At 69.9% G+C, this 56,548-nt stretch carries 52 protein-coding genes, 2 rRNA genes and 1 riboswitch (1 of these 55 cut by a window edge); of the genes, 28 read left to right on the top strand and 26 right to left on the bottom strand.

What is annotated here, in order from left to right:
• Together ACFXJ8_RS19800 and thpR are read left to right on the top strand one after the other, a co-directional pair.
• Window positions 1–1,138 carry the 3' portion of an MFS transporter gene (locus tag ACFXJ8_RS19800; RefSeq protein WP_379645362.1) on the top strand. 80 nt of this gene lie to the left of the window's left edge, so 1,138 of the gene's 1,218 nt are visible here — the last part of the coding sequence; its start codon lies off the left edge, out of view; the stop codon is at window positions 1,136–1,138.
• 163 nt (window positions 1,139–1,301) lie between these two features.
• A complete protein-coding gene (thpR, locus tag ACFXJ8_RS19795) occupies window positions 1,302–1,847 on the top strand; it encodes an RNA 2',3'-cyclic phosphodiesterase (protein WP_379645361.1) in 546 nt (181 codons plus the stop codon).
• Window positions 1,848–2,019: 172 nt separating this feature from the next.
• Here the strand turns inward: thpR and ACFXJ8_RS19790 are convergent, their stop codons facing one another.
• A complete protein-coding gene (locus tag ACFXJ8_RS19790; RefSeq protein WP_379645360.1) occupies window positions 2,020–5,001 on the bottom strand; it encodes a sacsin N-terminal ATP-binding-like domain-containing protein in 2,982 nt (993 codons plus the stop codon).
• A 104-nt stretch (window positions 5,002–5,105) separates the two neighbouring features.
• Window positions 5,106–5,909, bottom strand: a complete 804-nt coding sequence (locus tag ACFXJ8_RS19785; protein WP_379645359.1) for a DUF3027 domain-containing protein — start codon at window positions 5,907–5,909, stop codon at window positions 5,106–5,108.
• Window positions 5,910–6,033: 124 nt separating this feature from the next.
• Here ACFXJ8_RS19785 and ACFXJ8_RS19780 point away from each other — a divergent pair, with 124 nt between their 5' ends.
• The gene (locus ACFXJ8_RS19780; protein ID WP_379645358.1) at window positions 6,034–7,491 is read left to right on the top strand and encodes an MFS transporter; all 1,458 of its coding nucleotides are present in this window, start codon (window positions 6,034–6,036) and stop codon (window positions 7,489–7,491) included.
• On the opposite strand, the gene ACFXJ8_RS19775 is transcribed toward ACFXJ8_RS19780, so the two are convergent.
• A complete protein-coding gene (locus ACFXJ8_RS19775) occupies window positions 7,492–7,884 on the bottom strand; it encodes a cold-shock protein (RefSeq protein ID WP_379645357.1) in 393 nt (130 codons plus the stop codon). It lies immediately after the preceding gene.
• Window positions 7,885–8,015: 131 nt separating this feature from the next.
• A complete protein-coding gene (locus ACFXJ8_RS19770; protein WP_379645356.1) occupies window positions 8,016–8,606 on the bottom strand; it encodes an HAD family hydrolase in 591 nt (196 codons plus the stop codon).
• A gap of 86 nt (window positions 8,607–8,692) precedes the next feature.
• Here ACFXJ8_RS19770 and ACFXJ8_RS19765 point away from each other — a divergent pair, with 86 nt between their 5' ends.
• Window positions 8,693–9,037: a hypothetical protein gene (locus ACFXJ8_RS19765; RefSeq protein WP_379645355.1), complete on the top strand. Its 345-nt coding sequence runs from the start codon at window positions 8,693–8,695 to the stop codon at window positions 9,035–9,037.
• Window positions 9,038–9,142: 105 nt separating this feature from the next.
• Window positions 9,143–9,760 carry a TetR/AcrR family transcriptional regulator gene (locus ACFXJ8_RS19760; protein ID WP_379645354.1) on the top strand — a complete coding sequence of 206 codons (618 nt, stop codon included), beginning with the start codon at window positions 9,143–9,145 and terminating at the stop codon, window positions 9,758–9,760.
• On the opposite strand, the gene ACFXJ8_RS19755 is transcribed toward ACFXJ8_RS19760, so the two are convergent.
• A complete protein-coding gene (locus tag ACFXJ8_RS19755) occupies window positions 9,753–10,670 on the bottom strand; it encodes a hypothetical protein (protein WP_379645353.1) in 918 nt (305 codons plus the stop codon). The two genes, ACFXJ8_RS19760 and ACFXJ8_RS19755, sit on opposite strands and share 8 nt — an antisense overlap.
• A gap of 44 nt (window positions 10,671–10,714) precedes the next feature.
• Here ACFXJ8_RS19755 and ACFXJ8_RS19750 point away from each other — a divergent pair, with 44 nt between their 5' ends.
• The 4 genes from ACFXJ8_RS19750 to ACFXJ8_RS19735 all read left to right on the top strand — a co-directional run bounded on the left by ACFXJ8_RS19750 (window position 10,715) and on the right by ACFXJ8_RS19735 (window position 16,732).
• On the top strand, window positions 10,715–13,027 hold the full coding sequence (locus ACFXJ8_RS19750) for a helicase-associated domain-containing protein (RefSeq protein ID WP_379645352.1): 2,313 nt from the start codon (window positions 10,715–10,717) through the stop codon (window positions 13,025–13,027).
• Window positions 13,028–13,096: 69 nt separating this feature from the next.
• Window positions 13,097–14,572: an AMP-binding protein gene (locus tag ACFXJ8_RS19745; protein WP_379645351.1), complete on the top strand. Its 1,476-nt coding sequence runs from the start codon at window positions 13,097–13,099 to the stop codon at window positions 14,570–14,572.
• A 42-nt stretch (window positions 14,573–14,614) separates the two neighbouring features.
• A complete protein-coding gene (locus ACFXJ8_RS19740) occupies window positions 14,615–15,034 on the top strand; it encodes a hypothetical protein (protein WP_379645350.1) in 420 nt (139 codons plus the stop codon).
• Window positions 15,035–15,091: 57 nt separating this feature from the next.
• Window positions 15,092–16,732, top strand: coding sequence for a DNA repair helicase XPB (locus ACFXJ8_RS19735; RefSeq protein ID WP_379645349.1), 1,641 nt, complete (start codon window positions 15,092–15,094; stop codon window positions 16,730–16,732).
• Window positions 16,733–16,921: 189 nt separating this feature from the next.
• Here ACFXJ8_RS19735 and ACFXJ8_RS19730 read toward each other — a convergent pair whose 3' ends face one another.
• Window positions 16,922–17,224 carry a hypothetical protein gene (locus tag ACFXJ8_RS19730; RefSeq protein WP_379645348.1) on the bottom strand — a complete coding sequence of 101 codons (303 nt, stop codon included), beginning with the start codon at window positions 17,222–17,224 and terminating at the stop codon, window positions 16,922–16,924.
• A gap of 106 nt (window positions 17,225–17,330) precedes the next feature.
• On the opposite strand from ACFXJ8_RS19730, the gene ACFXJ8_RS19725 reads away from it, so the two are divergent.
• A complete protein-coding gene (locus ACFXJ8_RS19725; protein ID WP_379645347.1) occupies window positions 17,331–19,328 on the top strand; it encodes a HelD family protein in 1,998 nt (665 codons plus the stop codon).
• Window positions 19,329–19,386: 58 nt separating this feature from the next.
• Here the strand turns inward: ACFXJ8_RS19725 and ACFXJ8_RS19720 are convergent, their stop codons facing one another.
• The 7 genes from ACFXJ8_RS19720 to ACFXJ8_RS19690 all read right to left on the bottom strand — a co-directional run bounded on the left by ACFXJ8_RS19720 (window position 19,387) and on the right by ACFXJ8_RS19690 (window position 24,947).
• Window positions 19,387–19,788 carry a PIN domain-containing protein gene (locus tag ACFXJ8_RS19720; RefSeq protein ID WP_379645346.1) on the bottom strand — a complete coding sequence of 134 codons (402 nt, stop codon included), beginning with the start codon at window positions 19,786–19,788 and terminating at the stop codon, window positions 19,387–19,389.
• On the bottom strand, window positions 19,785–20,021 hold the full coding sequence (locus ACFXJ8_RS19715) for a hypothetical protein (protein WP_379645345.1): 237 nt from the start codon (window positions 20,019–20,021) through the stop codon (window positions 19,785–19,787). Before ACFXJ8_RS19715 ends, ACFXJ8_RS19720 begins: the two co-directional genes overlap by 4 nt.
• Before the next feature lie 91 nt (window positions 20,022–20,112).
• Window positions 20,113–21,741, bottom strand: a complete 1,629-nt coding sequence (gene groL, locus ACFXJ8_RS19710) for a chaperonin GroEL (RefSeq protein WP_379645344.1) — start codon at window positions 21,739–21,741, stop codon at window positions 20,113–20,115.
• 384 nt (window positions 21,742–22,125) lie between these two features.
• Window positions 22,126–22,326, bottom strand: a complete 201-nt coding sequence (locus ACFXJ8_RS19705; protein ID WP_113704857.1) for a cold-shock protein — start codon at window positions 22,324–22,326, stop codon at window positions 22,126–22,128.
• Between the two features lie 321 nt (window positions 22,327–22,647).
• Complete coding sequence (locus tag ACFXJ8_RS19700; protein WP_379645343.1) at window positions 22,648–22,923, bottom strand: MoaD/ThiS family protein; 276 nt, start codon at window positions 22,921–22,923, stop codon at window positions 22,648–22,650.
• A gap of 17 nt (window positions 22,924–22,940) precedes the next feature.
• Window positions 22,941–24,173: a threonine synthase gene (thrC, locus tag ACFXJ8_RS19695; RefSeq protein ID WP_379645342.1), complete on the bottom strand. Its 1,233-nt coding sequence runs from the start codon at window positions 24,171–24,173 to the stop codon at window positions 22,941–22,943.
• A gap of 13 nt (window positions 24,174–24,186) precedes the next feature.
• Window positions 24,187–24,327: riboswitch (SAM riboswitch) on the bottom strand.
• 59 nt (window positions 24,328–24,386) lie between these two features.
• Window positions 24,387–24,947 (bottom strand): RNA polymerase sigma factor, encoded by a 561-nt coding sequence (locus ACFXJ8_RS19690; protein WP_379645341.1) that lies wholly within the window; start codon window positions 24,945–24,947, stop codon window positions 24,387–24,389.
• Window positions 24,948–24,970: 23 nt separating this feature from the next.
• On the opposite strand from ACFXJ8_RS19690, the gene ACFXJ8_RS19685 reads away from it, so the two are divergent.
• Window positions 24,971–26,398 (top strand): trehalose-6-phosphate synthase, encoded by a 1,428-nt coding sequence (locus tag ACFXJ8_RS19685; protein ID WP_379645340.1) that lies wholly within the window; start codon window positions 24,971–24,973, stop codon window positions 26,396–26,398.
• A gap of 19 nt (window positions 26,399–26,417) precedes the next feature.
• On the opposite strand, the gene ACFXJ8_RS19680 is transcribed toward ACFXJ8_RS19685, so the two are convergent.
• The 3 genes from ACFXJ8_RS19680 to ACFXJ8_RS19670 are packed head-to-tail and all read right to left on the bottom strand — an operon-like array spanning window position 26,418 to window position 28,090.
• Window positions 26,418–26,957 carry a hypothetical protein gene (locus tag ACFXJ8_RS19680; protein WP_379645339.1) on the bottom strand — a complete coding sequence of 180 codons (540 nt, stop codon included), beginning with the start codon at window positions 26,955–26,957 and terminating at the stop codon, window positions 26,418–26,420.
• Between the two features lie 10 nt (window positions 26,958–26,967).
• On the bottom strand, window positions 26,968–27,765 hold the full coding sequence (gene otsB / locus ACFXJ8_RS19675; protein WP_379645466.1) for a trehalose-phosphatase: 798 nt from the start codon (window positions 27,763–27,765) through the stop codon (window positions 26,968–26,970).
• Between the two features lie 25 nt (window positions 27,766–27,790).
• Window positions 27,791–28,090 (bottom strand): DUF3263 domain-containing protein, encoded by a 300-nt coding sequence (locus ACFXJ8_RS19670; protein WP_379645338.1) that lies wholly within the window; start codon window positions 28,088–28,090, stop codon window positions 27,791–27,793.
• Window positions 28,091–28,182: 92 nt separating this feature from the next.
• Between ACFXJ8_RS19670 and ACFXJ8_RS19665 the strand changes: the two genes are divergently transcribed.
• The 6 genes from ACFXJ8_RS19665 (at window position 28,183) to ACFXJ8_RS19640 (ending at window position 33,868) form a co-directional block, all read left to right on the top strand.
• A complete protein-coding gene (locus tag ACFXJ8_RS19665; protein WP_379645337.1) occupies window positions 28,183–28,989 on the top strand; it encodes an S-adenosyl-l-methionine hydroxide adenosyltransferase family protein in 807 nt (268 codons plus the stop codon).
• A gap of 161 nt (window positions 28,990–29,150) precedes the next feature.
• A complete protein-coding gene (locus ACFXJ8_RS19660) occupies window positions 29,151–29,687 on the top strand; it encodes a hypothetical protein (RefSeq protein WP_379645336.1) in 537 nt (178 codons plus the stop codon).
• Complete coding sequence (locus tag ACFXJ8_RS19655; RefSeq protein WP_379645335.1) at window positions 29,684–30,958, top strand: S8 family serine peptidase; 1,275 nt, start codon at window positions 29,684–29,686, stop codon at window positions 30,956–30,958. The genes ACFXJ8_RS19660 and ACFXJ8_RS19655 overlap by 4 nt, the downstream gene beginning before the upstream one ends.
• A 33-nt stretch (window positions 30,959–30,991) precedes the next feature.
• The gene (locus tag ACFXJ8_RS19650) at window positions 30,992–31,369 is read left to right on the top strand and encodes a Zn-ribbon domain-containing OB-fold protein (protein ID WP_379645334.1); all 378 of its coding nucleotides are present in this window, start codon (window positions 30,992–30,994) and stop codon (window positions 31,367–31,369) included.
• The gene (locus ACFXJ8_RS19645; RefSeq protein ID WP_379645333.1) at window positions 31,366–32,541 is read left to right on the top strand and encodes a lipid-transfer protein; all 1,176 of its coding nucleotides are present in this window, start codon (window positions 31,366–31,368) and stop codon (window positions 32,539–32,541) included. The genes ACFXJ8_RS19650 and ACFXJ8_RS19645 overlap by 4 nt, the downstream gene beginning before the upstream one ends.
• Before the next feature lie 118 nt (window positions 32,542–32,659).
• Window positions 32,660–33,868 (top strand): hypothetical protein, encoded by a 1,209-nt coding sequence (locus ACFXJ8_RS19640; protein WP_379645332.1) that lies wholly within the window; start codon window positions 32,660–32,662, stop codon window positions 33,866–33,868.
• Between the two features lie 56 nt (window positions 33,869–33,924).
• Here ACFXJ8_RS19640 and ACFXJ8_RS19635 read toward each other — a convergent pair whose 3' ends face one another.
• The 5 genes from ACFXJ8_RS19635 to ACFXJ8_RS19615 form a co-directional block, all read right to left on the bottom strand.
• Window positions 33,925–34,941 (bottom strand): ABC transporter ATP-binding protein, encoded by a 1,017-nt coding sequence (locus ACFXJ8_RS19635; protein WP_379645331.1) that lies wholly within the window; start codon window positions 34,939–34,941, stop codon window positions 33,925–33,927.
• Window positions 34,925–35,965: an ABC transporter ATP-binding protein gene (locus tag ACFXJ8_RS19630; protein WP_379645330.1), complete on the bottom strand. Its 1,041-nt coding sequence runs from the start codon at window positions 35,963–35,965 to the stop codon at window positions 34,925–34,927. The genes ACFXJ8_RS19635 and ACFXJ8_RS19630 overlap by 17 nt, the downstream gene beginning before the upstream one ends.
• Window positions 35,966–35,981: 16 nt before the next feature.
• Window positions 35,982–36,896 carry an ABC transporter permease gene (locus tag ACFXJ8_RS19625; protein ID WP_379645329.1) on the bottom strand — a complete coding sequence of 305 codons (915 nt, stop codon included), beginning with the start codon at window positions 36,894–36,896 and terminating at the stop codon, window positions 35,982–35,984.
• A complete protein-coding gene (locus ACFXJ8_RS19620; protein WP_379645328.1) occupies window positions 36,889–37,830 on the bottom strand; it encodes an ABC transporter permease in 942 nt (313 codons plus the stop codon). The genes ACFXJ8_RS19625 and ACFXJ8_RS19620 overlap by 8 nt, the downstream gene beginning before the upstream one ends.
• A 115-nt stretch (window positions 37,831–37,945) precedes the next feature.
• Window positions 37,946–39,613 carry an ABC transporter substrate-binding protein gene (locus tag ACFXJ8_RS19615; RefSeq protein ID WP_379645327.1) on the bottom strand — a complete coding sequence of 556 codons (1,668 nt, stop codon included), beginning with the start codon at window positions 39,611–39,613 and terminating at the stop codon, window positions 37,946–37,948.
• Between the two features lie 477 nt (window positions 39,614–40,090).
• On the opposite strand from ACFXJ8_RS19615, the gene ACFXJ8_RS19610 reads away from it, so the two are divergent.
• From ACFXJ8_RS19610 to ACFXJ8_RS19595, 4 genes are all read left to right on the top strand, one after another.
• Window positions 40,091–41,014: an ABC transporter permease gene (locus ACFXJ8_RS19610; protein ID WP_379645326.1), complete on the top strand. Its 924-nt coding sequence runs from the start codon at window positions 40,091–40,093 to the stop codon at window positions 41,012–41,014.
• Window positions 41,007–41,858 (top strand): ABC transporter ATP-binding protein, encoded by an 852-nt coding sequence (locus ACFXJ8_RS19605; RefSeq protein ID WP_379645325.1) that lies wholly within the window; start codon window positions 41,007–41,009, stop codon window positions 41,856–41,858. Before ACFXJ8_RS19610 ends, ACFXJ8_RS19605 begins: the two co-directional genes overlap by 8 nt.
• Before the next feature lie 74 nt (window positions 41,859–41,932).
• On the top strand, window positions 41,933–42,454 hold the full coding sequence (locus ACFXJ8_RS19600; protein ID WP_379645324.1) for a YbhB/YbcL family Raf kinase inhibitor-like protein: 522 nt from the start codon (window positions 41,933–41,935) through the stop codon (window positions 42,452–42,454).
• A 97-nt stretch (window positions 42,455–42,551) separates the two neighbouring features.
• Window positions 42,552–42,707, top strand: coding sequence for a hypothetical protein (locus ACFXJ8_RS19595; protein ID WP_192781480.1), 156 nt, complete (start codon window positions 42,552–42,554; stop codon window positions 42,705–42,707).
• A 691-nt stretch (window positions 42,708–43,398) separates the two neighbouring features.
• Here the strand turns inward: ACFXJ8_RS19595 and ACFXJ8_RS19590 are convergent.
• Both ACFXJ8_RS19590 and ACFXJ8_RS19585 read right to left on the bottom strand, forming a co-directional pair.
• Window positions 43,399–44,184: a hypothetical protein gene (locus ACFXJ8_RS19590; RefSeq protein WP_379645323.1), complete on the bottom strand. Its 786-nt coding sequence runs from the start codon at window positions 44,182–44,184 to the stop codon at window positions 43,399–43,401.
• 376 nt (window positions 44,185–44,560) lie between these two features.
• Window positions 44,561–45,883 carry a KamA family radical SAM protein gene (locus ACFXJ8_RS19585; RefSeq protein WP_379645322.1) on the bottom strand — a complete coding sequence of 441 codons (1,323 nt, stop codon included), beginning with the start codon at window positions 45,881–45,883 and terminating at the stop codon, window positions 44,561–44,563.
• Between the two features lie 176 nt (window positions 45,884–46,059).
• Here ACFXJ8_RS19585 and ACFXJ8_RS19580 point away from each other — a divergent pair, with 176 nt between their 5' ends.
• The 5 genes from ACFXJ8_RS19580 to ACFXJ8_RS19560 all read left to right on the top strand — a co-directional run bounded on the left by ACFXJ8_RS19580 (window position 46,060) and on the right by ACFXJ8_RS19560 (window position 53,077).
• On the top strand, window positions 46,060–46,629 hold the full coding sequence (locus ACFXJ8_RS19580; RefSeq protein ID WP_379645321.1) for a DUF1707 domain-containing protein: 570 nt from the start codon (window positions 46,060–46,062) through the stop codon (window positions 46,627–46,629).
• A gap of 19 nt (window positions 46,630–46,648) precedes the next feature.
• Window positions 46,649–47,671, top strand: coding sequence for a phosphate acyltransferase PlsX (gene plsX / locus ACFXJ8_RS19575; RefSeq protein ID WP_379645320.1), 1,023 nt, complete (start codon window positions 46,649–46,651; stop codon window positions 47,669–47,671).
• Window positions 47,672–47,722: 51 nt separating this feature from the next.
• Window positions 47,723–49,930, top strand: a complete 2,208-nt coding sequence (locus ACFXJ8_RS19570; RefSeq protein ID WP_379645319.1) for an HAD-IC family P-type ATPase — start codon at window positions 47,723–47,725, stop codon at window positions 49,928–49,930.
• On the top strand, window positions 49,927–51,654 hold the full coding sequence (argS, locus tag ACFXJ8_RS19565) for an arginine--tRNA ligase (protein ID WP_379645318.1): 1,728 nt from the start codon (window positions 49,927–49,929) through the stop codon (window positions 51,652–51,654). The genes ACFXJ8_RS19570 and argS overlap by 4 nt, the downstream gene beginning before the upstream one ends.
• A gap of 91 nt (window positions 51,655–51,745) precedes the next feature.
• Window positions 51,746–53,077, top strand: a complete 1,332-nt coding sequence (locus ACFXJ8_RS19560; RefSeq protein WP_379645317.1) for a hypothetical protein — start codon at window positions 51,746–51,748, stop codon at window positions 53,075–53,077.
• A 69-nt stretch (window positions 53,078–53,146) separates the two neighbouring features.
• Here the strand turns inward: ACFXJ8_RS19560 and ACFXJ8_RS19555 are convergent, their stop codons facing one another.
• Entirely contained in the window at window positions 53,147–53,527 is a 381-nt protein-coding gene (locus tag ACFXJ8_RS19555; RefSeq protein ID WP_379581214.1) for a cell division protein SepF, read from the bottom strand.
• Window positions 53,528–53,693: 166 nt separating this feature from the next.
• Between ACFXJ8_RS19555 and ACFXJ8_RS19550 the strand changes: the two genes are divergently transcribed.
• The gene (locus tag ACFXJ8_RS19550) at window positions 53,694–54,686 is read left to right on the top strand and encodes a PhzF family phenazine biosynthesis protein (protein ID WP_379645316.1); all 993 of its coding nucleotides are present in this window, start codon (window positions 53,694–53,696) and stop codon (window positions 54,684–54,686) included.
• 387 nt (window positions 54,687–55,073) lie between these two features.
• Window positions 55,074–55,781 carry a class I SAM-dependent methyltransferase gene (locus tag ACFXJ8_RS19545; protein WP_379645315.1) on the top strand — a complete coding sequence of 236 codons (708 nt, stop codon included), beginning with the start codon at window positions 55,074–55,076 and terminating at the stop codon, window positions 55,779–55,781.
• A 490-nt stretch (window positions 55,782–56,271) separates the two neighbouring features.
• On the opposite strand, the gene rrf is transcribed toward ACFXJ8_RS19545, so the two are convergent.
• Both rrf and ACFXJ8_RS19535 read right to left on the bottom strand, forming a co-directional pair.
• A 5S ribosomal RNA gene (rrf, locus tag ACFXJ8_RS19540) occupies window positions 56,272–56,388 on the bottom strand.
• 72 nt (window positions 56,389–56,460) lie between these two features.
• Window positions 56,461–56,548, bottom strand: a 23S ribosomal RNA gene (locus ACFXJ8_RS19535); the annotation flags it as partial.

Raw genomic sequence — 56,548 nt, 5'->3', positions numbered from 1 at the left:
GCGCACCGCCCAGGACTGGCTGGTGCTCGACCTGACCGGCAGCGCGGTGGCCCTCGGCATCACGACCGCGCTGCAGTTCCTCCCGCAGCTGATGTTCGGCCTGTTCGGCGGCGTCCTCGCCGACCGCTACCCCAAGCGCCCCGTCCTGATCGTCGCGCAGTCGCTCATGGCGGTGCTGGCCGTGACCATGGGCGTCCTGACCGTCACCGGCTCGGCCGAGGAGTGGCACGTCTACACCATGGCCTTCGCGCTCGGCGTCATCTCCTGCGTGGAGGTGCCGACCCGGCAGGCGTTCGTGGTCGAGATGGTCGGCCGCGAAGACCTCCCCAACGCGATCGCGCTCAACGCCTCGATCTTCAACCTGGCCCGCGTGGTCGGCCCCGCCCTCGCCGGTGTGCTCATGTACGCCATCGGCATCGGACCGATCTTCCTGCTGAACGCGCTGACCTTCGGTGGTGTCATCTCGAGCCTGCTGCTCATGCGCAAGGCGGAGCTGACTCCCGCCGAGCTCGTCCCCAGGGCGAAGGGCCAGCTGCGCGAGGGCCTGCGCTACGTCGTCGAGCGCTCGGAGCTCCTGCTGCCGATACTGGTGATCGCGTTCATGGCGATGTTCACGCAGTCGTTCTCGATGTCGATCGCGCTCATGGCCCGCGAGGTCTTCGGCCAGGGAGCCTCGTCGTTCGGCGTGGCCTCCAGCGCCTTCGCCGTCGGCGCGCTCGCCGGCGCCCTCCTGGCCGCCCGCCGGGCCCGCCCGACCCGCAAGCTGCTCATCGCGGGCGCCATCGGGTTCGGCCTGTTCCAGGTGGTCGTCGGGTTGGCCCCGTTCTACCCGGTCTACCTCCTGCTGCTGGCCCCCACCGGCATCGCGCTGATCACCGTCAACACCGCGGCCAACTCGCTGGTCCAGATGTCCACCTCGCCCGAGATGCGGGGCCGGGTCATGGGCATCTACGTGCTGGTCTTCACCGGTGGCGCCCCGATCGGCGCGCCGCTGATCGGCTGGATCGCCGACCTTGGCGGACCGCGCGTCGGCGTCATGCTCGGCGGAGTGCTCACGCTGGCGGGCACCGGGCTGGCCATCATGCTCACCCGCCTGATCGCCGCCCGCCGCACCCGCCCCGCCCTGGCCACCGCATGACGGCCGCCGGGTGACCCCCGCCGGTCGCGCCGCCGCCGGATGCATCGGCTGGGGTGACCGCCCCAGGTCGCCCGCGGGTCGCACCGTCGGTGGACACGCCGCCGTTGAGTAACCCGCACGCCCCGCCCGCCGGTCCAGGACCGCGGGCGGGACAATCGGTCGTGTGAGACTGTTCGCCGCGATCATCCCTCCACCCGAGATCCTCGACGAGGTGGCCGCCGCGCTGGCGCCCGTCACGGAGCTGGTGGAGGGAGTGCGCTGGCCCGACCGCGCCACCTGGCACCTCACGCTCGCCTTCTACGGCGAGGTCCCCGAGCGCGCCCTGCCCGACCTCGAGGTACGGCTGGCCCGCGCCGCCGCCCGGCACCCCGCCAAACGCCTCGCCTTCGCCGGCGCCGGCGCGTTCGCCAAGCGTGTGCTCTGGCTGGGCCTCACCGGCGACCCCCTGGTACGGCTGGCCGCCTCCACGAGAGCCGCGGGCCGGCGGGCGGGAGCCGTACAGACCGACGACAAGCCCTTCCGCCCCCACCTCACGATCGCCCGCACCCGGCACCCCACCGACCTGCGCCCCCTGGTGGAGGCGTTGTCGTCGTTCGAGGGGTCGAGCTGGGCGGCCGACGCGGTCCACCTGGTCCACAGCCGGCTGGGCGCGACGGTGAGGTACGAGTCACTCGGACATTGGGCGCTCGCACCCGACGAGCGGGGCTAGGCTGCACCGCGTGGACCGTCCTCGTTTCTGGCTTCTGCCGACCGTGCTCGGCTTGCTGCTGCTCATCGTCGTCGTCGGCGCCGCGCTGACCTGACGGAGCGTCCGCTCGACGCCGTGCACGACGGAGCATGCACCCGTCGCCGCGCTGACCTGACGGAGCACCCAGCGGCCGTCAGGACAGGTCGGACTCCGCGAGCAGGAGCGGCACCGCCGAGGGGTCGCGCAGGAGCGCGGCGACGGCGAGCCGGTCGTTCCACTGCCCCGTCGCCCACGCCAGCCCGCGCGCCAGCCCGTCGACCCCGTCGCAGTGGACCATCCCGTCGAAGTAGCGCCACGCGCACGGCACCCCGTCGACCAGCAGCTTCTCGTGCTCCACGTACATCTCGGGGGCCGTGGGCAGCAGCGACCGCACCTCCGCGGGCACCGGCCGTTCCACGCCTGACGAGGTGACCTGCCCCGCCACCAGCTCGCCCGCGAGCGGCAGGTCGACCAGCTCGGACAGTGACTCGGCCAGGTCGAACGGCGCCAGCACCAGCGGCCGGTCGGTCACCAGCTGCAGCAGGTCGGGCGCCTCGACGACCACCGCGTCGTCGGCCGACGCGATGACGATGTCACCGCCGAGGACGGCCCGCACCGAGGACGGCGGCGCCACCCTGGACGGTTCGACGGCCGCCAGCGCCATCCACAGCGCCCGCAACTGGGCCCGGTCGACGGTGACCGACGGGTCGGCCAGCAGCTCCAGGAGCTCCTCAGGCCCACCGTGTGAGGCCAGTAGGTCGGCGAGTGTGGTGCGAACACCCAGCATCGCCAGCGCGCCCGTGTCGAGCTCTGCGGGCGCCTCGTCGTACAGCCCGGCCAGCAGGGGGTCGGCCCCGGTAAGGCGCAGCTCGACGGGCCGCCGCCCGCCGAGGACCTGGTGGGTGGACAGCCACCAGGCGGTGTAGGACGGCACCTCGACGCCCTCGACGCGCAGCGGGAGCAGCGCGCCCCGCAGCGGCGGCCTGGTGATCAGCGCGAGCGCGGCGGGCCAGTCGGCGACCAGCTCCAGGTCGCGGATCGCGGTGAACTCGGGCACGACCGGCGGCACGTCGAGCGCGGGCAGCAGGTCGTGGACGAAGTCGAGCCAGGCGTCTTCCTCGTCGAGATCGTGGTCGCACGAGTCGACGTCGAGCAGCACGTCGGAGTCGTTGACGACGGCGAACCCGTCGAGCACGCCCACCGCGGTCAGCACGCGCGCGTCATAGGTGTCGGCGGCCAGGCCGAAGCCCGCGTCGTCGACGAGCAGCCCCGCCAGCGCGCCCGAGGGCAGCAGCAGCTCACCGGCCGGGTAGAGCGAGCCGTCGTCGGCGCGCAGCGCCAGCTCCGACAGCCACGGCTCCTCCCCCGCCGTCAGCCCCGCCGCGTCGACCAGGGACAGCACGGCCCGCGCGACCGCGTCGGGGTCGTCGCTGTCGACCGACTGCGACACCGCCGTCCTGGTCAGCGGGTCGTCGAGGACGGTGCGCGGCGTGGCCTCGAAGGCGCCCAGGCGCAGCAGCAGCCGATGGGCCGCGTCGGCGTGGACGATGCGCAGGCCGAGCGGCGCGAGGTCGAGCGGGGTGCTGAGGATGAGCGTGCCGCGCGGCCCGCGCACGAGCCGCCCGTCGGCCAGCGGCACCGGCAGCGCGCCGAGCGCCTCGGGGTCGTCGCCCGGCAGCACCTCGTACAGCGAGCGCCACCACGCCGGGTCGCGCCCCTCGATCGCCTCGCCGGACAGCTGGTCGACCACCTCGGCCAGCTCCACCCTGCGCACGCCGAGCGCCGACAGCGCGGGGTGGCGCGCCGGCCATCCGGCGGGCAGCAGCCCGGGAACGATCTCCGCGAGGACCGCGAGCAGCTCGCCAGAGCCGTGGACCGCGGACGCCTCCCTGCCCGAGACCACCCACCCGTCGGCGGACGGCTCGCGCACGGGATGCTCGACCTGCCAGGCCGCGTCGGGGTCGTAGAGCGCGGCGTCGTCGAAGGAGGGCGAGGTGACCACGGGCGCGGGCGCCGACAGCGCGGGCAGCAGCGGCACGTCGGGCAGCAGGCGCAGGATGGCCCTGCGGATGCGGGCGTCGAGCTCGCCCTTGCCCATGAGCGCGGGCACCAGGTCGAGGAGCCTGGGTGTGCGCGGCAGCTCCTCCAGCAGCCTGACGTAGGCCTCGGCGACGCGCTCGATGAGGAAGTCGGTCAGCTTCCCCTTGGCGACGTGGCGCCGGTCGGTGGCCATCGGGAAGGAGGCGATGAGCAGCGCGGGCAGGTCGAGCGGCTCGTCGGAGGGCGTGGGCGCGTGGACGACCTGCGGCACCGGCAGCGGTCCCGCCTCGTGCGGCACGGCCCAGCGCACCGACCAGTAGGGCCTGGCGCGTTCTTCCGTCGGCCGGTCGGCGAAGTAGGTCGCCACCTCCTCGGCGGAGAACTCACCGGAGGCGGACACGACGTGCCATCCGTTGGGCTCGACCGTGCGGGTGGCCCCGTCGACGGTGATCTCGATGGCGGTCAGCGCGGGCATGCCGAGCAGCAGCGCGGGGCTGGTCTCCGCCAGCATCCGGCGCACCTCCGCGACGGCGGAGGGGCGCAGCGGCAGCCGTACCGCGGTCTCGAAGCCGTCGGGGACCTCGATCGAGGAGGCGTACGGCAACCGCAGCAGCGGCACGTGCCCCTCCCTGGACAGGAGCTCGGCGGCGAGCGCGGGCTCGGCGGCCACCACCTTGGCCGTCTCCTCGCGCGACCAGCGGACCGCGCCTGTCGAACGCGAGCCGATCGAGGGCTCGTCGCAGACGGACACGACCGCGGCGAACCCGACGCCGAAGCGGCCCGCCGCTCCCATGTGGTCGCGTTTGGCCGACACCCGCAGCGTGGACAGGCCCTCGACCCCCGCCGCGTCGAGCGGCGCGCCGGTGTTGGCGGCCGTGAGCACGTCGTCGCGCAGCTCCAGGCGCAGCACGCCGGGCACGCCCGCGCGCAGGGCCGCGTCGGCCGCGTTCTGCGCCAGCTCGACGATCAGACGGTCGCGGTAGCCGCCGAGGGCGAAGTCCTCTTCGGCGTTGGCGTCCTCCCGGAAGCGCGCGGGCGAGGCCTGCCACGCCGTGAGGACGGCGGCGCGCATCCGATCAGTGCCAAAGGTGTCCACGGGGCTAACTCCTAAAACTCAGAGAGGGGCCACCGAAGGCTAGCGGTCCGCGCCGACAATCCCGATCAGGCGGCCCGATCAGGCGGCCCGATCAGGCGGCCCGATCAGGAGTGGCCGAGCTCCTCCGTCGCCGCCTCGTCGACCGACCCCGACTCGACCTCGATCAGGTCGTAGCCCAGGTCGTCGAGGATCGGCGAGGCCTGCTCGACCGCCGGCGGCATGACCGCGGCCTCGGAGTGGGCGCCGCAGCCGTGGTCGGCGGCGACGACCTTGCCGTCGTCGGGCGCGTACTCGTTGGCGCACACCCCGAACTCGCCGCGCAGGCCGCCCGCGAGTGGCCAGAAGAAGCCGCAGGTGGAGCACTGGGCGGGCGCGGCGTGGGCGATCGGCGTGTGCGGCCCGTGGGCGCCGCCGTGCCAGCGCTTGGCGGCGCGGTCTCGGCCGATGGCCGACAGCACCCTGGCCCTGCCGAGGCCGTACTCGAAGATCATCTGGTGGTCGATCTCTTCGTCGGCGCCGCCGGTGAAGCCCGGCACGAGCCTGTCGTCGTCGTCGGCGGTGGGCAGCAGGTCGCCGACGCCCAGGTCGCCGGGCAGCAGCCGCTCGCTCCACGGCAGCCACGCAGGTGCGAGCATCGCGCCGGTGCCGGGCAGCAGGACGACCTCGCTGACCGTGACCTTCTTGGCGCGGGAGGCGCGCGTCACGGTGACGGCCCACCGCCAGCCCCGGTAGGCCCGGTCGAGGCACGCGAAATAATGTGTAACGATCCGGTCGCCCTCGCCGTCATAGCCGAGGTGCTCACCCGGCTCTCCTGGTCTGGCAAGCTCCCACGCGGCCTCCCGCGCGAGCTCGACGGCGGCGACACAGGCCTGGTCAGGCGGGGAGACGCGGGTTCTGGTCCTGGTCAAAGGCCCGCTCCCGCCGCAAGGTGCTGTTCGCTCACACTCCATTCTCACCCATGGATGGACGTGCGAACACCCGCGTCGGGTAAGACTGGTAAACGTGGATCGTGTGCTGTCGTTGGTGAAACGGGTGAGTCTCGCGATGGGGCGGGCCGGCCGTTCGACCGCGCTTGGCACCAGACGGGCGGGGCTGGCCACGGCACGCGGCACCAAGCGGGTCGGGCTCGCCACGGCCAGCGGCGCGCAGCGGGTGGGGCACGCGACCCGGCGCCTGACCCACGCCCAGGGCGCGGACCGCACGGGCCTCGGCCGCCTCATCGAGCTCACGGCCGCCAACAGCGCGGGCGACTCGCTCGTCACGCTGGCGCTGGCCGGCACCATCTTCTTCGGCCTGCCGGTCAACGAGGCGCGCGGCCAGGTGGCCCTCTACCTGTTGATCACGATGATCCCGTTCGCGGTGGTCGCGCCGTTCGTCGGCCCGGTGCTCGACAGGTTCAGGTCGGGCCGCCGCTACGTCATGGCGGGCACGCTGTTCGCCCGCGGCCTGCTGTGCTTCGCCATGGCCGCCGCCGTCGGCCCCGGCGACGTGCTGACGCTGTTCGCCGGAGCGCTGGGCGTGCTCGTGCTGTCCAAGGCCTACAACGTCTCCCGTGCGGCGATCATGCCGAGCGTGCTGCCCGCCGACATCACGCTGGTCAGCGCCAACGCGAGGGTCGCGCTGTTCTCGCTGGTGGCCGCGGGCATCGCGGTGCCCCTCGCGGCGGGCCTCACCGCGTGGCTGGGGGCCGCGTGGGTGCTGCGCCTGGCGATGGTGGTCTTCCTGCTGCTCGGCGTCGTCGCCGTACGGCTGCCGCGCCACGTCGACTCCCCCGACCTGGAGGAAGAGGAGGACGAGCGCGGCGGCCGGACGCGTTGGCGGACGCTGCTCAACGTCGGTCCCGCCGTGACCGAGGCGATGCGGGCCAACGCCGCCATCCGCTTCTTCTCCGGCTTCCTGCTGTTCTTCCTGCTCTTCCTGGTGCAGGACGGTCACCTGAAGGACCTGCCCACGACCACCACGATCGCGGTGCTGGCGGCGGCTGCGGGCCTCGGCGGCCTGGCGGGCGCGGCGGTGGCCAACTGGGCGCGCAACCACTCGCCCCAGCTCATCGTGCTGCTCACGCTGGCCGTCACGCTGGTGACGGCGGGCGTCACCGCGTACTTCTTCGGCCTGTGGGCCGCGGTCGCGGTGGCGCTGGTCGCCGCCTTCGCGCAGGAGCTCGGCAAGCTGGCCCTCGACGCGATCGTGCAGCGCGAGATCGGCGAGGAGGTCCGCTCGTCCACCTTCGGCGTGGTCGAGGCGCTGCTCCAGCTCGCCTGGGTGTTCGGCGGGCTGGTCGGGCTGCTGGTCTCCGACTGGTCCGCAGGCCCCGGCGGGCTCACGGCGATGGCCGTCGTGCTCGCCCTCGCCCTCGGCTCGCTCCTGGTGTTGCGCAGGGCGCGAGTCAAGGCGCGCAACGCCAAGGTGACCGACGCCAAGGCGGCCGAGGTCGCTGAGACACCGCCCGCCCCGAACACCACCAAGCCGCTGACCAACCCGCAGGGGTGATCAGTCGAGGTCGTCGGCGACCGCGCGCAGCACCGAGGCGACCTTCTTGGAGTGGGCCGGATCGGGCTGCTTGCCCCGCTGGTAGGACTCGGAGATGACGTCGAGCAGCTTGATGAGGTCTTCGACGATCACGACCATCTCGTCGGGCTTCTTCCGCTTGCCCTTCGGCTTGACCTTGGCCAGCGTCGGCGGCTGCTCGAGGATCCGCACCGACAGCGCCTGCTGTCCCCTGCGCCCCTCGGCCACGCCGAACTCGACCTTCTGGCCGGGCTTGAGCGGCTCCGCGCCAGCGGGAAGCGCGGAGGAATGCACGAAGACCTCACCGCCGTCGTCGCGGGTGAGGAAGCCGAAACCCTTGTCGGCGTCGTACCACTTGACCTTGCCACTCGGCACGGGGGGACCTCGTTCATGCTGTCGGGAATGATGAATGGAAGTAGGTTATGCCCACCCGGCCCAGAGAGCGACCGGGTAAATCCGCATCTTCAATGAGAAACGTGCCCCCCGGCCCGTCGCGCCACGCCTGTTCAGTTCCAGGCGCCGAACCAGGCGGCGAATTCCGTCAGATCCGCCAGCGCCACATCGGCTCCGTGATCACGCAGCTCTCCCACCGTGTAAGGACCCGTGGCGACCGTCACGCTGACGGCGCCCCCCGCTCGCGCCGCCTCGATGTCCGCCACGTGGTCACCAACATAGGCCGCCGCGCCGAAACGCGCGAGTGCCGATCCCTTGGCCGAGCCGAACACCGATCCGACGACCTCGTCCACCTCGAAACCGAGCAGTTCGACCGTGCTCGTGGCGTCGCGCACGTTCTTTCCCGTCACCACGATCACCTGTCCTCCGGCCTCCTTGACCGCGCGGACCGCGTCGTGGGCGCCGGACATGGCGGTGTGCACGGGAACGGCGACGTCGGGATAGAACTGCCTGAACAGTGTGGCCGCCGCGGGCACCTCCTCCGGCGGCAGCCAGTTCGCCAGCTCGTGCTCCAGCGGAGGGCCGAGGCGGGTGATCACCGCCGCGCTGTCGATGGCAACGCCCAGCCGTACGGCGAGCAGGTCGAAGACGGCCGCGATACCCGACCTGGTGTCGGCCAATGTCATATCAAGGTCAAATCCCACTGATTTCCCCACCCGTGCAGAGTAACGGGCACCGGTATGGGACCGTTGAAGTGGGCAGAAAGGAATTACTTACCCAGGGAGCGGTCATGGCGGAAAAGCCCCATCGTCCGGCGCGTCCCGCGACCCGCGAACCGGTGAGCCTCTGGCGGCGCGCGGCCGACTTCGCCGTGTGGGCGGTCAAGGTCGTCTCACGAGTGGCCGCGCTCATTCTCGTTCTCGCGATTGCTTTCCGGATCTTTCCCGCGAATCCCGCCAACTCGCTCGTCCAGTTCGTCGAGACCTTCGCCATCTCGCTGTCGCTCGGCCTCGACGACCTGTTCCGGCTGGCGGACGCGCGCTGGCAGGTTGTGGTCAACTACGGCCTCGCCGCGCTGGTGTGGCTGATCATGGGGTCGGCCGTGGCGAGCCTGATCCGGCGCGTCACGCCGTAACGGCTATGGTCTCTGCCCATGAGAAACGGGTCCCTAGACTGGCACAAAGGTGGTGCGGCGGTCTGATGAGCGCATTTCTCATTGGCTGGAGATAGTAGGAACGACATGACCAGATCGACGCGCGAGCGGATCGTCGACGAAGCCCTCCGGCTGTTCGCCGAGCGGGGCTACTCCGCCACCTCGGTGGCCGAGATCGAGGCCGCCGCCGGGCTGTCTCCAGGCGCGGGCGGCCTCTACCGCCACTTCAAGTCGAAGTACGAGGTGCTCGCCGCCGCGATGCACGAGCACGCCGCGCGCACCCGCACCCAGGTGGCCGACAGCCTCGCCCAGCTCAGCAGCATGGAGGCCTCGGCCGACCTGGAGGAACGCCTGTCGCACCTGTGCCGGGCGGGCCTGGCGAAGGTGCGCGAGGAGAGCGAGCTGACCAGGGTGTTCTTCCGCGACCTGAGCCAGTTCCCCGAGCTGGTCGCGGTCGTGCGCGAGGGGCTGCTGCAGCCGATGTTCGACGCGATCACCTCGTGGTTCCGCGCCCAGCCCGAGTACGCCGAGGTCGAGGTCGACTGGACGGGCATCGGCGCGGTGCTCGGCGGCGCCGTCGTCCACTACCGGCTGTTCCAGGAGACGGTGGGCGAGTCGCCGGGTCACGCGGAGAAGGACCAGTTCGTCGCGGCATGGGTACGGCTGGCCGTCGGCCTGCTGCCCGCGCCCGCTCCGGTCAGTTGACGCCCCACAGCCGGTAGCCGAGCCAGGCCACGCCCAGCACCGTGAAGATCATGAACATGGTCCCGCTGGCCGCGAAGAACTGCTCGACGAAGGCGTCGAAGCCGCTGGCGCCCTCGACCCGCAGGGCGCCGATCACCACCCCGCCCACGGCGTAGCCGAAGACCGGCGCCGCGAGGCCGATCATCCTGTCCTTGAAGGACCAGGTGTCACAGGCCAGCACCGTCGCCGCGGCGACCGCCCACACGATCGCGGGCAGCTCGAAGATCGCGACGGCCGGGAGCGAGAACGGCACGAGCAGCGCGGCGACCACCAGCAGGCCCATCGCGAGGACCTCGCGCGGATGACCGCCGACGAGGGTCGTGGCGTCCCCGCCGCCTGTCGCCCTGGAACCGGCCCTCGCCTTGCGTGACCCGGCGAAGGACAGGCCACGCTCCACTCTGCGCGGCCCGGTCAAGGGCCCGCGCCGCCCGCCGAACGGCAGGCCGCGCTCCACCTCGCGCCGCCCGCGGAGCGGCAGGCCGCGTTGAGCCGATCTCGTGGTCAGCCTCGCCCGCGCCTCCCGCATGCTCCGCGCCACGCCCGGCGGCACACCGTCGGCGACACGTGGGAAGACCGCCGTGTCCCTGGCGGGCTCGGCCGGCCGTACCTGGGGCTCGGCCTGGACCCTGGGCACGTCGGACGTGCCGCTGAGGCGGCGCGCCTCCCGCTCGACGAGCGCGGCGGGGTCGCCGAACCTGGCCAGCACCCTGGCCACGACCTTCGGATCCGCGCTGCCCGCGCGCTCGGACTCGATGCGGGCCCGCAGCCGCCTGACGAAGTCGAGCCGGTGGTCCTGGCGCAACACGCCGTGGGCGGCGTCGGCCGCCTTGCTGACGAAGTCCAGGACGAGCTGGTCGGCTCGCTCGATCACGCAAGCCATGCTGCCCGAATCCGCTGGAACATACCATTGCAATGATGGAGTTCACCCAGTGGATCAGGGAGCGCACCGACGAGCAGCTGGGTGCGCTCGTCTCGGCGCGCCCTGAGCTGATCACGCCGGTCCCCGCTCACCTGGAGGGGCTCGCCACGCGCGCGGGCAGCCCTTCGGCGATCGGCCGCGCGCTCGACCGGCTCGACAGGTTCGCGCTGGCCGTGGTCGAGACGCTGGCCGTGACGGGCTCCGCGAACCGACCAACGCTCCAGCGCATGCTCGAAAGGGCCGTGGACGGCGAGGTCCCGCTCGACGACGCGCTCGACCGGCTGCGCACGCTCGCCCTCGTCTACGGCCCCGACGACGCGCCGACGCTGGCCCCCGGCGTCCGCAAGGTGCTCGACGACCCCGCCGGGCTCGGCCCTCCGGTCGTGGACGTGTTCCGGCACCACCCGCCCGAGCAGCTGGAGGAGATCGCCGACGACATCGCGCCCGGCACCGCGGGCACCGGCAAGGAACGCCTGGCCGCCGCCCTGGCCGAGCCGGGCAAGCTGGTCGAGGAGGTCTCGCCACCGGCCAGGCAGGCGCTGGAGGAGCTGGCGTGGGGGCCGCCGAGCGGCAGGGTGCCCAACGCCCGCCGCGCCGTACGCGTCGGCACGGCCCGCTCGCCCATCGAGGAGCTGCTGGCCCGCGGCCTGCTCGCGGCCACCGGCGAGGAGAGCGTGTCGCTGCCCCGCGAGGTCGGCCTGTACCTGCGCGAAGGCCGCGTGCACCGCGACCTGTCCCCCGTGCCGCCGCCGCTGAATGGCGCCGAACGCTCCCGGCAGCTCGCCGACAGGACCGCCGCCGGCCAGGCGTTCACGTTCGTGCGGGCGGTGGAGGAGCTGTGCGAGCGCTGGAGCCTCGACGCCCCGGGCGTGCTGCGCACCGGTGGCCTCGGCGTGCGCGACCTCAAGCGGGTCGCCACGCAGCTCGACCTGCCCGAGTGGGCCGCCGCGCTGGTCGTCGAGGTCGCCCACGCCGCGGGGCTGGTCGGCGCGGGCGGCAGCGTCGACGGCGAGTGGCTGCCCACCCCCGCCTACGACACCTGGCGGGTCAGGCCGACCGAGGACCGCTGGGTCGCGCTGGCCGCCACCTGGCTCCACACCGACCGCGTGCCCGGCATCGTGGGCGAGCGCGACGAGCGCGACCGCCTGCTCAACGCGCTCCACCCCGACCTGCGCCGCTCCTCCGCTCCAGAGGTACGGCAGGCGACGCTGCGCGTGCTGGCCGCCGCCCCGGCCCTGGCCCCCTCCCGCGAGTCGGTACTGCGCCGTCTGGCATGGGAGCAGCCCAGGCGGCGCGGCCCGCTGCGCGACCAGCTGACCGACTTCACGCTGCGCGAGGCCGAGCAGCTCGGCTTCACCGGGCTCGGCGTGCTGTCCGCGCACGGGCGTGCCGTACTGACGGGCTCGGGCGAGGGCGCCGCCGTCCTCGCTCCGCTGCTGCCCGAGCCGGTCGACCACGTGCTGCTGCAGGCCGACCTCACCGCCGTCGCCCCAGGGCCGCTCACCAGCGAGCTGGCGCGCTGGCTGACGCTGGCCGCCGACGTGGAGTCCACGGGAGGGGCGACGGTCTACCGGTTCGGTGAGTCCTCCATCAGGCGCGCGCTCGACGCGGGCCAGGGCGCCGACGAGCTGCTGTCCATGCTCACCCGCCACTCGGCCACGCCCGTGCCGCAGCCGCTGTCCTACCTGGTGGCCGACGTGGCGCGCAGGCACGGCAGGATGCGCGTCGGTACGGCCAGCGCCTACATCCGCTGCGACGACCCGGCCATGCTCGACCAGCTCATCGCCGACCGGCGCTCGACACCGCTGCGGCTGCGGCGGCTGGCCCCCACGGTCATCGCCTCCCGCACCTCCAGGGCGGCGCTGGTCGACTCGCTGCGGGCGATGGGGTTCGCGCCGGTCGCCGAGTCGCTGGAGGGCGACGTGATCGTCACCCAGCTCGACGCCCGGCGCACCGAGGGCCAGCCGGTCACCAGGGCGGTGTCGTCGTTCAACGGGCTCGACCCCGACGTGGTGGCGGCCGCCGTACGCGCCATGCGGGCCGGTGACGCCCGCCGCGCCCCGCTGGAGGCGCCCGACGGCTCGGTGCCGCGCGGACCGGCCACCGCCACGATCTCGGTTCTGCAGGACGCGATCCGGCAGGGGGTGCGGGTGTGGATCGGCTACCTCGACTCCCAGGGCAACGCGACCAGCCGCATCCTGGAGCCCGCGCGGATGGAGGGCGGCTACCTGACGGCCTACGACGAGACCCGCGCGGCCGTCCACCGCTTCGCCCTCCACCGCATCACGGGGGTGGCGACCGTCACCTGATGATCTCGGGTCGGACGCGATAGCCGAGCCACCGTTGACTCCGCACCGCGTCGCGATCACCGTTAAGGGGTGACCAACCACACGCTGGGCCGCCTGGCGGAGGAGTCGTGGGCCCGCTTCGACGACCACGACGCGGTCTTCTACGAAGGCGCCTGGCATCGCGCCCACACGCTCGCCGAACGCGTCAGACGCGTCACGGGCGGGCTGATCCGGGCGGGGGTGCGCCCCGGCGACCGCGTGGTCGTGATGATGGCGACCAGCCCCGACGTCCCCGTCGTCTACCAGGCGGTCTGGGCGGCGGGCGCGGTCGTGACCCCCGTGGTGTTCCTGGTGGGCGCGCAGGAGCTGCGGCACATCGTCACCGACTGCGGCGCAGCCGCGATCGTGACCTCTCCTGAACTGCTCGACACCGTCCACGCTGCTAACCCACAGATCCCGATATATGTGGATACGGGAGATCTGGCCGAGGCCGACGAGCACGGCCCCATCCCCAGAGACCCCACCGACCTGGCCGCCGTCCTGTACACGGGCGGCACCACCGGCAGGGCGAAGGGCGTCATGCTCAGCCACGCGGGCCTGTGGCAGGTCGCGAAGGACTCCTACGCCCTGGCCCATCAGCCGGGCGTGACCAGGGCGATCGTCCCCGTCCCGCTCTCCCACGCCTACGGCCTGATCGTGTCGATCGCGGGCCTGCACGCCACGGAACCGCAGCAGACCGTCCTCATGCGGTGGTTCGACCCCAAGGCGTTCCTGCGGCTGGCCGCCGAGCAGCGCGTGCAGTACGGCACCGTCGTCCCCTCCATGCTGCGGATGCTGCTCGACGAGCCGCTCGAGGACACCCCGCTACCCGACCTGCGCCACCTGACCTGCGGCGCCGCCCCGCTGGACCGCGCGGTGCTGGAGGAGTTCGAGCGGCGGGTGCCGGGCGCGCAGATCCTGGAGGGGTACGGCCTGACCGAGACCAGCGCCGTCACCACGTTCAACCCGCCGGGCAGGCGCAAACCGGGCAGCGTCGGCCTCCCGCTGCCCGGCTACACGATCACGATCAGGGACGACGCGGGCGAGGAGGTCGAGACGGGCGACCTCGGCGAGATCTGCGTGGCCGGCCGGTCGCTGATGCTCGGCTACTGGGGCGGCCTCGGCTCCCCCATCGTGGCCCCGATCGTGGATGGCGAGCTGCGCACGGGCGACATCGGCTGCCTCGACGACGACGGCTACCTGTACGTCGTGGACAGGAAGAAGGACCTCGTCATCAGGGGCGGCTTCAACGTCTTCCCCCGCGACGTCGAGGACGCGCTGAACGCCCACCCCTCGGTCGCGGCGTCGGGCGTGGTCGGCCGCCCCGACCCCGTGCACGGCGAGGAGGTCGTGGCCTTCGTCCAGCTCGTCCCCGGCGGCACGGCCACCGCCGACGAGCTGATCGCGTGGGCGAGGGAACGCGTCGGCAGGGTGCGCTATCCACGAGAGATCCACTTCACCGACCACGTCCCCGTGACCAGCGTGCTCAAGCTCGATCGCAAGGCGCTACGCGCCCGTCTCGCCTGACTATTCCCTGTTTTAGCGCCTCGTGAGCGATATGGTGACCATGTGAGTAGCGGTTACGACAGTTCAGGTGAGCAGAGCCCCTACGGCTCAGGCGCGCAGAGCCCCTACGGCCAGCAGCAGCCGTACGGCTCGCCGTACAACCAGGGCCAGAGCCCGTACGGGCATCCCCAGCCTGGTTACGGCTACGGCTACCCGCCGCCGCCCCAGCAGCAGGGCCCGCGCACGCACGCGATCGTCGCGCTCGTCATCAGCATCGTGCTCGCGCTGAGCTGCTACATCACTCCTGGCGGCATCGCGGGCGCGATCCTGGCGGGCATCGCGCTCGGGCAGGTCGACACCATGCCCGACAAGGCGCGCAACCTGCTCAAGTGGACGTGGATCAGCATCGGCATCAACGTCGCGCTGGTCATTCTGGGCGTCGGCACGATCATCGCTCTCGGGGTTTCCGGAAACCTGGACTAACTGTCGGTCTCCGGGTGTTGGATATGCGGTAGCCGTACCGACCCCGGAGAGAAGCCTGTGAACGACGGCCCACTGATCGTCCAATCCGACAAGACCTTGCTGCTCGAGGTCGACCATGAGCGGGCCGACGAGTGTCGCAAGGCGATCGCGCCCTTCGCCGAGTTGGAGCGCGCCCCCGAGCACGTCCACACCTACCGCGTCACCCCGCTGGCGCTGTGGAACGCGCGGGCCGCCGGTCACGACGCCGAGCAGGTCATCGATGCGCTGATCGGGTTCAGCCGCTACCCGGTCCCCCACGCGCTGCTCGTCGACGTGGCCGAGACGATGGCCCGCTACGGCAGGCTGCGCCTGGAGAAGGACCCCGCCCACGGCCTGGTCCTGACCTCCACCGACCGCGCGGTGCTCGAAGAGGTGCTGCGCTCGAAGAAGGTCCAGCCCATGCTGGGCGAGCGCATCGGCGGCGACTCGGTCGCCGTCCACCCGAGCGAGCGCGGCAACATCAAGCAGGCGCTGCTCAAGCTCGGCTGGCCGGCCGAAGACATGGCGGGCTACGTCGACGGCGAGCGCCACCCGATCAAGCTGCTGCAGGACGGCTGGGCGCTGCGCCCCTACCAGCAGGAGGCGGCCGACGCGTTCTGGCACGGCGGCTCCGGCGTGGTCGTGCTGCCGTGCGGCGCGGGCAAGACGATCGTCGGCGCGGCCGCGATGGCCCACGCCGAGGCCACGACGCTGATCCTGGTCACCAACACGGTCTCCGCCCACCAGTGGAAGCAGGAGCTGCTCAAGCGCACCTCGCTGACCGAGGACGAGATCGGCGAATACTCCGGCAGCAAGAAGGAGATCCGCCCGGTCACCATCGCCACCTACCAGGTGATGACGACCAAGCGGAAGGGCGCCTACGCCCACCTGGAGCTGTTCGACGCCCGCGACTGGGGTCTCGTCGTCTATGACGAGGTGCACCTGCTGCCCGCGCCGATCTTCCGGATGACCGCCGACCTGCAGGCCCGCCGCCGGGTTGGGCTCACCGCGACGCTCGTGCGCGAAGACGGCCGCGAGGGCGACGTGTTCTCCCTCATCGGCCCCAAGCGCTACGACGCGCCGTGGAAGGAGATGGAGAACCAGGGCTGGATCGCGCCCGCCGACTGCGTCGAGGTGCGGGTCACGCTGTCCGACGAGGAGCGCCTGGCCTACGCGATGGCCGAGTCGGAGGAGCGCTACCGGTTCGCGGCGACCACCCCGTCCAAGACGCGGGTGACCGAGGCGCTGGTCAGACGGCACCTCGGTGAGCAGGTGCTGGTGATCGGCCAGTACATCGACCAGCTCGACGAGCTGGCCGAGCACCTCAACGCGCCGGTCATCAAGGGCGAGACGCGGATCAAGGAGCGGGAGCGGCTGTTCCAGGCCTTCCGCGACAAGGAGCTGCAGGTGCTCGTCGTCTCCAAGGTGGCCAACTTCTCCATCGACCTGCCGGAGGCGGCCGTCGCCATCCAGGTGTCGGGCACGTTCGGGTCACGGCAGGAGGAGGCGCAGCGGCTCGGCAGGGTGCTGCGGCCGAAGGCCGACGGTGGCGGCGCGCGCTTCTACACGGTGGTCTCCCGCGACACGGTCGACCAGGAGTTCGCCGCGCATCGCCAGCGTTTCCTGGCCGAGCAGGGCTACGCCTACCAGATCATCGACGCCGACGACGTCCACCAGTGAAAGGGCTCGCGCGAAACCCTCGCGCGAGCCTTGACAATCGCTAGCCGTACCAACTAGGTCCACGAAACCCCGCGGGTCTTGAACAACTGGACCACCCCCTTACCGGCGAAAGCCACCGCGATGCGACATACCCCCATGATCTGTCGAATCCACCACGCATGCCCGGATTTTTGGGATTTTGAGGAGTGATTACCGGGCCAACATCCCGCCGACGAAGAGCACACCCTCCGCGACCAGCCACGCGAGCACCGCACCGGCGATCAGCACCGCGAACCGGGCGGGAAACAGCCACGCCCCGACCGTGAGGAAGGCGGCGATCACCGCGAACAGCCCCGAGAAGGTGGAGACGCCGTCGAGGCGCTCGGCGCACGCCACGGACGTCTCGTCGTCGGTGCAGAACGCCTCCATCCCCCAGCCGGCGAACACCGACAGCCCCCACAGGGCCGCCAGCAGGAGGCTCGCGACGGTCGGGATGACCGGAGAGATCCTCACGCCGCCTCCTAAGTAATCGATTGGAAGCTCCCGAGCCCGGCGGTAAGCTCAACGGTTTCGCTGCCTTGTCTACCACCTCCGTTGACGAATGGGGAGGCGCTTTCGCGTGCCCGGAAATCAGTTGGCTCCCGACATACCCACCGATGTACTCGCCGCCGAACGAGCCCATCTGGCCGAGTCCCGCGCGGCGCTGAAGGCGATGCGCGAGCACGCCCAGTCGCTGTCGTCCGATGCGGCGGGCGACTGGGTGTCGCAGCAGATCCTGCAGTCGCTGCTCGACCAGCGGGTCGCGGCGCTCGCCGACCACCCCGACACCCCCCTGTTCTTCGGCAGGCTCGACAGGGGCGAACACGACGACCTGCCCGGCGTCATCTACGTGGGCCGCCGCCACGTCCACGACGGCGCCAGCCGCCCGCTGGTCATCGACTGGCGCGCGCCCGTCTCGCGCGCCTTCTACCAGGCCAGCCCCACCGACCCCATGGGCGTCGTACGGCGGCGCCGCTTCGGCTACCACGGCGGCGACCTGACCGCCTTCGAGGACGAGCCCCTCAACGAGGGCGCCGACTTCGGCCCTTCGCAGATCCTCACCGAAGAGATCGAGCGCCCCCGCACCGGCCCCATGCGCGACATCGTGGCCACCATCCAGCCCGACCAGGACGAGATCGTCCGCGCCGAGCTGACCCAGACCGTCTGCGTCCAGGGCGCGCCGGGCACCGGGAAGACCGCCGTCGGCCTGCACCGCGCCGCCTACCTGCTGTTCACCCACCGCGAGAAGCTCGCCCGCGCCGGAGTGATGATCGTCGGCCCGAACAAGGCCTTCCTGTCCTACATCTCCTCCGTGCTGCCCGCCCTCGGCGAGGTCAAGGTCGACCAGACCACGGTCGCCGAGCTGCTCGGCGAGCACGCCGCCGCCGAGGAACCGCTCGTGGCCGCGGTCAAGGGCGACGCCCGCATGGCCAAGGTGCTGGAGCGTGCGCTCTGGCAGCACATCGTCAAACCCACCGAGGGCCTCGTCTACACCAGGGGCGTCCACCGCTTCAGGGTCGCCGACTACGAGGTGCGCGAGATGGTGGCCTCGCTGCGCGGCACCACGAGGTACGGCCCCGGCCGCGCCGCCCTTGCCCAGCGCCTGGCCCACCAGGTGCTGGTCCGCATGGAGCAGCGCGGCGACTCGCCCGACGACCGGGTCCAGGACGCGGTGGCCAGGTCGAAGCCGGTCAAGCAACTGGTCGACGCGGTGTGGCCGAAGCTGACGCCCGCCCAGGTGCTCCACCGCCTGCTGTCGGATGCCGAGTTCCTGGCCGCGGTGGCGCGCTCTGATCTGACGGCCGAGGAGCAGGAGCTCCTGCTGTGGCGCAAGCCGTACCGGTCGTGGAAGTCGGCCACATGGTCGGCCGCCGACGCCGCGCTGCTCGACGAGCTCGGCGACCTCATCGAGCGCACGACCTCCCTCGGCCACCTGGTCGTCGACGAGGCGCAGGACCTGTCGGAGATGCAGCTACGGGCGCTGGGGCGGCGCTGCCGTACCGGCTCGGCCACGGTCCTCGGCGACCTCGCCCAGGGCACCACGCCGTGGTCGACCCGCTCGTGGGCGAGCGTGCTCCAACACCTCGGCCAGGACTCCGGCGAGGTCACCGAGCTGACGCTCGGCTTCCGCGTGCCGCGCGAGGTGCTCGACTACGCGGCCCAGCTGCTGCCGTCCATCGCCCCCGACCTGGCCGCCCCACGCTCCCTGCGCCCTGGCCAGGGCTCGCTGACGGTACGACCGGGCGGCGAGGTCGTCGACGCCGTCCGCGACGCGCTGGCCAGGGAAGGCTCGATCGGCGTCATCGTCCCCGACGCCATGGCCAACACGGTCTCGCGCTCCCTCGACGGCATCCCGCACGCCGTGCTGGGGCCTGACTCGACCGAGGAGCACCGGCTGCTGGTCATCCCCGCGACGCTGGCCAAGGGTCTGGAGTACGACCACGTCATCGTCGTGGAGCCCGCCGACATCGTCGAGGCCGAACCCCGGGGGCTGGCGCGGCTCTACGTCGTGCTCACCCGCGCGGTCACATCGCTGACCGTCCTGCACGCCAAGCCGCTCCCGGCCCAACTCGCGTAACCGGGTTCGGAGGCAGGCACCCTGGCGCGCCTGCCTCCGAACCCGCAACCGTAGAGGGTCAGCAGGCGATGAGCCGCACCCGGCCACCGCACAGCCTGGCCATGTCATCAAGATCTGAGGTCAGCATCGCCACGGGGCCACGCTGGCGAAGAGCGACCTCCGCGACGGTCGCATCGATGGCGTATTTGTGTCCATGCAAACCCGCCGCCTTGAGGAGGCTGGCTGACCTCTTTGCCGTTCGTTCGGTGACCGGCTCGACCCGCACTCGGGACAGCACCCACTGCAGCCGTGACAGGCTCACCTTGGAATGAGCGGCCTCCACGATGGTGTTGGCGCTGATCACGAAATCGCTTCCCATCCCGTGGAAAGCCTGCAGGACGGCGAGGTGTTTCCGATCCTGAGCTATCCAGGCGGACAATCCTTCGGAGTCGAGCACGACGGTCTCGATGTGCCCGATCACTCCGACGGTTCCCTGAAGCTCGTGAAGATCCTCGCGTGGGCTGCCGCCAGCTCCTCCTCGCTGAAGTCGCCATGCTCGTCCTGATAGCGCCGCAGGTCGGCACCGAGGAGCTGGTGCCTGATCTGGCGGGACACCGCTTCGGCCACATAGCCGGAGACATTGTCGGTGAGCTTCTTCAGCTCAGCCACCTGTTCGGCAGGCAGGGTAACGGTGATACGCATCGTGTCGGCCATACGTGCAGCATACTGCAGTATGCGCCGCCGCACACGCGAAAAGGGGCGGCGACCCGCGAACGGGTGCCGCCCCTTCAGGCTTGGGCTGGACTTAGAAGTCCATGTCCCCGCCGCCGGGCATGCCGGCCGGAGCAGCCGGGTTCTTCTCCGGCTTCTCGGCGATGACAGCCTCGGTGGTCAGGAACAGCGCCGCGATGGAGGCGGCGTTCTGCAGCGCCGAGCGCGTCACCTTGGCCGGGTCGAGAATGCCCGCCTCGAACATGTTGACGTACTCGCCGGTCGCGGCGTTGAGGCCCTCACCAGGGGTGAGGTTGCGCACGCGCTCGACCACGACGCCGCCCTCGAGGCCGGCGTTGATCGCGATCTGCTTCAGCGGCTCCTCCAGCGCCTTGCGGACGATCGCCGCACCGGTCGCCTCGTCGCCGTTGAGCTCGAGCTTGTCGAACGAGTTGGTGCCGGCCTGCAGCAGCGCCACGCCACCGCCGGGGACGATGCCCTCCTCGACGGCCGCCTTCGCGTTGCGAACGGCGTCCTCGATGCGGTGCTTGCGCTCCTTCAGCTCGACCTCGGTCGCGGCGCCCGCCTTGATGACGGCGACGCCACCGGCGAGCTTGGCCAGGCGCTCCTGGAGCTTCTCGCGGTCGTAGTCGGAGTCGGTGCGGTCGATCTCGGCGCGGATCTCGTTGACCCGGCCGGCGATCTGCTCGGCGTCACCGGCGCCGTCGACGATGGTCGTCTCGTCCTTGGTCACCACGATCTTGCGGGCGCGGCCCAGCAGGTCGAGGGTGGCGGACTCGAGCTTGAGGCCGACCTCCTCGGCGATGACCTGGCCACCGGTCAGGGTGGCGATGTCGCCCAGCATGGCCTTGCGACGGTCACCGAAGCCCGGGGCCTTGACGGCCACGGAGCGGAACAGGCCGCGGATCTTGTTGACGACCAGGGTGGCCAGGGCCTCGCCCTCGATGTCCTCGGCGATGATCAGCAGCGGCTTGCCGGACTGCACGACCTTGTCGAGCAGCGGCAGCAGGTCCTTGTTCGCGGAGATCTTCGAGTTGACGATGAGGATGTAGGGGTCCTCGAGGACCGCCTCCATGCGCTCGGGGTCGGTCACGAAGTAACCGGAGACGTAGCCCTTGTCGAAGCGCATGCCCTCGGTGAGCTCGAGCTCGAGGCCGAAGGTGTTGCTCTCCTCGACGGTGATGACGCCTTCCTTGCCGACCTTGTCCATCGCCTCGGCGATGAGGTTGCCGATCTCGACGTCACCGGCGGAGATGGAGGCGGTGGAGGCGATCTGCTCCTTGGTCTCCACGTCCTTGGCGAGCTTGGAGAGCTCCTCGCTGACGCGCTCGACGGCGGCCTCGATGCCCTTCTTCAGGGACATCGGGTTGGCGCCGGCGGCAACGTTGCGCAGACCCTCACGAACCAGCGCCTGGGCGAGCACGGTGGCGGTGGTGGTGCCGTCACCCGCGACGTCGTCCGTCTTCTTGGCGACTTCCTTGACCAGCTCGGCGCCGATCTTCTCCCACGGGTCCTCGAGCTCGATCTCCTTGGCGATGGACACACCATCGTTGGTGATCGTGGGAGCGCCCCACTTCTTCTCCAGCACGACGTTACGGCCCTTGGGGCCGAGGGTCACCTTGACGGCGTCGGCGAGCTGGTTCATACCGCGCTCGAGACCGCGCCGGGCGTCCTCGTCAAACGCGATCATCTTGGCTGCCATAAGGCTAGACCTCCCAGATACAGGGTGGCTTGCAGCGGACCGAGCCGACGCCCGCGACGGCATGGGTCCGACTCCATTCGGCGGACCCCATCGTCTCGATCCCAGTGTCTGGCACTCTCATGACGAGAGTGCCAACGAACTGTTTAGCACTCTACCCTGTCGAGTGCAAGCGAGCAGCACTTCCCCGCAGGTCAGCCTGGCACGTCGGCCGTCAAGGAGACCTGTTCCCCGCCCAGCGCCGCACCCAACATCTCTCCTGGAGTTCCAGGGTACGGCCAGGCAGGCCCGATCGACTGACGCGGATCAGGCCTGCCGAATCGACGGAATGGACATGACAGGTCCGCACGGACTGCGCTGCCGTGCGGGCTGCCGGTTCTTGATGGTTCAGACCGTCCTGACGGATTCCGCCTGGGGACCCTTCTGGCCCTGGGTTATCTCGAACTCGACCCGCTGGCCCTGCTCGAGCGCCCGATAGCCATCCATCATGATCGCTGAGTAATGGACGAAAACATCCTTACCACCGTCTACCGCGATGAAGCCGTAGCCCTTGTCCGCGTTGAACCACTTGACGGTGCCCTGCGCCACTTCCGACTCCTCTTACTGGGCTCCGAACCCCGCCCATTCACTCGCGGGATCCGCGATCGGCACGACTTATGGGGAAATCAGCCGGACGATCGCCCTCGACCATACCTGTGGCATGCCGTAGAACAACAGAGTCAATCAACAAACTCGTTCTTGGAATGGGGTGACGGAAAGGTTAGTCAAATATTCCACCTTCTTGCGAAAGAACCGCGGAGGCGCCACAGCCATAAAACGGGCAGAAGATATAAAAACGCCCGCAAGGCAACCTTGCGGGCGTCCGTGAAGGCCGAAAAGGCCAGGCGGTCCTTGACCGCGGCGGCGCGGTCAGCCGCCGGCCACGGCGGGGATGATGGAGATCTGCGCGCCCTCGGGAGTGGCGCAGTCGAGTCCGCCCACGAATCGGACGTCCTCTTCCCCGACATAAACGTTGACAAAACGGCGAATCTTGCCCGATTCATCCAAAATTCTCGCACCGATACCCGGGTGGTCGGCGTCGAGCTTCTGCAGCACTTCGCGAAGCGTAGCGCCCTCGCCGCTCACCTCCGCGTTGCCGTCGGTGTACGTGCGCAGAATGGTGGGAATCCGCACCGAAACGCTCATGACTTCTCCCTTTCGTTTCAGACAGCCGCGCGGAACGCGTCGAGAGACGGCTTGATCACGGCCGAGGGCGTGGCGTCGTCGGCGATCGCGTCGAGCGTCTTGAGCCCGTCACCGGTGTTGAGCACCACGGTCGTCAGCGAGGGGTCGAGCTGCCCCGTGTCGACGAGCTTCTTCAGCACGCCCACCGTAACCCCGCCGGCGGTCTCGGCGAAGATGCCCTCCGTGGAGGCCAGCAGCTTGATCGCCGACACCACCTCGGCGTCGGTCACGTCCTCCACCGCCCCGCCGGTACGGCGTGCGATGTCGAGCACGTACGGCCCGTCGGCCGGGTTGCCGATGGCCAGCGACTTGGCGATGGTGTTTGGCTTGACCGGCTGGACCACGTCGTGGCCCGCCTTGAAGGCGCTGGAGACCGGCGAGCAGCCGAGCGCCTGCGCGCCGAAGATCTTGTAGGGGGTGTCCTCGACCAGCCCGAGCGCGACCAGCTCCTTGAAGCCCTTGTCGATCTTGGTGAGCTGCGACCCCGACGCCACCGGGATGATGATCTGGTCCGGCAGCCTCCAGCCGAGCTGCTCGGCGATCTCGTAGGCCAGCGTCTTGGAGCCCTCGGCGTAGTAGGGCCGCAGGTTGACGTTGACGAAGCCCCACTTGTCGCCGAGCGGGTCGCCGATGAGCTCGGAGCAGAAGCGGTTGACCTCGTCGTAGGTGCCCTGGATGCCGACCAGCTTGCCGCCGAAGACCCGCGCCATCGCGATCTTGGCCTGCTCCAGGTCGGCGGGGATGAACACGCAGGCCTCGAGCCCCGCGCGGGCCGCGGCGGCGGTCACCGCGCCGGCCAGGTTGCCGGTGGACGAGCACGACAGCGTGTGGAAGCCGAAGTTGCGCGCCGCCTCGACGGCGATGGCGACCACGCGGTCCTTGAAGGAGTGGGTGGGGTTGCCCGAGTCGTCCTTCACGTGCAGGTCGCGAATGCCGAGCGCCTTGCCCAGGTTGTCGGCCTTGACGAGCTTCGTCCAGCCGGGGTTCATGTTCTGCTTGCTCGCCACATCGACCGGAACGGGCAGCAGCGAGCGGTAACGCCAGATGTTGGCGGGTCCTGCCTCGATATCGGCGCGGGACACGGACCCGAAGGAGTAGGCCACCTCGAGCGGCCCGAAACACTCCAGACACGCGAAGCTGGGGCCGAGGTCGTAGCGCGCGCCGCACTCACGGCAGGACAGAGCGAGAGCAGGACCGAAGTCAAGCGACATGAAGCGAGGCCTTCCCTCATCTTCGTCTGCGACCACCTTGGCCACAGACCGGAATTGGCACCTGTCCCGGCCGGCCTCGTCACTTCACGAGCTCAGGTCCGGGAGGGTTGCCGGGGCTTCGCAGGGCCGGTCCCTCCACCCCTCTGGATGAGCAATATGAAGTTGTGGACATCACCATACCCGGCCGCGCCTCAGGCGCGGCCAGGCGTCTCACTAGCTGAGACGATATGTATCGCCCAGCGCGGCCTGAACATACTTGCGCGCCTGGTGGATCCGCGACTTGGCGGTGCCGAGCGGGATGCCGAGCTGCTCGGCCACCTCGTTGTAGTCGAGCTGGACGATGTCGCGCAGCACCAGCGCCTGGGCCAGGTCGGGCTTGTCGGCCTCCAGCGCCTCCATGGCGTCGAGCAGGTCGAGCCTCGACCCGGCGATGACGCTCACCCTGCGCACGTCGGGCTTCTGGACGGGCAACTCATCCGAGGTCTGCTCCGCCGACCTGCGCTTCAGCGACCTGTAGGTGGTGCGCGCGCAGTTGGCCGTCACGATGTGCAGCCAGGTGCTGAACCGCGCCCTGCCCTCGAACCGCCCGATGTTGCGGGCCACCGCGAGCAGGGTGTCCTGGCACGCCTCCTCGGCGTCCTGGTGATAAGGCAGGATACGGGCGCAGTGGCGCAGCACGTGGGGCTCGATCCGCCTCAGAAGCTCGCCGAGCGCGCGGTGGTCGCCGCCGGCGGCGGAACGGGCCAGTTCCTCGGTTACCTCATCTAGGGCCATAGCGAGATCCTATGTTCGGGGTCATGGTGGATGTTGTGAACAGCGTTCTTGTGGCTTCCAACCGTGGCCCTGTCTCCTTCACCGTTTCCGACGACGGCGACCTGACCATGAAACGCGGTGGCGGGGGCCTGGTCTCCGGGCTCTCGGGTGTGGTCAGAGACGAGGGCGTGCTCTGGGTGTGCGCGGCGCTGTCCGACGGCGACCGCAGCGCCGTACGGCTGGCTCCCGGTGGGCGGCTCGACCAGGCGGGCTACGACACCGGCAAGTTGCGCATGCTGGACATCCCGCCTGCGACCTTCCACCGCGCGTACAACGCGGTGGCCAACTCGACCCTCTGGTTCGTCAACCATCTGCTCTACGACACCCCTAACGCCCCCTATTTCGGCACCAGGTTCACGAAGGAGTGGGAGTCCTACCGCGACTACAACGGCGCGTTCGCGCTGGCGCTGGCCGAGGAGGCGGGGCACGGCGCCAAGGTGATGGTGCAGGACTACCACCTGACGCTCACCCCCGCGATGCTCCGCGCCGAGCGCCCCGACCTGCGGATCGCCCACTTCAGCCACACGCCGTGGGCGCCGCCCGAGTATTTCTCGCTGCTGCCCGACGAGGTGGCGCGCGAGGTGCTCGAAGGCATCCTGGGCGCCGACCACGCGGGCTTCCTGACCCAGCGATGGGCCGACGCGTTCATGGACTGCTGCCGGAGCCTGTTGGGCGCCAAGGTCTCCGACATGTCGGTCACCCACGAGGGCCGCACCACCCGCATCGGCGTCCACGGCCTCGGCGTCGACGGCGAGTCGCTGTGGAAGCGGGCCTGCGAGCCCGACGTCGAGTCGAACATGGCCGCGCTGCGCGAGCAGGTCGGCGACCGCAAGCTGATCGTGCGCATCGACCGCACCGAGCTGTCGAAGAACATCGTCCGCGGCCTGGTGGCCTACAGGGAGTTCCTCGCCGCGCACCCCGAGTGGCACGGACGGGTGGTGCATCTCGCCTTCGCCTACCCCTCTCGCCATGACCTGCCCGAATACCGCGAATACACCGCAGCCGTGCAGCGCTGCGCCAAGGAGATCGAGGACGAGTACGCCACCGAGGACTGGGACCCGCTGATCCTCAACGTCAACGACGACTACCCCCGCTCCCTGGCCGCCTACCGCCTGGCCGACGTGCTGCTGGTCAACCCCATCCGCGACGGCATGAACCTGGTCGCCAAGGAGGGCCCGATCCTGTCCCCGCGCTGCGCGCTGGTGCTCTCGCGCGAGGCGGGCGCGGCGGCCGAGCTGGGCGCCGACGCCCTCGTGATCAACCCCTACGACGTCGGCGAGACCGCCGAGGCGCTGCGCGCGGGCCTGGAGATGCCGGAGGAGGAGCGGGTACGGCGGTGCGCGCGGCTCAAGGCCGCCGCCACCGCCCTCCCGCCCCGGCGCTGGCTCGGCGAGCAACTCGCCAGCCTCTGACGATCGACCCTCGGCGTACTCAGCGCCAGACGGCCCGCTTGAGCGCGGCGCCCAGCCCCGGCGTCGACCACTCGTCCACGACGAGGATCTTCGACGTGGGCAGGTACCAGATCCGCTGCGGGTAGGTCACCTTGGTCCGCTTGAAGGAGGTCTGGGTGTGGCAGGTGATCTTCCACTCCCTGTGGTAGGCCTTGTGCCCGCGGCCGACCTGCCTGAGCCCCGACACCGTCGGTTTCTCCGGCATCGGCGAGGAGAAGTAGCGCTTGTCGTGCGTGCACTCCATCACGCCGCTGCTCGGGTGGTACGGCTGGTCGACCCTGAACGGGTTGCCCTCCGAGGCGTACCTGATGCTCTGCGGGCCGAGCAGCCAGAACCCCTGGCACTCGGTGGCCTTCCTGCTGCACGGACCGGTGATCACGTGGACCGCGCCGAAGTCGGTCTTCTTGACCTTCCACGCGCCCGGCACCTCGATCGTCGCGCCCCTGAAGGACAGCTCCTGCGTGCCGACGTGGGCTCCGGTCAGGGCGAGCGAGGCCGTCACGGCCAATGTCATCAGCATGAGCGCGACGTTAACCGGCCCCGGTTGCAGAACGATCGCCGATCGCCGCCGACAGCTCGGCCAGCAGCGCGACGACGCCCTCGGGCCCGTCGACGACCAGATCGGCCCGCTCGGCGAGCTCGGTGACCTCGGCCGAGCCGCTGCACACGGTCACCCCCGGCAGGCCGGAGGCACGCACGGCGTCGAAGGCCGCGAGATCTCCCAGGTCGTCGCCCGCGAACAGCACCGACCGCGCCGCCCGCTCGGCCAGGAACAGGTCGAGCGCGTGCCCCTTGTCCATGCCGGGCGGACGCAGCTCCAGCACCATCCGGCCCGGCTCGACGACGAGGGAGTGCGCCGCCGCCAGCTTCGCCAGCGGCTCGCGCAGCACCTCCAGCGCCTTCACCGGGTCGGGGGCCCGTCTGGTGTGGACGGCCACGGCCCGCTGCTTGTCCTCGATCCTCACGCCCTCGACGCCCTCGACCAGGCGCGGCAGCTCCGCCTTCGCCCGCATGACGCCGGGCGGCGGCGGCGGGGCGCTCACCCTGCCGCCCTCCCACCGCTCGAAGCCGTAGTGACCGAGCACGACCAGTCCGGGGACCTTCTCCAGCCCGCGGCCGTACTCGATGGCGAGGGCAGCGGGCCGGCCCGTCACGATGACCACCGCCTTGACCCTGCCGCCCAGCTCGGCCAGGACGGCCGCGGCGGCGGGATGGATCCTGGCATCGGCGGGGTCGGGCACGATCGGCGCGAGCGTGCCGTCGAAGTCGAGCCCGATCACCGCGCCGCCCGGATCGCGCACAATGGCTTGAATTCCTGGATTGCTCATCACGCGGCTGGCCGTACCCAGGCAGTCAGGGGCGCATTCCCAGCCTGCGGGCCGCGCGCTCCCTCTGGCGGGCGGCCCTCAGCCTCCGCAGGCGCTTGACCAGCATCGGGTCGTGCTCCATCGCCTCCGGCCGGTCGATGAGATCGCCCAGCAATTGGTAGTAGCGGGTGGCGGAGAACCCGAAGGCGTCGCGGATCGCGTGCTCCTTGGCGCCCGCGTGACGCCACCACTGGCGCTCGAAGGCGAGGATCTTCAGGTCGCGCTCGGACAGGGGTCGTGGTGGTTCGTGGGCAGCACTGTCACCGCTGACCGGTGCAGTGTCCATGGTCTCCTCCTCGGTCGGCGCGGCCCGTGGCCCATCGTAATGTGCGGAGTGCGGCTGTTCACGGCGGTTGAGGAGACGTACAGTCACGAAGTGTGAGCCCAGTCATCACGCTTCTCACCGACTACGGACTCGAAGACGGGTATGTGGCCGCCTGTCACGGAGTGATCGCGAGGATCGCTCCGCAGGCCCGCGTGATCGACGTGTGCCACCTCGTGCCTTCGGGAGACGTCCGCAGGGGTGCGGCGATCCTCGCCCAGACCATCCCGTACCTTCCCGCGGGCATCCACGTCGGGATCGTCGACCCCGGCACGGGCGGCGCCCGCCGCGCGGTCGCGGTCGAGGCGGGCGGGCGGATCTTCATCGGCCCGGACAACGGGCTGCTGTCGTGGGCGATCACCACCAGCGGGGGCGCCGCGGCCGCCTACGAGATCACCAACCAGGAGCTCTTCCTCACCCCCGTCTCGCCGACCTTCCCCGGCAGGGACGTGTTCTCGCCGGTGTCGGCCCACCTGTGCGCGGGACGCAAGCTGTCGGACGTCGGCGCCGAGCTCCCGCTGGAGCGGCTCGTCTCGCTGCCTCCACCCGTCTCGCACGTGCGGGAAGGAGCGGTGGAGGGCGAGGTCGTGTCGGTGGACAGGTACGGCAACACCCAGCTGTCGATCGCGGCGGAAGACCTGGCGTCGGTCGGGGTCAGGGTGGGCGACACACTGGCGGTGTGGCTCGGACGGCGGCAGCTGTCGTTGCCCTACCGGGAGTCGTTCGCGGCGGTGCCGCCGGGAGAGCTGGTGGCCTTCACGGACTCGGCGGGGCTGGTCGCCCTGGCCGTCAACTCGGGTGACGCGGCCCAGCGCCTCGGACTGCCACCCGGTGCCCACGTCCGCCTCTCCGCCCTTCGCTGAGCGACAAAACTGGCGAAAGGGTAGTTACACCGCGTATCGGTCTGTTTACCGAACCGTCGGATTGAGCTCGTGCGCGCGTGCCAGAATGCACCGCACCGAGGCGTCCCTCTCCCCCTTCCGAGGCCGACGTGATCCGACTGTCCATAGCCCTGATCCCCATCATGACCATGATCTGGCCGACCGCCGAGCCGCCCGTGGCCGAGCGATGGCGGGCATGGCCGGCCGCCGAGGTCTTCCCCACCAGCCTGCCCGGCACCACCCCCTCAGGCGCCCGCACCGCCTACGTCCTGGCAGGCATCGCGCCCGAAACCCCGTGTGCCGACGCCTTCCATCGTGACGCCGATCTGCGCGGCTGCCTCACCGCCCTGCGGGCCACCTACGTCGACAGCACCCAGACGTTCGTGGCCACCGCCGGCATCGCCGTCCTCACTGGTCCTCCCCCTCGCCAGGACGCGCCGCGAGGCACCAGGCCCGCCACCGTCCGGCCGTACACCGTGCTCGGCGGGCCCGCCGAGCTGTTCGGCGCCCGCCAGTACATCACCGGCGCGAGGGCGAGCTCCGACAGCCGCTACGTCGTCATGACCGCCGCCGGATACACCGACGGCAGGCCGTACACCAAGAAAGAGATCGTGACGCCGCGCCTGCGCGTGGTGGCGCGCGAACTGGCGGCGGCGCTCCACCGGCGGCTCACCGGATGAGGCGGACGTTCGCCGCGCTGCCGGCGGCAGCGCTGCTCGTCGTCAGTACGCCCACGGTCGCCGACGAGGTGGGCGCCACGGCGCGCGAACGGCAGTGGCACCTCGAGACGCTGCGCGTGGCGGAGGCCTGGCGCGTCACCAAGGGCACGGGCGTGACGGTGGCGGTGCTCGACACCGGTGTCGACGCCCGCCATCCCGACCTGGCCGGGGCGGTCGTCAAGGGCCCCGACCTCACCGGGCAGACCTCCGGAGGCGACCGCTGGGGACACCACGGCACCGCGATGGCCAGCCTGATCGCCGGGCGCGGCCACGGCAAGGGCCGGGCGAGCGGCGTCATCGGCATCGCGCCTGAGTCGACCGTGCTGTCGGTGCGGGTCACGCTGGAGAACGACGATCCGCGCCGCGAGCTGCAACGCACCAGCTCGCGCGGCCACGACTCGCTGGCCAGGGGCATCCGCTACGCGGTCGACCACGGCGCGCAGGTGATCAGCATGTCGCTCGGCGGCGGCAGCGGGACGTGGGAGGGCTCGGCGGCCGAGGAGGAGGCCGTGCAGTACGCGCTGGAGCGCGGCGCGGTCCTCGTCGCGTCGGCGGGCAACGACGGTGACGGCCCCAACAGGAAGAACTTCCCCGCCGCCTACCCCGGGGTGATCGCGGTCGGCGCCGTCGACAGGAAACTGAAGGTGACCGGCTTCTCCAACCGCCAGACGTACCTGTCCGTGGTCGCGCCGGGCAGGCGGATCGTCAGCGCCGACGGTCCCCGCTCCTACGTGGTCGGCGACGGCACCAGCTCTGCCGCCGCGCTGGTGGCGGGCGTAGCGGCGCTGGTCAAAGCCGCGTACCCGGGGCTCACCCCGTTGCAGGTACGGCGAGCCATCGAGAGCGGCGCGAGCCGGAGGGGCACGGGCGGCCGCGAGAAGGTTGGCGGTCGTGAGACGACGGGCGGCCGTGAGGACGCGAGCGGTCGGGAGGCGGCAAGCGGTCGCTTGGGGGCGGGCGATCGTGAAGGGGCGGGTCGGGCGGCGGCGGGCCGGGAGGGGCACAGCACGGCCTACGGCCACGGGGTGGTGAACGCGGCCCGCGCCCTGGCCGAGGCGCGCCGTCTGGGCGAGCGGGCGCGGCTCACCGCGCCGGAGGGCCTGCCGTACTTCGGCGGCGGCCCCGCGCAGCCGGGAGCGGACGCCAGGCTGCTGGTGATCGCCGCGCTGCTGCTGCTCGCGGGGGCGATGGCGACCAGGGTGGTGGTGCTCAGCCGGCGGAAGCGGCGCTAGTCCCGAGCAAGCGCTTGTGTGATACTGCTCCTCATGACGTGGTTCGACGGCACCCACCTGCTCGGCACCCGCTGCACGACCTGCCAGGCCGTCTTCTTCCCCCCGCACCACGGCTTCTGCCGCGACCCGCTGTGCGAGGGCGAGGAGCTCGTGGAGCACCCGCTTTCCAGGCGCGGCACCGTGTGGTCCTACACCAACGCCTGCTACCCGCCGCCCGCGCCGTTCGTGGCGGCCGAGCCGTACGAACCGGTGACGCTCGCCGCCGTGGAGCTCGACGAGGAGCGCATCGTCGTGCTCGGCCAGGTGAAGGACCTGACCGTCGACGACCTCAGCGTCGGCATGGAGATGGAGCTCACGGCCGGCACCCTCGCCGACGGCCCCTCGGTGTGGATGTGGGGGCTGCCGCGATGAGCGTGGTCGTGATCGGCGCGGGCATGCACCCGTGGGGCAAGCAGGGCAGGCCCTTCCACGAGTACGGCGTGGCCGCCGCCAGAGCCGCCCTGGCCGACGCCGGAATCACCTGGAACGACGTGCAGTTCGTGGTGGGCGCGGACACGATCAGGAACGGCTACCCGGGCTTCGTCGCCGGCGCCACCTACGCCCGCGCGCTCGGCTGGACGGGCGCACGCATCGCCTCCTGCTACGCCGCCTGCGCCTCCGGCGCCCAGGCCCTCGACCTCGCCCGAACCAGGATCCTGGCGGGCCTCTGCGACGTCGCCATGGTCATCGGCGCCGACGCCACCCCCAAGGGCTTCTTCACCCCCGTCGGCGGCGACCGCCCCGACGACCCCGACTGGCTGCGCTTCCGCCTGCTCGGCGCCACCAACCCCGCCTACTTCGCGCTCTACGCGCGCCGACGGATGGCCCTGTACGGCACGACACCCGACGACCTGGCCGCCGTGAAGGTCAAGAACGCCCTCGCCGGATCGCTGAACCCCAACGCCCGCTACCGCACGCCCGTCACGGCGGAGCAGGTGCTCGCCTCCCCCATGGTCGCCGACCCGCTGCGGCTGCTGGACATCTGCGCCACCTCCGACGGCGGCGCGGCACTCGTCCTGGCCTCCGCCGCCTACGCCCGCAGGATCGGCGCGGCGACGCCCGTGAGGCTGGCCGCCGTCGCGACCGTCACCCCCACCTTCCCCAAGACGGTGCTCGACCTGCCCGACTTCGCCACCGACCCGCCCGTGCGCCAGAGCGTCCCCTTCCGCGTCGCTCTCGCCCACGCGGCCTACGAAGAGGCGGCGCTCGGGCCGCGCGACCTGTCCTTCGCCGAGGTCTACGACCTGTCCACCGCACTCGAACTGGACTGGGTGGAGGACCTTGGCCTGTGCGCGAGAGGCGAGGCCGACAAGCTGCTGCGCGCCGGCGACACCGCGCTCGGCGGACGCGTCCCCGTGAACCCCTCAGGCGGCCTGGCCTCCTTCGGCGAGGCCATCCCCGCCCAGGCCATCGCGCAGGTCTGCGAGCTGACCTGGCAGCTACGCCGTACGGCGGGCGGACGGCAGGTCGAGAACGCCCAGGTGGGCATGGCCGTGAACCAGGGCCTGTTTGGTCATGGTTCGGCGGTCATCGCTATGAGGTGACCCGGATGAGGGCCTTGATCCCCCACATGTTCTACTGGATGAACACGGAGAGTAACCGTGCAGATACGGAGCGCCATGGATCTGGCGCTCTGGCACATTGCTTCAGGGGGAAATTCCAATGATCCGTCATATTCTCATCGGCGCCGCCGTGCTCGGAATCGCGGTAGCCGGACCGGTCTGTACCGCTTCGGCCGAGGCCCACCACGGCCCCGATCCGGTCAGCGACCTCGTCGACACCACCACCGACACGACCGCCCCAGCCACAGACACCACCGACACCGCACCGCCCACGGACACCGCCGCCACCGCCACCGACGCCGACCCCGACGCCGACACCGACGCCGACGCCGACGCCGAGGCAGCGGACACCACGGCACCCGTCACCGATGCGGCAGCCCCCGCCACGGACACCGCCGCGGACGCCGCAACTCCGGCCACGGACACCGCCGCAACCGCCGCGGACGCCGCAACTCCGGCCACGGACACCGCCGCAACCGACACCGACACCGACGCCGACGCAGCGGACACCACGGCACCCGCCGCGGACGCGGTCGCTCCGGCCACCGACGCAGCAGCTCCTTCTGCCGACGCGGCTCCCGCCGCCATCGCGGCCTCGGACGCCGCTGCTCCTGTTACCGACGCGGCGGCTCCCGTGACAGACGCTGTCGCTCCGGTCACGGGCGCCGCGGCTCCGGCGGCAGAGGCGGCAGCTCCTGTCACGGCCCCGCAAGGCGCCACCGGCGCGGCCGCACCCGTCACGGAAGCGGCGGCACCCACCACCGGCCTGGCGTCACCTGTCACGGAGGCGGAGGCTCCCGCGACCGCAACCGCAGCAGCTCCCGCCAACGATGCGATGACGCCCGCCGTGCAGGCGGCGGCACCCGCCACCGAGACCGCCACAGCACCCGCCAACGACGCGGCGGCGGCGCCCGCCGTGGAGGTGGCTCCCGCGACCGAAACCGCGGTGGCTCCCGCGACCGAAACCGCGGTGGCTCCTGCGACCGAAACCGTGGCAGCACCCGCCACCGCCGCAGCACCCGCGGCCGAAACCGCTCCTGCGACCAACGCGGCGGCACCCGCGACCGAGGCCGCGCAGGCTCCTGCCGCCACCACGGAGGCACCGGTCACCACCGCGGCGGACAGCACTACGGCGGACAGCACCGGCGCGGCGGTGCCCGCCGTCGCTCCCGCGGCTTCCGCCAACGGCACGACGCCACCCGTCACGCAGGCAGCGGCACCCGTCAACGCGGCTGCACCCGTCAACGCGCCCGTCACGAAGACGGCGGCCACCAGCGGCCTCACCGGCGTGCTTCCCGCCAACAGCTAAAAACCCTGGAAACAGGAGAAGCCCCCCACACAAAGTGGGGGGCTTCTTCACACGGCTCAGCCCGCGTGCACCACGTCGTGCGTCTCGGCGAAGTGGCACGCGCTCTCGTGGCTCGTACCGGGCCTGATCTGCAGCAGCGGCTCCTGCTCGGCGCAGATCTCCTGCGCCTTCCAGCAGCGGGTGCGGAAGCGGCACCCGGAGGGCGGGTTGGCGGGCGAGGGCGGGTCGCCCTGCAGGATGATCCGCTCGCGCTGCTCCCTCCCGTCGGGGTCGGGCACCGGCACCGCCGACAGCAGCGCCTGCGTGTAGGGATGGGCAGGCTTGTCGTAAATTTCGACATCCTTGCCGAGTTCGACGAACTTGCCGAGGTACATCACCCCGACCCGGTCGGAGATGTGGCGCACCACCGACAGGTCGTGGGCGATGAAGATGTAGGCCAGGTCGAACTCGTTCTGCAACCGCTCCAGCAGGTTGATGACCTGCGCCTGGATCGACACGTCGAGCGCCGACACCGGCTCGTCGCAGACGATGACCTCCGGCTGGAGCGCCAGGCCTCGCGCGATGCCGATGCGCTGGCGCTGACCGCCGGAGAACTGGTGCGGGTAGCGGTTGACGTGGTCGGGGTTGAGGCCGACCACCTCCAGCAGCTCCTGCACCTTCGTGCGCCGGTCGCCCTTCGGCGCGACCTCGGTGTGGATGTCGAACGGCTCGCCGATGATGTCACCGACGGTCATCCTGGGGTTCAGCGAGGTGTAGGGGTCCTGCATCACCATCTGGATGTTGCGCCGCATCCGCTTGAGCTCGGCGCCCCTGGCCTTGGCCATGTCGCGGCCGTTCACCCTGACCGAGCCCGAGGTCGGCCGTTCCAGCGCCATGAGCAGCTTGGCCAGCGTCGACTTGCCGCAGCCCGACTCGCCGACGATGCCGAGGGTCTCACCCTTGTGCAGGTCGAACGAGACGCCGTCGACGGCCTTGATCGCGCCGATCTGCCGCTTGAGGACGATGCCCTGGGTCAGCGGGAAGTGCTTGACCAGGTCGCGGACCTCGAGGATCGGCTCACCCACGGCTGCCATCGAGGACCTCCCTCCAGTAGTGGCAGGCGCTGCCGCGCACGCCGCTGATCTCGTAGAGCGGGGGGACGTCGGTCACGCAGTTGTCCTGCCGGTAGGGGCACCGGGGGTGGAACGCGCAGCCTGACGGCATGTCGAGCAGGTTGGGCGGCAGGCCCTTGATCGCGTACAGCTCCTGGCCCTTCATGTCGACCCTGGGGATCGAGTCGAGCAGGCCCTTGGAGTAGGGGTGCGCGGGAGCCTTGTAGATGTCGTACACCGGGGCGTTCTCGACGATCCGCCCGCCGTACATGACCGAGATCTTGTCCGCGACGTCGGCGACCACGCCGAGGTCGTGGGTGATCAGGATCAGACCCATGTTGCTCTCACGCTGGAGCTCCGCCAGGAGCTCCATGATCTGGGCCTGTACGGTCACGTCGAGCGCGGTGGTCGGCTCGTCGGCGATCAGCACCTCGGGGTCGAGCGCGATGGACATCGCGATCATGATGCGCTGGCGCATGCCGCCGGAGAACTGGTGCGGGTAGTCGTTGACGCGCTGCCTGGCGGCGGGGATGCGGACCCTGTCCATCAGCTCGACGGCCTTCTTCATGGCGTCGCGCTTGCTCATCCCGCGGTGCACGCGGAACATCTCGCTGATCTGCCAGCCCACGGTGAAGACCGGGTTGAGCGCGGAGAGCGCGTCCTGGAAGATCATCGCGATCCGCTCGCCACGGACCTGGGTCCTGGCCTCCTCCGACAGCTTCAGCAGGTCGGTGCCGTGGAAGCGGATCTCCCCCTTGGGGATCCTCGCGGGCGGCATGTCGAGAATGCCCATGATCGCCTGTGCGGTCACGGACTTGCCCGAACCCGACTCTCCGAGGACGGCGAGCGTCTCGCCCGCGTTCAGCGAGTAGCTGACGCCGTTGACCGCCCTGACGACGCCCGCCCTGGTGAGGAACTCCACGTGGAGGTTGTCCACGGCCAGCAGCGGCTCGTTGCCCAGCCCTCCCTCGGCTGGCAACACGTCGATTGCCGACTTCTTCTTCATCGCGATTCCCCCCTCTCTATCGCAGCTTCGGGTCGAGTGCGTCGCGTACGGCATCGCCGATCATGACGAAGCTCAGGACCGTGATGCTCAGGAAGACCGCGGGGAACAGCAGCGGCTCCGGAGCCATGAGGAACCTGTTGCGCGCGTCGGCGATCATCAGACCCCACGAGATGTTCGGCGACTGGATGCCGACACCGAGGAACGACAGCGCCGCCTCAGCCGCGATGAACACGCCCAGGTTCATCGTGCAGACCACGATGACCGGCGCCAGCGCGTTGGGCAGGATGTGCCGGACCGAGATGCGCCAGGGGCTGGCGCCCAGGGCCCGGGCCGCGGTGACGTAGTCCTGGTTCTTGGCGGTGATGACCGAGGCGCGCATGATGCGCAGCACCATCGGCCAGGCCAGGATCGCCAGCGCGATCACGACCGTCCAGACACCCGCCTTGTCCCTGCCGACGACCGACAGCAGCAGCAGCGCGCCGAGGATCGAGGGGATGGCGAAGAAGATCTCGGCCACGCGGGAGAGGACCACGTCGACCCAGCGCCCGTAGAAGCCGGCGATCAGGCCGAGGGTGCCGCCGACCAGACCGGTCACCAGCGAGGTCAGCACGCCGACCAGGATCGAGACCCTGGCGCCGTGGATGACTCGCGCGAAGGTGTCGCAGCCCTGGTTGTCCAGCCCGAACCAGTGGGCCGAGCTGATGCCCTGGCGGGCGTCGGCCAGATTGCAGGCCAACGGGTTCTGCGGCGCGAACAGCCCCGGGAAGATCGCCATCAGGATCAGCACGAACGTGATGATCGAGCCGAACATGAAAACCTTGTTCCTGCGCAGGTCGTACCAGGCGTCCGACCAGAGGCTGGCCGGCTTCTTCTCCTTCGGCTTCCTGCGCGAGGGCGCCTTCGGCGCCGTGACGGTGTTCAGGTCACTCATAGCGGATCCTGGGGTCTAGTACGGCGTACAGCAGGTCGACGATGAGGTTCGCGAGCAGGTAGACCAGCACGAGGACCGTCACGATGCCGACGACGACGGCGTTCTCCCGCCGCGCGACCGACTGGAACAGCTGCTGACCGATCCCGTTCAGGTTGAAGATCGCCTCGGTGATCACCGCACCGCCCATCAGCGAGCCGAGGTCGGCGCCCAGGTAGGTGATCAGCGGGATCAGCGAGTTGCGCAACGCGTGCCTGCCGAGGACCCGCTTGCGCGGCATGCCCTTGGCGATAGCCGTACGGATGTAGTCGGCTCTCAGGGTTTCCATGAGGCTGGTCCTGGTGAGCCTGACCAGGTAGGCGATCGACGTGCCGGCCAGCACGAAGCCCGGCACGAGGAAGCTGCGCCACCCCGCGTCGGTGCCCGAGATGGGGAAGAAGTCGATGCCCGCCTCGGTCTTGAGCTTGACGCCGAGAACGAGCTGCAGGACGAAGCCGCTCACCAGCGTGGGCACGGACACCAGCAGCAGCGTGAAGGCCAGGATGGCGTGGTCCTCCCAGCGGCCGCGGCGCAGCGCCGCCAGCAGGCCGAGACCGAGGCCGACGATCGCCTCGATGATGAGGGCGGTCACCGCGAGCTTGATGGTGACCTCGAACTTGCCCGCGAACAGGTCGTTGACCTGGACGCCCTGGAAGGTCTCGCCGAAGTCGCCGACGAAGACGCCGGAGATGTAGTGCCAGTACTGCACGAGCAGCGGATCGTTGAGCCCGTACTGCTCGCGCAGCTGGTCAGCGAGCCCGGGGTCGATACGTCGTTCACCGCCCAGAATGGCCACGGGATCGCCGGGCAGGGCGTAGACGGTGCAGAAGATGAGGAAAGTGGAACCCAGCAGAACAGGGATCGCCTGGAGCAGGCGCCTGATCGCATAGCGGCCCATGATGTCTCCCGATCATTGCGAAGGGCAGCCCGGCAACCTCCGGGCTGCCCTCCAGTTGTTCAGGGCCCCTCGGACAGGCGTCTGGTGGACACCTGCCCGAGAGTGCGGGTCATGGTCAGGAAGCCCGCTCGACCTTGGCGAGGTCGATCCGCTCGAACGGGTCGATGGTGACGTTCTTGACGTTCTGCGAGTAGCCCGCGTTGGTCTGGTAGAAGTACACCGGGACGTACGGCATGTCCTTGACCAGCATGTCAGTGGCCTGCTGGTAGAGCTTCACGCCCTCCTCGTCGCTCTTGGCGGAGTCGCCCTGGACGAGCATGTCGTCGAAGTCCTTGTTCGAGTAGCGACCGTGGTTGGAGCTACCGCCGGTGCCGAAGATCGGGCGGAGGTAGTTCTCGATGGACGGGTAGTCCATGATCCACGCCATGCGGAAGGCGCCGCCGACCTTGCCCTTGTCCAGCTCGTCCAGGATGGAGGCGAAGGACTCGTAGGACTCGGCCTTCACCTCGACGCCCAGGTTCTGGCGCAGGTTGTTGGCAGCGGCCTCGATCCACTCCTTGTGGCCGCCGTCACCGTTGTAGGAGAGGGTGATGGGGCCCTTGCCGCCACCGTTCTTCTCCCACAGCTCCTTGGCCTTGGCGGGGTCGTAGACGCACGCGGTGCAGTTGCCCTTGCGGTAGCCGGCGACGATGGGGCTGACGAAGTCGTCGGCCGGGACACGCGTGCCGGAGAAGACCTGCTCGGTGATGGTCTTCCGGTCGATCGCCATCGAGACGGCCTTGCGGAGCTCGACGTTCTTCGCCCACTCCTCGCCGTTCTTGGTGTTGAAGCCGAAGTAGCCCACACCGGAGGACGCCTGCTCGATGTAGCGGTCACCCAGCTCCTGCTTGGCCGTGGCGATGGCCTCGGGCGGCAGCTGGTCCATGATGTCCAGGTTGCCGGCGCGCAGCTCGTTCCACGAGGTGCCCTTGTCGCTGGAGATCTTGAAGTTGACCGCGTCGATCTTGGCCTTGCCCTCGACGAACTCGTCGTAACGGAGCATCGAAATGGTCGTGTCCGTCGCGAGCTTGAACGGCTTGGCCATCTTGAAGGGACCGTTGCCGATCGGGTTCTCGCCGAACTCCTTCTTGATGCCGCCGTTGCCATCGAAGGCGACGGAGGGCATCGGCATGAAGGTGGTGTAGCCCAGCATCGTCTTGAAGCCGGAGTAGGGGTGCGACAGCGAAACCGTGAAGGTCTTGTCGTCGACGACCTTGAGGCCCGACAGGGTCTTCGCCTTGGGCTCGGGGGCCTTCTGCGGGCCCTCCTCGCCGTCGGGGTCGACCGGGGCGACGTCCGCGTAGCCCTCGACGGCCGAGAAGAAGTGGCCGCCTTCCTGGACGTTGGGGCCGTAGGCGGCGGCGTTCCACGCGTCAACATAGCTCTTGGCGCTGACGGCCTCGCCGTTGTGGAACTTGTAGCCGTCCTTGAGCTTGATCGTCCAGACCTTGGACTCGGCGTCAGGCTCGATGGACTCCGCGCCACGAAGGATCACGTTCTTGTCCTTGTCGTAGTCGACAAGGCCGACGAACAGCGCGTTCAGCACCTCGGCACCGCTGGTGTCGTTGGTGTTGGTGGGGCTCAGCTCGTGCTGCGGCTTGGCGATATCGACCGTGACCGGCTGGGCCGACGAGCCGCCACTGTCGTTGCCGGCCGTCCCGCCGCCGCCACCGCCACACGCGGTGACCGCGAGTGCCAGTAGCGCGGAACCGGCGACGATCTGTGCGCCCTTGGTAACACGCATGTGTAGAATTCCTCCCTCTACAGGTGGGCGTAAGCGCTGAGCTGCAAAGTCCTTAGGCAGCCTGACGGAGGGTCCTTGTTTTCCCCCGGGTTTGGCTGACATGGTCAAACCAGCTGACGCCCTGCCAGTCGATCGCGACTATCCCTCACTACGTGCCACCACCGAGTCTCTGGCGCGTTGCAGTTCGGTCACACGTCTGCGAGCACGGCGTCACACCCATCCTCCCACTGGCCGTGGGGACCCTTTACCGGGACGAACCAGTCATTTGGGGACGAGCAGGGCGCCTGAACAGTCGAGTCAAATTACACCTCATCGGCCAGTGCTCCTGCCACACCCACACCGCGAGCACGCCTGAGCTACCGTTGACCAAGTCTTTGGCGGGACCTGGAACCCGCCTTCCCGACGCGACGTCCAATCCTCTGTGGCAAACCGCCACTCGAAGCACCCCACCTACCTGGATCCAATAGAGTCCATGCCATGAGCCAGCCGGAATCCGCTGTCGCGGACGCCCAGGCGGGCGGCCGCAGCGGAGAGCCGCTGAGCAAGCTCGCCAAGCGATACGGACTTCGTCGTGCCATCGCACGGCCGAGGTTCCACGCCTACCTGCGCCAGTTGTGGGAACGGCGGCACTTCATCATGACGTACGCGACCTCGCGCAACGTCTCGAAGTACAGCAGCTCGGGGCTGGGTCAGCTCTGGCAGGTGCTGACGCCGCTACTCAACGCCGCCATCTACTACGTGATGTTCGGCATCATCCTCGGCGGCAAGGGCAACATCGAGCACTACCCCGCCTTCCTGCTGACGGGAATGTTCGTCTTCACCTACACGCAGCGGTCGGTGACGGCGGGCGCCAAGTCGCTCTCCAGCAACCTCTCGCTGATCAGGGCGCTCCACTTCCCTCGCGCGGCTCTTCCGCTTGCGTACGCGATCCAGGAGCTCCAGCAGCTCGCCATCTCCATGGGCATCCTGATGGCGATCGTCGTGGTCTCCACCGGCACCCTGCCCACGTGGTTCTGGCTGATGATCCCCGTCGTGCTGGTGTTGCAGACGATGTTCAACGTCGGAGCCAGCCTCGTCATGGCCCGCGTGGGCTCCTCGATGCGCGACATGAACCAGCTGCTTCCCTTCATCATGCGCACCTGGCTGTACGCCTCGGGCGTCTTCTTCTCCATCCAGGAGAAGGTGGTCAGCGCGGACGGGGCCGGCCTGCCCCAGTGGGTCGCCAACGTCATGTACGCCAACCCGGCCGCGTCCTACATCGAGTTCATGCGGGACATCCTGATTCCCGGCCACCCCGTGCCGACGTGGGCTTGGATGAGCTGCGTATTCTGGGCGGTGTTCGCACTCGCCTTCGGCTTCTGGTACTTCTGGCGCGCCGAGGAGAGGTACGGCCGTGGCTGAGTTGACGGAGGAGCTGTCCCAAGTGAAGGCTGAGGAGCCCGGCGCCCCCAACAAGGACGTCAGGGTCCACCCCAACCCGGAGCCTCCCGCTCCCACGACGGGTACGCCGACCGTCATCGTCGACGATCTGCACATCGTCTACCGCGTCTACGGCGCCACGTCCGACCATGAGAAGGGCAATGCCGTCAACGCCCTCACGCGCCTGCTGAAGCGCAAGGGGCGGCCGCAGATGAAGGAGGTGCACGCCGTCAAGGGCGTGACCTTCGTGGCCTACCACGGCGACGCCATCGGCATCGTGGGCCGTAACGGCTCGGGCAAGTCGACGCTTCTGCGGGCCATCGCGGGCCTGCTGCCGCCCCACGAGGGCTCCGTCTACACCGACGGCCAGCCGTCGCTGCTCGGCGTCAACGCGGCCCTCATGCGCGAGCTGACCGGCGAGCGCAACATCGTGCTCGGCTGCTACGCCATGGGCATGACTCCCACGCAGGTCAGGGAGGCCTACGACGAGATCGTCGACTTCTCCGGCATCGGGGAGTTCGTGCAGCTGCCCATGTCCACCTACTCCTCCGGCATGGGCGCCCGCCTGCGCTTCGCCATCTCCTCGGCCAAGACGCACGACGTGCTCCTGATCGACGAGGCGCTGGCCACGGGCGACAGGGAGTTCCGCAAGAAGAGCGAGAAGCGGATCAAGCAGATCCGCGAGTCGGCCGGCACGGTGTTCCTGGTCGCGCACGACCTCAAGGTGATCGAGGAGACCTGCAACAGGGTCATCTGGCTGCACAAGGGCAAGATCAGGATGGACGGTGACCCCAAGGAGGTCATCGCCGCCTACAACAAGGGCTGACCGCGATGATGGGGTGAGCCCTCCCTCCGGGTGGAAGATGGAGTCGGTAAGACCGAACTCACCGGAGGTGCATCTTGCCCGCAAGGCCACCTGTCCCTTATGACTTCCTGCCCGAAGTCCCCGCCCTGACCGTCGAGAGCGACGACATCCGCGACGGGGAGCGGCTGCCCGAGGCCCACGTGTTCGACGACTGGGGCATGACGGGCCAGAACCTGTCCCCGCACCTGCGCTGGTCGGGCGCCCCCGAGGGCACCAGGAGCTTCGCCGTCACCTGCTACGACCCCGACGCTCCCACGGGCAGCGGCTTCTGGCACTGGCTCATGTTCGACATCCCCGCCGACGTCACCGAGCTGCCCAGGGGCGCCGGCGCCGCCGACGCCAAGGTCGGCGTCCAGGCGCGCAACGACTTCAACACCAAGGCGTACGGCGGCGCCGCCCCGCCGCCCGGCTGGCCGCACCGGTACCTGTTCGCCGTCCACGCGTTGGGCGTCGACTCGCTGGGCGTCGACCCCGACGGTCCTGCCGCGGTGGCCGGCTTCAACATCACCGCGAACACGCTGGCCAGAGGCTATATCGCACCTGTGTACGAAACCTGAGCGACTCGGGAGGCAAAGGCCTGACACCGCCCTCGCGGTTCCGCTATGATTCGAACGCTGTTTCGAGCTGAGGAACATGATGGAGTGGGGGCGCGCGATGCGAGAGCTGTCGACCGCGATTGACCACCTGGCCATCGAGGATCCGTCCGAGATCCCCAGGGCCGAGCTCGCCGAGCAACTGATCGAGCTGCACTGGCAGATGGCCAGGCTCCAGGCCCAGATCGCCCGTCGCACGGGCGTCCGCATCACCTGACCAGCACCCGCCGCGGGCCCGGATCAGGCCCGCACCCGACGAAAACCGGCCGCGGGTTTCGCGATCCGGGCCGCACCCGACGAGACCGGCCCCGGGTTTCACGATCCGGGGCTCCCACGACAAACCCGGCCCGCGGGCCTGGATCCGGTCCGCACATGACTCGGTGGCCCCCCGCACCGGGGCCCGCGCATGACGAAACCGGTGGCCTGGCCCAGGCCACCGGTTTCGCGGAACCTTCCGTGACGTCCACGTCGCGCATGGAGGGAGTCGCGCCGGCCCGGTGAGCCGATCGGCAGGTGGTCCGTCCCGTGAGCTGCCGCCCACGCCCACCGGCCGAGTCGCCCCGAGGGGCCGCCGGTTCTCCCACCATCTCCAGTTCGCGCTGCCCGTTCGACCTGACGTCCCCACGTCGTCGAACGGTTCGCGGAGTCACGGGCGCCGTTGCGGCGCGGAAGGGGCGCTCCCGGGGAGCGTCCCTTCGGCAGGTCCCGGCCACGCGCCTGGGGAGGCGCCCGGCCGGGCTTGCCGTACAGAGGTCGCGTCCTCCAGCAGACCGCGCGGTTCCCGTCCCCCCGCACCGGGAGGATCGGGCCGCGCCCGGCTCTGCCGGGTGCGACTTTCATCAGGGGAGGCATCGCGTACGGCGCGCCACGGGCACCGTGTGACCCCGTCGGACGCGTGCCCTCCGGCGTCAGTTCTGGGCGGCGGGGTCGGTCGTCTGGGCGACCGACTCGGCGACCGCACCCTGCGTGTCGCCGGTGGCGCCGATCGCCCTGTCGACGTTGTCGTCGATGAGGTCGGTGGCGGCATCGACGAGCGGGGCGATCTCGTCGAGGGAGGCGCCGCTCACGAGGCCGGACACCGCGCCCGTGGCCGGTGCGGCCTCGACCGGCGTCACCTCGCGGACCACGGGCGCCATCTCGAGCCTGTCCGCCCCCGGAACGGCGTCGGCGAGGGTCGTGGCCGCCTGCTGCTCCCTCAGCCCGAGCCGCCCGAGCTCAAGGTCAAAGGAACGGTCCTCAGCTGTTTCAGCCGAGTTGGTCTCGTTGGTGGGAGTGGTGGGAGTGGTGGTGCTTTCCTCGAAGCCCCAGTTGAGGGTCTCGGACGCGGGGTTCTCGACTGCGGTGTCCTCTGGCGCCCAGGCGTCGATCATGTCGCTCGGGGAACCCTTCAGCAGCGCCTTGACGAACTTGTTGAGCTTCTCGTCGAACTCCTTGAGGGCGGTGTTGTCCTCGTTGGAGCCCGTCGGGACCTCCTGACCGTTGAGGAGCACGCCCCGCCCGGCCGCCGTGGCGACCCTGCCCTTCGCGGCCTCCCGCACCAGGTTCGTGACCTGGGTGTGGCGGAGCTCCATCGCCTTCCCGACGATGCTTCCCCCATCGGCGCGGAAGGAGGGCGCGGCCTGCGCGGGCACGGTCACGGCTGCGGCGAGCCCGCAAACGGCGACGGCTACAGCCGCCTTGATAATACGCTTCATGATTGCCTTCCCGGCTCTTATTCGATTCGCCTTGTTCGTCATCCGAATCGCGAATCGAGTCCCCCGAAAGCCGGCGTGCGCGCTATGGCGCCATACGGAACGCGCACCGTCCGGCTGAGCTACCGACGCAGTTCTATCACCACCGCGCGCGGCCGGGATCGGCGTGAAACCCAGTGATCACAGGGGCTGGAGCCCCAACAGGGGATCAAGTAGACGGCTGACAAGTCAGGACATAGGGAGGGTGGATTTCGGATATTCCCCCGACGCCCAACCAGTCGATCAATGGCGACCCACCGGCCCGGTACAACGGCTCGGAAAACAAATGTCCCGGGCCGGGGGTTCAGATTTTTCTGTTGCGGGATATCCGCTTGACCGCTCAGGCCGGCTGCGGAGCCTCCTGCGCGACGGATTCCCACGGGAACCGATCGGCGAAGGCCGGGCGCAGGTCCGTCAGCCACACGGCCCGCGGGTCATAACGCGCGAAGAACGGCCTGCCGACCAACGAGGGGTCGCGCGACTGGATGAGGTGCAGCACGAAGACCCGCTCCCCTGCGATCTCGGTGACGCCGTCGACGCAGACCTTGCCCGGGGTCGCGGACATCGAAGGCCCCCGCACCGTACGGCAGAGCCCCGACACCGACGCGTACGCGTCCCTGAAGACCTCGTACGCCTGCGCGAGCGGCACGGCGAAGTAGTCCTGCGGCCCGGTGTCCCGCTCGACGAACATGTAGTAGGGGATCATCCCCATCCCGAGCTGCCGCCGCCACATCGACGACCACACCTCGGGATCGTCGTTGATGGACCTGATCAGCGGCGCCTGCGTGCGGATGGTCGCCCCCGAGCCGATGATGCGGGAGACCGCCTGGGAGACCAGCGGCGAGTCCAGCTCACGCGGGTGGGAGAAGTGCGCCATGAACGCGAGGTTCTTGCCCGCCGCGACGACCTGCTCGAACAGCCGCAGCGTGTCGTCGGCGTCGGGGTCGGTGGTGAAGCGCTGCGGCCAGTAGGCGAGGGACTTGGTGCCGATGCGGATCGACTCCAGCTGCTCGACCTCCAGCAGCGGTTCGACGTAGCGCCTGAGCACGGACTCGCCCATGATCATGGGGTCGCCGCCGGTCAGCAGCACGCTGGTGACCTCGGGGTGCTCGCCCAGGTAGGCCACGAGCTGGTCGACGTCGTCGGAGGCGAACTTGAGGTCCGCGTCGCCCACGAACTGCGCCCACCTGAAGCAGTAGGTGCAGTAGGCGTGACACGTCTGCCCCTGCTTGGGGAAGAAGAGCACGGTCTCCGGATACTTGTGCTGCATGCCGGGCACGGGCTCGTCGCCGATGCGCGGCACGTTGAGGGAGAGCTGTCCCGCCGGATGCGGGTTCAGTTTCATCCGCACCCTGTTGGCCTCCGCCTGGATCTCCGCGTTCGGCGCCTCGGCCTTCAGCAGATCGGCGAGACTGTCCACATCGGGAGTCGGGAGCATGTCCGCCTGCGGGAAAACCAGGCGGTACATGGGGTCGTCGGGCGCGGCCGACCAGTCGATGAGTTCATCCACGACGTAGGCGTTGGTCCGAAAGGGCAGGACTGTCGCCACTGCCCTCACCTTCAGCCGTTGGGTCTCGTCGAGCCCCGCGCGGAGGAGGAGCTCGTCCAGGTGCTTGGAGGTGTAGGCCTTGAAGCGTCGCGTTCCCGCTTGGTTCAAGATCACTAGGCCTTTCCCATCTTTTTTGTTCGATCGGATGTAAACCTGTGAACCCTGTCGCGCGTCTAGGGGCTCTTATACCGGACGCGTTCGGGATGCCTTCTGGTTCCACCGGAACTCAAGTTTCCAGTCAACCTTCAGCTACTCGCGACATATCGCGAATGGACATACACTGGCGGACTGTGACCGACAGTGTGAACGACGGGGCAGTTATGCGAGCCTCCGACGCCGACCGCGATCGCGTCGCGGCCGTCCTCGGGGAGGCCCTCGCCACCGGCAGACTCACCAGCGTCGAGCACGCCGACCGGCTCGAGGCCGCCTACACGGCCAAGACCGTCGGCGAGCTCGTCCCCATCACCCACGACCTGCCCGACATCGCGGCCGACGCCAGGCCCGCGCTGGTCGAGCAGCAGACCGTCAACGCGGTCTTCAGCAAGGTCATCCGCAAGGGCCGATGGGTGGCCTCCCGCCACACCCGGCTGAACGCCACCTTCGGCGCTCTCATCATGGACCTGTCCGACGCCATCCTGCCCGGCAGGGAGATCACCATCGAGGCCGACGCCCGCTTCAGCAAGATGATCATCAGGGTTCCCGAGAACGCGCACGTCATCGACGAGGGCGCGTCGATGTTCGGCAAGCGCAACGTCTCCGGCGGCTCGGGCGGCGACGGGCCGCTGATCCGGGTCACCGGCCGATCCATGTTCGCCAAGGTCATCGTCGCGCGAGGGGTCACCGACTGGAACCTGGCATAACACCCATACGATTCAAACTGTGCCAGAGTCCGAACCGCCGATAGCGCTCGACGCCATGGGCGGCGACCACGCGCCGCACGAGATCGTGGCCGGTGCCGTGCACGCGGTCAGGGAGCGCGGCCTGCCGATCGTCCTGGTCGGCTCGCCGCGCGTGCTCTACGAGTCGCTGGCCGACCACGACGCCACCGCCGAGATCCCGATCGTGCGGGCAGAGGAGGCTCTGTCCATGGACGAGGGCGCGCTCGCCAGCCTGCGCCGCCCCCGTTCCAGCATCGCCGTCGCCTGCCACCTGCTCAGGCGGGGCGACGCCTCGGCCGTGGTGTCCGCGGGCTCGACCGGCGGCGTCGTCGCGACCGGCAAACTACGGCTCAAGGCCCAGCAGTCGGTGCTCAGACCCGCCCTCGCCGTCGCCCTCCCCACCAGGCCGACGCCCACGATCCTGCTCGACGCCGGCGCCAACGCCGAGGTCAAGCCGGAAATGCTGGTGCAGTTCGCGCATCTGGGCTCGGCCTACGCCGAAACCGCCTACGGCATCCACGACCCCCGCGTCGGCCTGCTCACCATCGGCTCCGAGCCCGAGAAGGGCACCAAGCTCGTCAAACGCGCTCACGAGCTGCTGCGCGCCGTCCCCGGTATCCACTTCCTCGGCAACGTCGAAGGCCACGACCTGCTGACCGGCGCGGTCGACGTCATCGTGACCGACGGCTTCACCGGCAACGTCGCGCTCAAGACCATGGAGGGCGCGGTCCGCTACGCCTTCACCGAGCTGCGCGAGTCCGTCAACGCCAGCACGATCGCCAAGATGGGCGCGTTCATGCAGCGCGGCCGGCTACGCGACCTATCGAAAAGACTCGACGCCGAGGCGTACGGCGGCGCCGCCCTCCTCGGCCTGAACGGCACGGTCGTCATCGCCCACGGCGACTCCAAGGCCGCCGCGATCAGCGCCGCCTGCCAGCTCGCCGCCACCCTCTCCCGCAGGGGCATCGTCACCCGCATCGGCGAACGCCTGGCCACCGGCCACCGCCCCCACCGGCTATGGTGATCATTACCACGAATTCGGGGGGATCGCGTGGAAGGCCTGACATCTGCCCAGGTGGCAGTCGCCAAGAGGAACACCGTCCCACGCAGGACGAGCCGATCGCTGTCGGCGATCGTCAGAGCGAACGTCTTCACACTCTTCAACCTGGTCATCGGCGTCCTCTGGGCGCTCATCCTCATCTTCGGCCAGTGGCAGGACAGCCTGTTCGGCCTGGTGATCGTGGCCAACGCGATGATCGGCATCGTCCAGGAGCTGCGCGCCAAACGCACGCTCGACCAGCTCGCCATCGTCAACGAGGCGCCCGTCACCGTCCGCAGGGACGGCAAGGACCAGACCATCCATCCCGGCCAGATCGTGCTCGGCGACCTGATCCTGCTCGGTCCCGGCGACCGGCTGCTGGTCGACGGCGAGGTCGCCGCCGCCGAAGGGCTGGAGATCGACGAGTCGCTGCTGACCGGCGAGGCCGACCCCGTCCACAAGCGGCCGGGCGACCAGGTCCTGTCGGGCAGCTTCGTGGCCGCGGGGTCGGGCGCCTTCACCGCGACGAAAGTCGGCCAGGACGCCTACGCCGCCCAGCTCACCGAGCAGGCCAGCACCTTCTCCCTCGCCCACTCCGAACTGCGCGACGGCGTCGCGCGATTCATCAGGTACATCACCTGGCTGGTCATCCCGATCGGCGCCCTGCTGCTCTACAGCCAGGTGAGCAACGACGAGGACTTCGGCTCGGCCATCACCGGCGCCGTCGCCGGCATCGTCACCATGATCCCCGAAGGCCTGGTGCTGATGACCAGCATCGCCTTCGCCGTCGGCGTCGTACGGCTCGGCCAGCGCAATGCCCTCGTCCAGGAACTGCCCGCCATCGAGGGCCTGGCCAGGGTGGACGTCCTCTGCGTCGACAAGACCGGCACCCTCACCGCGGGCGGCATGGACCTCGACGAGGTCATCACCCTGCGCGACGACGCCCCCGTCGACGCCGCCCTGGCCGCCCTGTCGCACGTCGAGCCGCGCCCCAACGCCACAGCCCTCGCCATCCAGGCCGGCTATCCAGAGGCGCCCGGCTGGACCAGCACCGACATCGTGCCGTTCTCCTCGGCCCGCAAGTGGAGCGCCGCCACCTTCGACGGCCACGGCACCTGGTCGCTCGGCGCTCCCGACGTGCTGCTGTCGCCAGGCACCAAGGCGTACGGCACCGCCGCGGCCCTGGCCGCCACCGGCGCCCGCGTGGTCGCGCTCTGCCGTACCGACGACAGGGAGCCGGTCGCGCTGATCACCTTCAAGCAGCGGATCAGGCCCGACGCCCGCGAGACGCTCGGCTACTTCGCCGAGCAGGGTGTCACCGTCAAGGTCATCTCCGGCGACAACCCCGACGCGGTCTCGGCCATCGCCACCAAGCTCGGCATCCCGGGCGGCGACAGGGCCGTCGACGCCAGAACCCTCCCCTCCGACGACGAGGAGAAGCTCGCCGAGATCCTGGAGAGCAACACCGTCTTCGGCAGGGTCACCCCGCAGCAGAAGCGGCAGTTCGTCGCGGCGCTGCAGTCACGCGGCCACACCGTGGCGATGACCGGCGACGGCGTCAACGACGTGCTCGCGCTCAAGGACGCCGACCTCGGCATCGCCATGGGCGCCGGCAGCCCCGCCACCAAGGCCGTCGCCCAGGTCGTGCTGCTGGACAACAAGTTCGCCTCGCTGCCCGAGGTCGTCGCCGAGGGGCGCAGGGTGCTGGCCAACATCGAGCGGGTCTCGAACCTCTTCCTCACCAAGACCTTCTACGCGCTCGCGCTGTCGCTCGTGGTCGGCGTGCTCGGCGTGATGTTCCCGTTCGCGCCCCGGCACTCCACCCTGGTCAACGCGCTCACCATCGGCGTGCCCGCCTTCTTCCTCGCGCTCGCCCCCACGGCCGAGCGGTCGCTGCCCGGGTTCGTGCCGCGCGTGCTCCGCTTCGCCGTACCGGCCGGACTGATCACCGGGGCAGCGGTGATCGCCTCCTTCATCGTCGCCGACGACGACCGCACCGCCGCGGTCGTCACGCTCTTCCTGGTCACCTGGTGGGTGCTCGTGCTCGTCGCCAGACCGCTCAACGTGTGGAAGATCGTCCTGATCGGCGCGATGGCGGCACTGTTCGCCCTCGCGCTCGCCGTCCCCTTCACCCGCGCGTTCTTCGAGCTCGGCACCGGCGGATGGGCGGCGGTGGGAATCGCCGCCGTCGCCGCGATATCCATCAGCGTGTCGGTCAAGCTCACCGGTACCCTTAGAACATGACCGACCCGCAGATAGTGCTCACCGAGCGCGTCCAGCAGGCGCTGGCCCGCGCGTTCGGCCCCGAGCACGCCGACGCAGATCCGCTGATCCGGCCCTCCCAGTTCGCCGACTTCCAGGCGAACGTCGCGATGAGCCTGGCCAAGCGCCTGCGACGAGCCCCGCGGGAGGTCGCACAGGAGATCGCCGACCAGCTCTCCGACTTCCCCGGCACGGTCGAGGTCAGCGGTCCCGGCTTCCTCAACATCACCCTGTCCGACGCCTGGGTCACCGAGCAGGCCAAGGAGATGCTCGCCGACCGGCGCGCCGGTGTCGGCGCGGCCACGCCGCCGCAGCGCGTGGTGATCGACTACTCCGCGCCCAACGCGGCCAAGGAGATGCACGTCGGCCACCTGCGCACCACGATCGTGGGCGACGCGATGGCCCGCGTCTTCGAGCACCTCGGCAACACCGTCGTGCGCCAGAACCACCTCGGCGACTGGGGCACGCCGTTCGGCATGCTCATCGAGCACCTGCTCGACATCGGCGAGGAGACCGCCGTCGCCCAGCTCGAAGCGGGCCAGGGCACCGAGTACTACCAGGCGGCCCGCGTCAAGTTCGACAGCAGCGAGTCGTTCAAGCTCCGCTCCCGGGTACGGGTCACCACGCTGCAGTCGGGCGACCCCGAGACCATGCGGCTGTGGCACGTCTTCATGGACGCCACCATCCGCTACTTCGACAAGGTCTACTCGATGCTCGGCGTCACGCTCACCGACGACGACATCGCCGGCGAGAGCATGTACAACCCGATGCTCGCCAAGACCTGCGACGACCTGGCGGCCATGGGCGTCGCGACGCTGAGCGAGGGCGCGCTCTGCCTGTTCCCGCCCGGGTTCACCGGCTCCGACGACAAGCCGCTCCCGCTGATCGTCCGCAAGAGCGACGGCGGCTACGGCTACGCCTCCACCGACATGGCCGCGATCCGCTACCGGGTCGACGACCTCAAGGCCGACCGCATCCTCTACGTCGTCGGCGCCGACCAGGCGCTCCACTTCCGCATGGTCTTCGCCGCCGCCAGGCAGGCAGGCTGGCTGCCCGACACCGTCTCGGCCGAACACGTCCAGATCGGCATGATGCTCGGCAAGGACGGCCGCCGCTTCAAGACCCGCTCCGGCGAGTCGGTCAAGCTCACCGACCTGCTCCAGGAGGCTGTCGACCGGGCCGCCGCGGCCATCGCCGAGCGCGGCTACGACGATGAGACCAAGGCCGAGATCGCCCACGCGGTAGGCATGGGCGCGGTCAAGTACGCCGACCTGTCGATCAGCCACGACAGCGAGTACGTCTTCGACTTCGACCGCATGCTGGCGTTCTCCGGCAACACCGGCCCGTACATGCAGTACGCCACGGCCAGGATCCGCTCCATCTTCCGCAAGGGCGGCGTCGACCCGGCAGACGCGCACGGCCCGATCGTGCTCGGCGTGCCCGCCGAACGCGCGCTCGCCCTGCACCTGCTCGGCTTCGGCGCGGTCGTCGAGCAGGTCGCCACCCTGGTCGAGCCGCACCGGCTGTGCGCCTTCCTGTTCGAGACCGCCAGCCTCTTCAGCACCTTCTACGAGGAGTGCCCGGTCCTCAGGGACGACGTCGACGCCGACACCCGAACCTCCAGGCTCGCCCTGTGCGCGCTGACCCTCCGGGTGCTCGAAACCGGCCTCGATCTCCTGGGTGTACCAGTACCTGACCGCATGTGAGCCATGGGCGCGCCTCCACCGGGTTGGCGCGCCCCCCGGCTAGGCTTTACGCGGGCATGAAGCGCGGCCGATATTGGGGGAGTTCTCAGCCTTGGCGACGGATCTGACGGCGAGCCCCCAGGCCCCCACGGAGCTCCACCGATATGTCGAGGCGCTGCTGGCCAACCTCGCCGCCGACGGTTCCACGCCGCTGGCCGTCCCCACCTTCCCCGACGACCCCGGGTCCTGGCTGCCGCCCGCCGTACAGGCGCTCGTCACGATCCTCGCCGGTGACGACCCGCTCGAACCGCTGACCAAGGCCGCCACCCGCGACCAGCAGAGCACCGCGCTCTTCCTCTGCCTGGCCCTCGCCGTCGCCGGCCATGGCGACCGCATCCACGCCTCGTGGCTCGGCACCGCCTTCGGCTCGCTCTCCCTCGACCGGCCCGTCACCCACGGCCAGCGTGCGCTGTGGCTGGCCGCCGCCAGGGGCGCGTACGGCCCGGCCGGCAAGATCTTCGTGCTGCGCAAGCTCGACGCGCTCGCCATCCCCGAACACGCCGAGGTCAGCGAATGGCTGCAGGCCCTGGCCCCCGGCGAACCCGCCGTCGTCGTGCCCGCCGCGCTCGTCGACTTCCCCGAGCTGGCCGAGATCCCCGAACTGGCCAGGCCCGTCCAGGCCGCGGCCAGGCTCGCCAGACTCCGCGCTCGCTGCACCGAGATCACCTCGACCAGGCAGGCCGACTCCGAGTCGCGCACGCCGCTCACCAACGCGGCCGCCACCCCCTCCACCACGTGGGCGGAGGAGGAGCCGCTGGCCGTACTCCGCTCGATGGCCGACCTCGGCGGCCCTCCTGGACCGATGGGCTCCCTCGTCAGCCACCTGCTCGACGACCTGCGCCCCGGCGCCGACCCCTACCTGGCCGCCATCGCCCTCCACGTGGCCGCGCCCATCCTGCGCGGCGTCGCCGAGGAGCTGGCCGCCGCCACCGAGCTCACACCACCCGACGCGATCACCGTGCCGGTGCTCGGCCATGACCTGGTGCTCCACCCAGAAGGGCCCGACGCCGCATCCATGGCCGCCGCCGAACGGGAGATCGTCGCCGACGGGGTGCCCGACCGCGGGCTGCCCTGGCTCGCCTACCTGTCACTGGCGCTGGCCGTCGCGCTCTGCGTCGCCGCCGTCGTTCTCTGGTGGCCGCTCGCGCTGCTCGGCGTCGCCCTCGCGGGGTTGGGCGGATGGCAGCTGTGGCGGTTGCGGCAGGCCAAGATATCCGACGCCGCCTACGTCGAGAGGCGGCTGGCCGAGCTCAAGGACCTCGCCGACGGCGCCGTCTGGGCGCTGCACGCCTACGCCCGCGAGGCAGAAGACCGCGCCAAACAGGCCAAAGAGGACACCACCGAGCTCACCCGGCTGCTGCGCCGCGGACCCCGCGCCGCATAGCGGCCGGCCCCGAACTGACATTAGCGCCAGACCAGCCTCCCCAAGGCCGGTCCGGCGCGCAGTCACCCGTCAGGTGTTCTCGATCTCCACATGCGCGGGCGCCAGGAGGAACACCCGGTCCGCGATGCGCTCGATTCGACCCTCGCACCCGTAAGCCAGGCCCGCCGCGAAGTCGACCATCCTGGTGGCCTCCGGCATCGGCATGCCGGTGACATCCATGATGACCGTCTGGCCCTCGCGGAAATGCTGCCCGATCATCGGTGCGTCGTTGTACTTCAGCGGCTGGACCATCACGATCCGTGACGACTCGACGGTGGACCGCCACCGCTTCGCGGCACGCTCCGACGCCGGCATGTACTCGTCTTCGTACTGCTCGTCGTCGTATCCGTCATCGTATTGGTCGATCCCGCCCAGGCCAAGGTAGCTCACCACCTTGCGCACTGCCCCCATCGGCTTGTCCTTTCCTCAGGAACTCACCGTAATCGGCATGTCCCTACACATTGGACGGTAACCGACTCCTGGAAGTTCGCCATGCGACACGCCCAACACAAATTCCATTTTGTACGGCAAGCATCCCGGTTTCGACTGGATATCCGCCGCCTATAGCATCGAGGTCATGCGCCTGTTCACCGTCGACGCCTTCACCGACACAGCATTCCAGGGTAATCCTGCCGCTGTCTGCCTCCTGGAGTCAGGCGCTTCCGACACGTGGATGCAGTCTGTGGCGGCCGAGATGCGGCTCTCGGAGACGGCGTTCCTGCTCGGTAATTCGTTGCGCTGGTTCACTCCGGCGGTCGAAGTATCGCTGTGCGGACACGCGACGCTGGCCACCGCCCATGTGCTCTATTCCACAGGAGCGGCCACCGGCGAGATCCAATTCGCGACGAAGAGCGGAATCCTCACCGTCAATCGCTCGGCCGACGGACTCATCTCGATGGATTTCCCCGCCAAAGAAGTGACACCGGTCGCAGTTCCCGACGGGCTGGAAAAGGCCCTTGGAGCTGCGGTTGCGGGAGTCGGACGGAGCCAGCTGGACCTGCTGGTGGAGCTGGAGTCTGAGGAGGCCGTCCGCTCCCTCGACCCCGACATCGCCGCCCTCGAGGCGATCGACGCCCGCGGCATCATCGTCACCGCCCTCGCCGCCCGCCGCGCGTCTTCGGGTGGACCAACGGACGCTGTCCCCTCGTCCTCCGACTCCTCCCCTGACGCCGACCCCTCGTCCTCCAACCCTCCGCACGCCACCGGTCTTTCGCACGCCGCCTCATACTCCAGCGCCTCGCACTCCGCTCCCTCGCCCTCCGACCCCTCGCACTCCGGCCTCTCGCACTCCGACCCCTCGCACTCCGGCCTCTCGCACTCCGGCTTGTCGTATGACTACGTGTCGCGGTTCTTCGCGCCCCGGGTCGGGGTTCCCGAGGACCCGGTCACCGGCTCGGCCCACTGCGCGCTCGCCCCGTTCTGGTCGGCCCGCCTCGACCGCGCCTCCCTCGTGGGCGCCCAACTGTCGGCCCGCGGGGGCCTCGTCCGCACCACCGCCCGCGGCGACCGCGTGGACCTGGCCGGCCGCGCCGTCACCGTGCTCTCCGGCACCCTCCACGTCAACCCATAACCCGCTCCGCTCGGCCACCCGCCGAAGGCTGCCATCGACGTCGGCATGTCACAGCGCGCCGGGCTCGTCGCTCCGGTCCGCCTGCCCAGGAACAGGGACCACCAAGCCCTCCGGAGCGAACGCCGACTGGATCCTCAAAGGAAGCCCACTCCGCCACGCGGTGCCGACCTCCTCGACAAGCGCACCGTCCGCGGACGCACGCCTGGAATCCCACACACGGGTGCCTCACAAAGGGCCGGAGACCGCACGTACGGCCCTCTCTCAAAGGGTCGAAGAAGCCCATCTGACCAGGGATGATGCGCCCGGCCACGACTAAGATCAGAGTGTTGCCCACATGGGCATACCGCCCTTCCGAGGAGGTTTTGAGTGGATCGGACCATCCGCACCATGGACGATGTTCTGGGCATGCTGGATCGGCTGTTCGCAGCGGACGCGGACAGGTGGACAGCGGACGCCTCCATGTGGTGGGACACCTTCTACGCCGACCGCTCGAAGCCGGTGCCCTTCTTCGTGACCAAACCGGACGAGAACCTGGTGTCCTCGATCGAGCGAGGGCTGCTCGCTCCAGGACGCGCGCTGGACCTGGGCTGCGGACCGGGCCGCAATGCCATCCACCTTGCCTCGCTCGGTTTCGAGGTGGACGCCGTCGACCTCTCGCCCGCCGCCGTGGCCTGGGGTGAGGAGCGGGCCCACGAGGCGGGCGTCGATATCCGCTTCCACTGTGGCGACGCCTTCACCGCCGACCTCGTGTCCGGCCCCTACGACCTGGTCTACGACTCCGGCTGCCTTCACCACCTGCCGCCGCACCGCCGGGTGAGCTACCGCGACCTGCTGGATCGGGTACTCGCTCCTGGCGGCCACCTCGCCCTCACCTGCTTCGCCGCCGGCGCCATGGGCTCCGAGCTGTCCGACGAGGACTTCTACCGCGAAGGACGCCTGCACGGGGGGCTCGCCTACACACCTGACGCGCTGCGTTGGATCTTCTCCGACTTCACCGAGATCGAGCTGCGCCGCATGGAAGAGCAACCGCCCGACGCGCCGGTCTTCGGCGTCTCCTTCCTCCTGACCGCCCTCCTCCAACGCCCCGGCAGGTGACTCACAACGCGCTGGCCGCCCAGTGCGAACGCCTGGCAGGTGTTTCAAGTTGCCTGGAGTGCCTTTACAGGCCTCGAACCAATAGGGAGACTCCGGCCGATGAATCCCCAGGCTTCGCATACGCCGCGAGCGTGGGTACCAGGGGATCCAACCTGGGCATCGTGCATACGGCCGACGAAACCCTTGGGCGTGGACCGCCTTGACACTCCATCCGTTGCCACGGTTGCGTTCTGGCAGCGGAGCCGCTGTAAGAGGAGCTGCTCCATCGGGGCGACTGGAAATGCCGCCTGACAACGGAGCCGATGTGAGAGGAACTGCTGCATCGGTGGGGCGGGAAATGCCGCCGCGCAGGCTGCGGACGGGGCTCGATGGCTCGATGGAGGCGGTGGCGGGCGTATCGAGGTGATGACGCCGCAGACCGCTGCCCCGGAAACGCCGAAAGGCCCCGCCCAGGAGAAACCTCCCGGACAGGGCCTAACGTTAAAGAATTGCGCGGCGGCGACCTACTCTCCCACACCCTCCCGAGTGCAGTACCATCGGCGCTGTAGAGCTTAACTTCCGGGTTCGGAATGTAACCGGGTGTTTCCCCCACGCTATAACCGCCGCAACCCTAAGAGACACGTTTGCTGTCTCAGAATTGCCTAGTGGACGCGAGCAAGAACTTCAAAAAGTATGCTTTGTGGTCAAGTCCTCGGCCTATTAGTACCGGTCAGCTCCACACGTTACCGCGCTTCCACCTCCGGCCTATCAACCCGGTCGTCTACCGG

The organism is Nonomuraea sp. NPDC059194, from assembly GCF_042754765.1.
Classification (GTDB): Bacteria; Actinomycetota; Actinomycetes; order Streptosporangiales; family Streptosporangiaceae; genus Nonomuraea.
Note: the sequence above shows the minus strand (reverse complement) of the source record. Positions and strands in the feature narration are given on the sequence as shown.

Bases quoted from the DNA above. Each gene is read 5' to 3' on its own strand.
- ACFXJ8_RS19655 (WP_379645335.1), top strand. From the start codon at position 29,684: ATGAGGCGGACGTTCGCCGCGCTGCCGGCGGCAGCGCTGCTCGTCGTC.
- ACFXJ8_RS19760 (WP_379645354.1), top strand. From the start codon at position 9,143: ATGACCAGATCGACGCGCGAGCGGATCGTCGACGAAGCCCTCCGGCTG.
- ACFXJ8_RS19630 (WP_379645330.1), bottom strand. From the start codon at position 35,965: ATGAAGAAGAAGTCGGCAATCGACGTGTTGCCAGCCGAGGGAGGGCTG.
- ACFXJ8_RS19685 (WP_379645340.1), top strand. From the start codon at position 24,971: ATGGTGGATGTTGTGAACAGCGTTCTTGTGGCTTCCAACCGTGGCCCT.
- ACFXJ8_RS19660 (WP_379645336.1), top strand. From the start codon at position 29,151: ATGACCATGATCTGGCCGACCGCCGAGCCGCCCGTGGCCGAGCGATGG.
- ACFXJ8_RS19715 (WP_379645345.1), bottom strand. From the start codon at position 20,021: ATGGCCGACACGATGCGTATCACCGTTACCCTGCCTGCCGAACAGGTG.
- ACFXJ8_RS19635 (WP_379645331.1), bottom strand. From the start codon at position 34,941: ATGGCAGCCGTGGGTGAGCCGATCCTCGAGGTCCGCGACCTGGTCAAG.
- ACFXJ8_RS19555 (WP_379581214.1), bottom strand. From the start codon at position 53,527: ATGGGGGCAGTGCGCAAGGTGGTGAGCTACCTTGGCCTGGGCGGGATC.
- ACFXJ8_RS19550 (WP_379645316.1), top strand. From the start codon at position 53,694: ATGCGCCTGTTCACCGTCGACGCCTTCACCGACACAGCATTCCAGGGT.
- ACFXJ8_RS19590 (WP_379645323.1), bottom strand. From the start codon at position 44,184: ATGAAGCGTATTATCAAGGCGGCTGTAGCCGTCGCCGTTTGCGGGCTC.
- ACFXJ8_RS19700 (WP_379645343.1), bottom strand. From the start codon at position 22,923: ATGAGCGTTTCGGTGCGGATTCCCACCATTCTGCGCACGTACACCGAC.
- ACFXJ8_RS19690 (WP_379645341.1), bottom strand. From the start codon at position 24,947: ATGGCCCTAGATGAGGTAACCGAGGAACTGGCCCGTTCCGCCGCCGGC.
- ACFXJ8_RS19625 (WP_379645329.1), bottom strand. From the start codon at position 36,896: ATGAGTGACCTGAACACCGTCACGGCGCCGAAGGCGCCCTCGCGCAGG.
- ACFXJ8_RS19640 (WP_379645332.1), top strand. From the start codon at position 32,660: ATGATCCGTCATATTCTCATCGGCGCCGCCGTGCTCGGAATCGCGGTA.
- ACFXJ8_RS19650 (WP_379645334.1), top strand. From the start codon at position 30,992: ATGACGTGGTTCGACGGCACCCACCTGCTCGGCACCCGCTGCACGACC.
- groL (WP_379645344.1), bottom strand. From the start codon at position 21,741: ATGGCAGCCAAGATGATCGCGTTTGACGAGGACGCCCGGCGCGGTCTC.
- ACFXJ8_RS19765 (WP_379645355.1), top strand. From the start codon at position 8,693: ATGGCGGAAAAGCCCCATCGTCCGGCGCGTCCCGCGACCCGCGAACCG.
- ACFXJ8_RS19610 (WP_379645326.1), top strand. From the start codon at position 40,091: ATGAGCCAGCCGGAATCCGCTGTCGCGGACGCCCAGGCGGGCGGCCGC.
- ACFXJ8_RS19595 (WP_192781480.1), top strand. From the start codon at position 42,552: ATGCGAGAGCTGTCGACCGCGATTGACCACCTGGCCATCGAGGATCCG.
- argS (WP_379645318.1), top strand. From the start codon at position 49,927: ATGACCGACCCGCAGATAGTGCTCACCGAGCGCGTCCAGCAGGCGCTG.
- ACFXJ8_RS19750 (WP_379645352.1), top strand. From the start codon at position 10,715: ATGGAGTTCACCCAGTGGATCAGGGAGCGCACCGACGAGCAGCTGGGT.
- ACFXJ8_RS19545 (WP_379645315.1), top strand. From the start codon at position 55,074: ATGGACGATGTTCTGGGCATGCTGGATCGGCTGTTCGCAGCGGACGCG.
- ACFXJ8_RS19680 (WP_379645339.1), bottom strand. From the start codon at position 26,957: ATGCTGATGACATTGGCCGTGACGGCCTCGCTCGCCCTGACCGGAGCC.
- ACFXJ8_RS19670 (WP_379645338.1), bottom strand. From the start codon at position 28,090: ATGGACACTGCACCGGTCAGCGGTGACAGTGCTGCCCACGAACCACCA.
- ACFXJ8_RS19615 (WP_379645327.1), bottom strand. From the start codon at position 39,613: ATGCGTGTTACCAAGGGCGCACAGATCGTCGCCGGTTCCGCGCTACTG.
- otsB (WP_379645466.1), bottom strand. From the start codon at position 27,765: ATGAGCAATCCAGGAATTCAAGCCATTGTGCGCGATCCGGGCGGCGCG.
- ACFXJ8_RS19645 (WP_379645333.1), top strand. From the start codon at position 31,366: ATGAGCGTGGTCGTGATCGGCGCGGGCATGCACCCGTGGGGCAAGCAG.
- thrC (WP_379645342.1), bottom strand. From the start codon at position 24,173: ATGTCGCTTGACTTCGGTCCTGCTCTCGCTCTGTCCTGCCGTGAGTGC.
- ACFXJ8_RS19620 (WP_379645328.1), bottom strand. From the start codon at position 37,830: ATGGGCCGCTATGCGATCAGGCGCCTGCTCCAGGCGATCCCTGTTCTG.